The sequence below is a fragment of the Ferrovibrio xuzhouensis genome, from assembly GCF_042648965.1.
Taxonomy (GTDB): domain Bacteria; phylum Pseudomonadota; class Alphaproteobacteria; order Ferrovibrionales; family Ferrovibrionaceae; genus Ferrovibrio; species Ferrovibrio xuzhouensis.
In genome coordinates, this window is sequence record NZ_JBHRYJ010000009.1 from 1 (window position 1) to 57,128 (window position 57,128).

Consider the following 57,128-nt stretch of genomic DNA (forward strand, 5'->3'; position numbering starts at 1 on the left):
GGGTCACCTTCCCGCTCTTCCTGCTCATGTGCGCAGCCGTCGCCATCCTCTTCTTCGTCCCCGGCCTCGCCACATGGCTGCCCGCACAGATGATCGGACAGTAACGCCCCTCAAATCTGCCGCGGGAGACGTGACGGCACCGTCGCGCCCGCGCTAAGATTGCCAAAATCCGGAGCTTCCCCCCATGTCGCAGACCAATTCGCAGCAGCCAGCCTCGTCTTCCCCGGCCGCCGGCCAGTGGGAATTCTGGATCGACCGCGGCGGCACGTTTACCGATATCGTCGGCCGCAAGCCGGACGGCAGCGTGGTGACCCACAAGCTGCTGTCGGAAAACCCGGAGCGCTACAAGGATGCCGCCGTGCAAGGCATCCGCGAACTGCTCGGCCTGCCGCCCGGCGCCGCCCTGCCGAAGCACACGGTGAGTGCCGTCAAGATGGGCACGACCGTTGCCACGAATGCCCTGCTGGAGCGCAAGGGCGACCGCGTGCTGCTGCTGGTCTCCGAAGGCTTCGCCGACCAGCTGCGCATTGGCTACCAGACCCGGCCCAATCTCTTCGCGCTGAACATCGTGCTGCCCGAGATGCTGTACGAGCGGGTGGTCGAGATCCCCGAGCGCGTGCGCGTCGATGGCAGCATCGAGACGCCGCTCGACCTCGCCGCCGCCGAAACCGCGCTGAAGGCCGCCCATGCCGACGGCATCCGCTCGGTTGCCATCCTGTTCATGCATGGCTACCGCTATACCGCCCATGAGGCCAGGGTCGCCGAACTGGCCAAGGCGCTCGGCTTCACCCAGGTGTCGGCCAGCCACCAGGTCTCGCCGCTGATCAAGTTCGTCAGCCGCGGCGACACCACCGTGGTCGATGCCTATGTCTCGCCGATCCTGCGCCGCTACGTGAACCAGGTGGCCGACGAGCTGGACGCGACCACCGCCGGCCTGCGGCTGATGTTCATGCAGTCGAACGGCGGCCTCGCCGACGCCAATTTCTTCCAGGGCAAGGACAGCATTCTCTCGGGGCCGGCCGGCGGCGTGGTCGGCCTGGTCGAGACCTCGACCCGGGCCGGCTTCGACAAGGTGATCGGCTTCGACATGGGCGGTACGTCCACCGACGTCAGCCATTATGCCGGCGAATACGAGCGCGCCTTCGAGACCATGGTGGCCGGCGTGCGCATGCGCGCACCGATGATGATGATCAACACGGTCGCCGCCGGCGGCGGCTCGATCCTGCATTTCGACGGTGCGCGCTACCGTGTCGGCCCCGACAGCGCCGGCGCCAATCCCGGCCCGGCCTGCTACCGCCGCGGCGGCCCGCTGGCGGTGACCGACTGCAACGTCGTGCTCGGCAAGCTGCAGCCGGATTTCTTCCCGGCGGTGTTCGGCCCCGGCGGCGACCAGCCGCTCGACGCCGAGGTGGTCAAACAGAAATTCGCCGACCTGCAGGCCCGCGTGCAGGCCGAGAGCGGCGATACCCGCTCGGTCGAGGAAATGGCCGAGGGTTATCTCGCCATCGCCGTCGAGAATATGGCCAACGCGATCAAGAAAATCTCGGTCGCCCGCGGCTATGATGTCACCAAATACGTGCTGTCGAGCTTCGGCGGTGCCGGCGGCCAGCATGCCTGCCTGGTCGCCGATGCGCTCGGCATGACCGAGGTGCTGCTGCATCCGCTGGCCGGCGTGCTGTCGGCCTATGGCATGGGCCTGGCCGACCAGCGCGTGCTGAAGGAGAAATCCGTCGAGGTCACGCTGGAGGCCGCCGCCCTGCCGGCACTGGCCGCCGAGATCGACACGATTGCCACCGAGGCGAAGGCCGAGATGCTGGCCCAGGGTGTGCCCGACGCCAAGATCAGCGTGCTGCGCAAGCTGCATGTGCGCTACGGCGGCTCGGACTCCGCGCTGGAAGTCGAGTTCGGCAGCCTCGATGCGATCACGGCCGCCTTCGAGGAGGCGCATCGCCAGCGCTTCGGCTTCATCAGCCCGGAGAAGGCGCTGATCGCCGGCTCGGTGGCGGTCGAGATCGTCGGCCTGGGCGAGCGGGCCCCCGATCTTGTCGAGGCGATCCGCGATCCGCGTCCGCAGGAGGCGATCCCGAGCCTCGCCACCCGCAGGGCCTATATGGCCGGCGCCTGGCGCGACACCCCCGTCTACGACCGCGCCGCGCTCAGGCCCGGCGAGATGCTGAAGGGCCCGGTGATCGTCACCGAGCCGACCAGCACCATCGTCGTCGAGCCCGGCTGGCAGGCGCGGCTGACCGAGCGCCGCGACCTGGTGCTGAAGCGCGTCGTGCCGGTGCAGATCCGGAAAGCCATCGGAACAGACGTCGATCCGGTGATGCTGGAGATCTTCAACAACCTGTTCATGTCGATCGCCGAGCAGATGGGCAGCGTGCTGGAGAAGACCGCCTATTCGGTGAACATCAAGGAGCGGCTGGATTTCTCCTGCGCCATCTTCGACCTGGAAGGCGAGCTGATCGCCAATGCGCCGCATATGCCGGTGCATCTGGGTTCGATGTCGGAATCGATCAAGACGGTGATCGCCAAGCGCAGCGGCACGATGAAGCCGGGCGACGTCTTCATGCTGAACGCGCCCTATGCCGGCGGCACCCACCTGCCCGACGTCACCGTGATCACCCCGGTGTTCGACAAGGCCGGCAAGGACGTGCTGTTCTATCTCGGCAGCCGCGGCCATCATGCCGATATCGGCGGCACGACTCCCGGCTCGATGCCGCCGGACAGCCGCACCGTGGAAGACGAAGGCGTGCTGCTCGACAACGTCCTGCTGGTCGACGGCGGAAAATTCCTCGAGGCCGAGACCGTCGCCATTCTGAAATCCGGCAAATACCCCTCGCGCAACCCGGCGCAGAACATCGCCGACCTCAAGGCGCAGATCGCCTCCTGTGAGAAGGGCGCGCAGGAGCTGCGCAAGATGGTCGACCAGTTCGGCCTCGACGTGGTGCGCGCCTATATGAACCACGTGCAGGACAATGCGGAAGAATCCGTCCGCCGCGTCATCTCGCGGCTCAAGGACGGCAAGTTCGTCTATCCGATGGATGATGGCTTCGAGATCCATGTCGGCGTGACGGTCAACCATGCCGACCGCACGGCGAAGATCGACTTCACCGGCACGTCTGGTCAGCATCCGACCAACTACAACGCGCCGAAGGCGGTCTGCGTCGCCGCCGTGCTCTATGCCTTCCGCTGCCTGGTGGACAGCGACATCCCGCTGAACGGCGGCTGCCTCAAGCCGCTCGAGATCGTCATCCCGAAAGGCTCGATGCTCGACCCGGTCTATCCGGCCGCGACGGTGGCCGGCAACGTCGAGACCAGCCAGTGCATCACCGATGCGGTGTTCGGCGCGCTCGGCGTGATGGCCGCGGCGCAAGGGACGATGAACAACTTCACCTTCGGCAACGACGAATACCAGTATTACGAGACGATCTGCGGCGGCAGCGGCGCCGGCCCGGATTTCGACGGCTGCGACGCAGTGCACACCCATATGACCAATGCCCGCCTGACCGACCCCGAGGTGCTGGAATTCCGCTTTCCCGTGCTGCTGGAAAGCTTCCGCATCCGTCGCGGCTCGGGCGGCAAGGGCAAGCACAAGGGCGGCGACGGCACCATCCGGCGCATGCGCTTCCTGGTGCCGATGACCGCCACACTGCTGTCGTCGCACCGCACCGTGCCGCCCTTCGGTCTTGAGGGCGGCGAGACCGGCGAGACCGGCCGGCAGTGGGTCGAGCGGGCGAAGACCGGCGAGAAGCAGATCCTCGAAGGCCGCTGCTCGGTGCCGATGCAGCCGGGCGACGTGTTTGTCATCGCCACACCGTCGGGCGGTGGCTTCGGCAAGGCGGCCGACCTCAAACAGGCGGCGGAGTAATCCGCCGCCGCGTGGCCTAAATCTCCTCCTTCGGCAGGCGCAGCTCTTTCATGATCTGCGCCGCCGCCTCGGTCGGCTGCAGCCTGCTGGTATCGACCAGCACGTCCGGCTTGGGCATATGCGAGGTGGCGAAGACACCCTGGGCCTCAAGCTGGGCGTAGACCTCATGGGAGGTCAGCTTGCCGGTCTGCCGGCGCGCCTGACTGTCGATGCGGCGGTAGACCTCGTCCATCGGGCAGGTCAGCTCGACGAAGCGCGCCCGGCTGCCGGCCCCGGCGACGATGTCGATGACGCGGTCGACAAAATTCGAGCGCACCGTCAGTTCCGGCGCGAAGGTGAAGATCATGCCGTTCAGCCGCACCTTTGCTGCCTGTTCGAACACCGATAGCCAGATCTTCTCGCGCAGCTCGACGAAGGGCGGGCTGCCGAAGTCGAAGACCGGCAGCAGCAGGTCGACGGTCAGGTGGTTGTGGAACAGCTTGTAGCCGGTGAGCGCGGTGAGTTCGCGCGCCACCGTCAGCTTGCCGGTGGCCGGCTTGCCATAAAAAAAGATCAGGTTCATGGCGCCATTGTAAAATCCCGAGCCGGTGTGCCGGAACCCACGCGCCGCAAAAAATTTGCCAGCGCCTCGCTACCGTGGCCTCACGCCGCCGGCTGCTGCAGGCGGTCGCTGTTGGCGATCAGCGCGTCCGCCAGTTCCTTCGCCGGGCTGCGCAAGCTGCTGCCGGGATGGCGCAGCACGAAATCGACACTGCCGAGATCGGGCAGATGCGACGCCGGGGCGAGCTCCGCCATGCCGGCGGGGATGAAGTTGCGCGCATGCGCCGCGATGCCGAGGCCGGCCAGCGCCGCGGCGCGCACGCCGGTCAGGCTGGATGACGTACAGACGATGCGCCAGCTGCGCCCCGCGGCCTCCAGTGCGTCGAGCGCACGGCTGCGGGTGATGCTGGGCGGCGCCAGCACCAGCAGCGGCACCGGCTGCGCCGGATCGACCAGCATGCGCTGCTCGGCACCGATCCAGACCAGCGGGCTGCGCCACAGGAAGCGGCCGGCGGTTTCTCCGGTGCGCCGCTTGGCGAAGACCAGATCGAGTTCGCCATCGTCGAGCCGCTGGTACAGCGTGCCGCTGACATCGACGGTGAGTTCGAGGTCGACCAGCGGGTGGATGCGGGTGAACTCGCGCAGGATGTCGGGCAGGCCGGAGAGCACGAAATCCTCGGGCACGCCGAAGCGCAGGCGGCCGCGGATCTTGCTGCCCTCGAAATACTGCCGGGCGCGCTCGCCGGTCTCGAGGATGCTGCGGGCGAAGCCGAGCATCGCCTCGCCGTCGGCGGTCAGCGCCACGCGGTGGGTGTCGCGGGCGAACAGGCGGCGGCCGGCCGCCTCTTCCAGCCGGCGGATATGCTGGCTGACGGTGGATTGCTGCAGGCCGAGGCGGCGGCCGGCCTCGGTGAAGCTGCCGGTCTGGGCGGCGGCCATGAAGCTGCGCAGCAGGACGGGATCGAACATCGGGGCCTCGCGGCTATCATCACGTTTCATGATAACAGTGAGACCGGTAAGCGCCGTTTACAATGGGGCGGTTCGGCGCAATATCACGGTCAGCCCCGCCCCTCACCCCAGACACCCGGAGCCGCCGCCATGGCTGCCAGACAATTCCGCCTCCCCAGCTACCGCCTGCCGGTCGACGGCTATGTCCTGCTGATCGTGCTGTGCGCCGCCACCGCCGCCGTGATCCCGGCGCGCGGCATCGTGGCCGAAGGCCTCGACCAGGGCATCAAATGGGTCATCGCGCTGCTGTTCTTCCTCTATGGCGCCCGCCTCTCGCCGCAGGCCGCCTGGGCCGGGGCGAAACACTGGCGCCTGCATCTGGTGGTCTTCGCCGCCACCTTCATCCTGTTCCCGCTGCTCGGCCTGGCGCTGCAGCCGCTGGTCGGCGCCGGCCTGCTGTCGCCGCAGCTCTATGCCGGCGTCATCCTGCTCTGCGCCCTGCCGTCCACCGTGCAGTCGTCGATCGCGTTTACCTCGATCGCGCGCGGCAACGTGGCGGCAGCGATCTGCTCGGCCTCGGTCTCCAGCCTGATCGGCATCATCATCACCCCGGTGGTGGTCGGCCTGATCCTGCACAACGGCGGCAGCGGGCCGCTGATTTCGCTGCATGACGTCGAGAAGATCGGACTGCAGCTGTTCGTGCCTTTCCTCGCCGGGCAGCTGAGCCGGCCGCTGACCGCGCGCTGGATGGAACGCCAGCGCAAACTGCTCGGCTATGTCGACCGCGGCTCGATCCTGCTCGTCGTCTATTCCGCCTTCAGCGAGGGCATGGTCAGCGGCATGTGGCACCAGATCGGGCTGTCCGACGTCGCCGTGCTGCTGCTGGTCAATGCCGCCCTGCTCGGCGCCATGCTGGGCCTGACCACGCTGGCCGCCCGCAAGCTCGGCTTCCACAAGGCGGACGAGATCACCATCGTCTTCTGCGGCTCGAAGAAAAGCCTGGCCGCCGGTCTGCCGATGGCCACCGTGCTGTTCCCCGCCGGCATGGTCGGCCTGGCGGTGCTGCCGCTGATGCTGTTCCACCAGATGCAGCTGATGGTCTGCGCCGCCATGGCGCGGCGTTATGCGAAACGGCCGGAAGAGGACACCGGCCGCCGGCCCGGTAACGACGCCGGAAAACCGGGCACCGCGCAGGCGGCCTGATATCGGCGGCCTGAGCTTTCGGCTGCGGAAGACGCCTTTCCGCGAGGACAGGCTTCTCCGCGGCGCGTGGCAGGACTAGAGTCGTTTTCCACCGGGAGACGACGCCATGACCGCGCAGATAACCCAAGGCACGCCTATCGCCGGCGACACCCACGAGGTGCTGAACCAGCCGCCGGCGCTGGAGGATTACAACCTCTTCGCCACCGACCATGCGCTGCAGAATGCCACCGCAGTCAACGGTGCCGGCTGGGCCAAGGACCGGCTGTCGGCCTATGGCGCCAAGCTCGGCAGCGCCGAGACCGTCGAGCAGGGCCGGCTGGCGCACAAGAACCCGCCGCAGCTGCAGCTGTTCGACCGCTTCGGCCATCGCCGCGACCATGTCGAATTCCATCCCGCCTGGCACAACATCATGGGCCTGATCATCGGCGAGGGCCTGCATGCCGCGCCGTGGTCGGACCCGCAACCCGGCGCCCATGTCGCCCGCGCCGCCGCCTATATCATGCATGCGCAGATCGAGCCGGGCAGCCAGTGCCCGACCACCATGACCTATGGCAGCGTGCCGGCGCTGAAGCGCGACCCGGTGCTGGCCGAAACCTGGCTGCCGACCATCTATTCGCGCCAGTATGACGGCAGCGACCAGCCGATGCCGCAGAAGACCGGCGCGCTGATCGGCATGGGCATGACCGAGAAGCAGGGCGGCTCCGACGTGCGCTCGAACACCACACGGGCGACGCCGGTCGGCAGCGGCGGGCCGGGCGGTGAATATGTCATCACCGGCCACAAGTGGTTTTTCTCCTGCCCGCAGAACGACGCCCATCTGGTGCTGGCCCAGGCGCCGGGCGGCCTCAGCTGCTTCTTCATGCCGCGCTGGCTGCCCGACGGCACCCGCAACGCCATCCGCATCCAGCGCCTGAAGGACAAGGTCGGTAACAAGTCGAATGCTTCCTCCGAGGTCGAGTTCGTCAATGCCCATGGCTGGCTGATGGGCGAGGAAGGCCGCGGCGTGCCGACGATTATCGAGATGGGCACCTACACGCGACTGGATTGCGCGCTCGGCTCGACCGGGCTGTTGCGCGGCGCGGTCAGTCAGGCCCTGCACCACGTCTATCACCGCCGTGCCTTCCAGCGGCATCTGATCGACCAGCCGCTGATGACCAATGTGGTGGCCGACCTGGCGCTGGAATCCGAGGCCGCGACCTTGCTGGCGCTGCGGCTGGCGCGCGCCTTCGACCGTGCGGAGGGCAGCGAGCAGGAGGCCGCCTTCCGTCGGCTGTGCACGCCGGCGGTGAAATACTGGATCTGCAAGCGGGCGCCCAATGCGGTGGTCGAGGCGATGGAAGTGCATGGCGGCAACGGCTATGTCGACGAAGGCCCGCTCGGCATGCTGTACAAGGAAATCCCGCTCAACTCGATCTGGGAGGGCTCGGGCAACGTGATGTGCCTCGACGTGCTGCGCGCCCTGCAGAAGCATCCAGACAGCATCGAGGCCTATTTCGCCGAACTGATCCCGGCGCGCGGCAACGACAAGGCGCTGGATGCCGCGATCAACGACCTGAAGGCCGAATTCGCCGACACCGAGGCGATGGAGCACCGCGCCCGCCACGTGGTCGAGAAGATGATGGTGACGCTGCAGGGCGCCCTTCTCGTGCGCCATTCGATTCCGGCCGTGGCCGACGCCTTCTGCGCCAGCCGGCTTGGGCGCGACTGGGGCCACGCCTTCGGCACGCTGCCCAAAGGCGTCGACACCCGCGCGATTGCGGATCGGGCCAGACCAGTCTGAAGACGGGCCGGTGTGAAGATCGCACAGATCCTCGGTGAAATGATGATAAGCATCCGGACCGCAGGGCTGCTCGCCCTCCTCTGGGCGTCAATCTCGCCCGGAATACTGCGCGCCGCAGAACATGAATCTGCAGGGCCAGAAATAGTGAAGGTTACATTTAATCACCCACAGGCCGCTGATATCGCCTGGAGTGGTGACGGACGTTACCTTGCAAGCGCGGGGCTCGGCTCTCTCACAAACTGGTTCGGTCGTCAGAGCGTCGACCCAACAGTTGCTATTTGGGATGTGCGCCGGAAAAGCCTCGTGGGGGCATATCGACGGCCGGGACCCTTCACATATGTCAGCTTGATCGGCCCCAAGCCAGATGTCGTCAGCTTTGATTCGACCGCTGCCGGTTGGACCCGCGAGGTGTCGTTTTCCGTATGGGATGCGCGAACAGGGCAATTGCTGCGACACGTTCCGGGAAATACTTCAGCAGAGAATCCCAGGGCCATACAGCTCAATCAGCCTCGCGTATACTCATACAATCCCGCTACCGGACTCTTCGCGGTGGCGCGGGGCACTGACGGGAAAGTGCACATATATGACGCGGAGGCATGGACTGAGGTCGACACTCTTGATGTTGGAATGCCGCCGTTTAGCCTCGAGTTCAGCCCGGATGGACGCAGTCTCGCAGTGAGACAATGGCACTATGTCACCATATTCGACAGGATTTCGCACAAGACAGTAAGCCGGTTTCGCCCATATCTTGGTGTTACAGGTGGTATTGCTTGGGGTTCGGATTCGAAAAGAATCGCCACAATTTATTTCCAAGCGAAGTTGCGGTCGGAAGGGCCGGCGGAAGAAATACCCGGCGGGGACGCCGCCATAAAAATCTGGGACGTGGAGAGCGGAAAATTCCTGACGGGCCTTTCCGGCGACTTCGATGAAGCGGCCCTTGTCTCCAGCCCGATATCATGGAGCGCCGACGGCCAGTATATCGCGGCCGTCGCTCAGGCATCCGGGATGCGAAAGTTCCTCTTGTGGAAAATCAATGGTCGCCGTTCGCCATTCACTGTTGACAGCGATCCGAAATCAGTAGGTCCGATCCGATTTTCCCCAGCGACGCCGACGTTAGCATCGGCGGGTCTGGATGGCCTTCACGTATATGAGATCCACTGAGCGAGTATGGGACCGGAATATCGAGAAACGACAATAGTCCATTCCTACCCCCGCTTCGCGCGCCTTGCCGCCATGTTGAGGCCTTCGACGATCACCGAGAAGGCCATGGCGCCGTAGACCAGCCCCTTGGGCACATGCACGTCCAGGCCCTCGGCACAGAGCGTCATGCCGATCATCACAAGGAAGGCGAGCGCCAGCATCACGATGTTGGGGTTGCCGTTGACGAAGCGTGCCAGCGGCTCGGCGGCCAGGATCATGATGGCGACCGACAGCAGCACCGCGGCGATCATGATGGCGAGATGGTCGGTCAGCCCGATGGCGGTGATCACGCTGTCGAGCGAGAAGACGATGTCGAGCACCGTGATCTGGCCGATCACCGCCCAGAAGGCCGGATACTTCGACCCACCGGCGGCGGCGATGGCAGCCGCCTCTTCCGCATCCTCGGGCATCACGCGGTCATGGATTTCCGTGGTCGCCTTCCAGATCAGAAACAGGCCGCCCCCGATCAGCACGAGGTCGCGGCCGGAAATCTCCTGGCCCAGCACCGTGAACCACGGCGCGGTCAGCGTGATCAGCCAGGCCGCCGAGATGAGCAGCAGGATGCGGGTGACCACCGCGCCAAGCAGGCCGAGGCGGCGCGCCAGCGGCTGGCGTTCCGGCGGCAGGCGGTTGGTGACGATGGTGATGAAGATCAGGTTGTCGACGGCCAGCACGAGTTCCAGCGCGACGAGGCCGGCGAGCGCCAGCAGGGCTGCGGGCTGCAGGAAGATGGCGAGATCCATGGGGAATCCTGGGCGGGGGGCTTGCATCAAGCCGTCCGACATCGCTGCCATCCCGTTTCACGGCAGCCAGAGGGGCCCGGACGTAGCTTGCTACTTAAGCCATCCGGCGAAAATTTCAAGATTAAAGGAAGACGGTCAGGCCGCTAAAGGATCAGGCCGAGACGTCGACCACGGTGCCGAGCCCCGGCGCCAGCGAGCCGGTCGCCACGGTGGCGACCGCATCGGTCAGCGCCGCCTCGGTCTGGCGCAAGGACGCCAGCGCCTGCAGGGCGGGCGCGTTGGTATTCACCGAGCCGAGGCTGGTGGTCGGAACACTGGCGGTGGCGGCAACGCTGTCGGTCATGGGGTAATTATTGCGCCGAAGCGCCGGTGCGGCAACCCGGTAATGCCGCGATCAGCCCCGCCGGTTATTCGCCAATCGCGGGCAATGCTTCGCTGCGCAGCTCGCGGCGGGCATGGCCGGTCACCTGCACGGCGCCCCACAGCGCCAGGCCGGCCATCAGCGCGGCGACGGCAAGGTCGGGCCAGGGCGTGCCGGTGGCAAACACGCCACTGGCCGCCAGCAGCACGGCGAGATTGCCCAGCGCGTCGTTGCGGCTGCAGATCCACACTGCGCGCATGTTGGCGTCGCCGGTGCGGAATTTGTAGAGCATCAGCGCGACACCGGCATTGACCAGCAGGGCAATGACGCCAATCACCCCCATGGTGGCGGGCTCCGGCACGCTGCCGGTCATGGCATGGCGGATCGTCTCGGCGGCGACCCACAGGCCGAACAGGCCCATCATCGCGCCCTTCAGCAGCGCGGCGCGGGCACGCCAGACCAGCGCCAGCGAGAGGACGGCGAGCGCCAGCGCATAGTTCGCCGCATCGCCGAGGAAGTCGGCGGAATCGGCCAGCAGCGCCGTCGACCCTGACGTCAGGCCGGCGACCACCTCGACGACGAACATGCCGCCGTTGAGCAGCAGCGCGATCCACAGGGCAACGCGCGGCGAGCCCTCGCCATGGTCGTGATCATGGTCATGGTCATGGTCATGGTCATGGTCATGGTCGTGGTCGTGGCCGTGGCCGTGATCATGGCCATGCGCGTGATCGTGATGATGACAGCAGGCGGACATGGCTACTCCTTTCCGTCGGCTTCGTGCGGATGTGGCTCCGCCACGTGTGCCACCATGTCGGCCAGCATGTGGCGGACATGCTCGTCGGCGATGGCGTAGATGATCTGCTTGCCGCGCCGCTCGGCGCGCACCAGCCACGCGGCACGCAGCAGCCGCAGGTGATGACTGGCCAGCTGCGGCGACATGCCGGCACCCCGCGCCGCTTCGCTGGCCGGCAGGGCATTGTCGCAGAGCAGGCCGACGAGGCGCAGGCGGCTCGGATCGCCCAGCAGCCGGAACATGTCGGCGAGCTGGATCAGATGGGCATGGTCAATGGGGCCGATCTCGTACATTTCAATAAGTGTTTAAATGTTTGGGTCGAAGTTGTCAAGCCGCACCCTGCCCGGCCAGTTCGTGCAGTGTGGGGATTCCCAAAAGAAGTGAGGAGATTTCCCTGAATAATGAGGGATTTCGTCCAACAGAAAATGAGGGGTCTCCATATTTCATTGATTTCTTTCAATTATTTCTTCCACGCCATTTCCCTAGAATTGGCGGTGCTTTGCAAATTTCCGCCGACAAACGTACTGAATTTCCTTACCAGCCTGGGTAGCTTGGGCGTTGGAAACGTACCTTACCCGGTGATCCTGACGACAATACCGCATACACAGTTACTCACCGTGAATTAGAGTCGCTCCGAATTCCATTCATTGGCTATCCTGCCCCGGGGTTCTGAGGGGCAGGACATGCGCACGCTTATTTCTTACGACGTCGATGGCGGTTGGAATGAGGTTATCGATGCGGCTCTGGCCAATGGCTTTCAGAACTGCATGGATTCCCGAGCCGGATGGAAAAAGTTGCCGGACACGACGTTGATTCATCCGTCTGAAGATACCGGCGCGGTCAGGCGCCTGTTTTTACGACACGGTCATACCAGCGGCTGTGGCTGCGGCGGGCATCCAGATCGACGTTGAAAAATTTGTCTGCGTCGCGTTCATAGGCTTCTCAGTCCGCAGCGATGAGGGCTGCGAAGGCGCGCAACGGTCCTGAAACCATGCCGACTGTTCGCTTCCTCGGTCGAGTTCACCCTCCAGTTTACTCGATTACCGTAACTGACGGTCCTATGGTGGCTTGGGAGAATCCACAAACCGGCCTGGCAATGCAATTCGTCTGCCAAATCCACCAATCCAGCATCGAGGTAATTTGCGAACTTAATCGCGAGATGACCGCCGATGATTTTGGTGACCTATACTGCCGCGCGCTAGACCTGTGCCACTCTACCGTCCACCTGATTGGATTTCAGTCTGGGTATGCCCTTTCTGTCTTCCTGGAAGACTTCGTTCATTCAGACGGCCACCAGACCAGGGTCGTGTTGCGAGATGCCAACCTTGCTTCATTGGTTACTGCGTTTTCGCTTGAACGGAATTTTAGCGCGATCCAAGAAATTGCCTTGGAGTCTCCCGGCCTATCCCGTGCACTGGAATATCTGAACGAGTGCATTTCGACACCACATGCTGTGCCAATCGCCTGCGCTCGGGCTGTCGAAACGCTGAAGCATCTGATTGCGCCCAATTCAGATACTGATGCGACTGCGTGGGCTTCTTTGCGCCACGCGTTGCGAGTTGACCGGCCATATCTGGAACTCATCACAAGTACTTCCAGGCAGCCCCGTCACGGAAATCACATTAGAGTTGAGGGCCATGTGACGACTGAAATCGCGCGACGAACGTGGATGATAATGAATCGGTATTTCGAGTATTGCCTCCGAGGCAAAAAACCCTCTTCCCGAGGCCGATTTCCCGATACTGACCGAAGCTCGGTCCATCGTCTCACGTGCGGCGAATACGGAAGGGGCGCTGACCCGAGCTGGGGTCAACCCCCTCAGGTGGAGTGAGGGGCTCGGCGCAGGCCTCCCAGACTCAGAAATCTGTCGAAACCGACACTGCGTGCCAATCCGATAAAATCTGGGCATCGGTAGCATGTTTCTGTTGAATGGCAGCGACAGTATCGCTGCCCAGCGGCAGCCGAATGGGCGGATTAGGAGCGTCGGCGAATGCGACCAGCGCCCGGGCCAGTTTCTCCGGGTCGCCCGGCTGGTTGTGATTGACGCTGGCGGCTCTGCTGCGAACCTTCCCCGCGGTCTCATCGTAGTCGGCGATGACAGTTTGGCTCACCGCGAGAGAGCTGGAATCGAGGAAGTCGGTGCGGAAATACCCGGGCTCGACAACCGTCACATGAATGCCGAGCGGGGCCAACTCATGGTGGAGAGACTCTGACAACCCCTCGACGGCGAACTTGGTAGAGCAGTAGACGCCAAATCCCGGGCCCGCACGGTATCCGCCAATCGACGAAATATTCAGGATACGGCCCGAACGCTGCGCCCGCATATGTGGCAGCACGGCCCGAGTGACAGCGAGCAGGCCGAACACATTGGTGCGGTAGAGCCTTTCGACTTCCTCGGCTGTCGCCTCTTCAACCGCACCGACTAGGCCGAAGCCAGCGTTATTCAAGAGTACATCGATGCGGCCGAACTTTTCGACCGCAGCAGATGCCGCCTCTCGTGCCTGCTCTTCATTGGTAACGTCGAGAGGTACCGCAAGAAGATTCTGGTGCGCCCCAATGGTACTAATCACTGCATCGATATTTCGCGCGGTGGCAACGACACTGTCACCATTGGAAAGCGCCAGTTGTGCAATACGGTTTCCAAAACCGCGCGATGCTCCAGTAATGAACCATGTTTTCATGTCAACAGCCCACCAATCGTGAAGGGAAGCCGCGAGCGCGCCGTTATTCTGGACAGTACGCTCCAGTTTCAATCCAGGCGGTGATGAGATGCCCGAACTTCTCCTGCGTCCCAGGCACAGGTTTGCGCCCTTCACCGGGATGCCAGGCCCAACCGACGAGATGGTCTTCGCTCAGATGCACCCGGATCTGCTCAAGGCTGCGGTCCCCGTTATGCGCGCGGTCCTTGAGGCGCTCGCAAATCTGCCCCGTCGTCAGGGTCTGCCAGCCCATCGACAACGGTGCCAGCTGCCAGGGGTCGGCGCCGGGGATACTGCGAATGCCCGCCGTATTTGTCGGCCGATTGACCGGACCATGGCAGCTTGTGCACTGGATACCTGCAGCAAAAAGCGCTGCGTCGGATTTGATGGGTGGTATGTGGGAATGCATGTCGTCGCCCTGTGATGGCCTCCGGGTCACCGGGTGGCAGTTCATGCACCGAGGGTGCTCAATGACCTTGGCAGCCTCGAGGTAAAGGGCCACGGACCGGTCCTTCTGCGACTGGATTGACGCGAAGCTTTCGACAGGGGCCAGGCCGGTCGCGGCCACCGCTTTCTGAACGCCAGGGGTCAGGAGCGGGTTCGTACGGGTCTGGTTCTGCTGGGCTGCAGCGACATACGCGCCAAGCCCGGCCACCGCAACTGCCGCGAACGTCGGGACGGCCCAGACGGCCAGCCGAAACAATCGTTTCATAGATTCCTGCGTCATGCCCGCGGCTCCACAGCAAGGTCAATTGGTAGGGAATACAGACGAGGGCCGCCTGCGGCTTTGATAGCATTAGTGACGGCGGCCGCCAGGACGGCCGTACCGGGCTCCCCGACACCACCCGGCGCTTCCTTGCTGTCGACGACGATGACCTCCATTTCGGGCATCTCATTCATGCGCACAACCGGTTGGTCGTGGAAGTTGGTCTGGTCGATTTTGCCGTCGGTAATCGTCACTCGGCCGTAGAGCGCGGCACTGATGCCGAAGATCAGGCCGCCTTCGATCTGCTGCCGGACGATATTCGGGTTTACCGCCTGACCACAGTCGACCACCGCTGTAATCCGCCGGAGACGCACACTGCCCTGGGCGAGCAACTCGACCTCGGCAACCACGCCGGTATAGCTGCCGAAGCCCTCAAGTATGGAGACGCCACGGCCGGACCCCTTGGGCAGCGGGGTTCCCCACTTGGAAGCAGCCGCCACCTGGTCAAGGACATGCCGCATCCGGTGCTCCTGCTTCAGGATCGCCCGCCGGTATTCGACCGGATCCATCCCGGCATTGGCGGCGAGGTCGTCGACAACGGTTTCGACGACAAAGCAGTTGCGGGTCTCGCCGACGCCGCGCCAGTTGCCGTAGACCAGACCAGATGGCGGGTCTTTGCGGACATATTCGACGCGGTGGTTCGGCCAGTTGTACGAACCTAGAGCCCCATTCACGACATCGAGGTCCACCCCATCCTTCACGTACCCGGGCAGGAACCAGGACATCACGGATGGGCCTACGACCCGGTGCTCGAAGCTGACCGGCATGCCCTTGGCGTCTACCCCGACCCGGACGGCGCTGTGGTTGTGGTACCGGAAGGCGTCATGGCGGATATCCTGCTCACGACCCCAGCAGATCTGGACCGGACCCTCTACCTTGCTGGCAATCTCGGCGGCAAGGACTATCCATTCCGACTGCAGGCGCCGCCCGAAGCCGCCGCCGATTGTGTAGTTGTGGACGGTGACCGCAGCGTCGGATAAGCCCAAGGTAGCGGCGACCTGCCTCCGGGCCCGGCCCGGCCCCTGGCTGCCGACCCAGATTTCGCAGGAGGTCCGCCGGTAGTGGACGGTACAGTTCAGCGGCTCCATGGCGGCATGGGCCAGCATGGGCATGTGAAAACTGGTCTCGAGGACCTTCGTCGCCTTGGTCATCGCCGCTGCGCTGTTGCCGCCTTGCGTGGCAACAAGCCCCTTGGTCTTCTCACCGGCGCTCAAGTCGGCCACGAGCTCCGCGGTCGACAAGGTGGTGTGGCCGCCCTCCCAACCGGGCGACAGAGCTGCCAGCCCTTTGCGGGCCGCCCCGGTATTCGTTGCGACGACGGCGACGGCCTGCGGGTGCTTCACAACCTGGGTGACGCCCTTGACTGCCATGGCCGGAGCCGGGTCGACGTCGACGAGTTTGCCGTCGATGACCGGGCTCAGCATGAGAGCCGCAAATTTGAGCCCGGGCAGCCGGACGTCGATGCCGTATTTGGCTGTGCCGTTGACCTTCTCGACGGAGTCGGTCCGCCGCATGGATTGGCCGATGACCTTGAACTGGGCCTTCAGGGGCGGATCCTGCGGAACCGGAATGGCACTTGCCGCATGCACCAGGTCGCCATAGGGAGTCCGGCGGTTGGTCGGGTTGTGGACGACGAAGCCCCCTTCAGCCCTGCAGGTCTCCCGAGCGACCTTCCATTCCTTGGCGGCGGCCTCGATGAGAACGATTCTGGCAGCGGCCCCAGCCTGCCGCATCTGCTTCCAGGCTCCGCGGACACCGAGCGAGCCACCGGTGATCTGGTCACCCAGCAGCGGATGCCCGTAGAGCTTGTCGTCGCCCGGGGCTATCTCCGACCTGATGATGTAGGGGGAAACCTCGAGTTCCTCGGCGACCAGCATGGCGACTGCTGAAAGCGCACCCTGGCCCATCTCTGCGTAGGGGTTCACGAGGAATATCTGGCCGGAGTTGTCGATCCGGATGAAGGTCCCGGTCTTGAGGACCGAAGCCTTGTCGGCAGCTGTGGCCGCCCTCACCAGCATGCCGTTGGCGCCGAAGCCAATTACGAGTTCACTGACGGCGGCTGCGCCGAATGCCAGGACGCTACGCCGGGTGGTTTCGATTGCTGAACTCATGGTCAGCGCCTCCCGGAGTTGGATTTGAGGTCGGCCGCGGCCTGCTTGATGGCCGTCCGGATGCGAGGATAGGTACCGCAGCGGCAGATGTTTCCTGCCATCGCATCATCAATCGCTGCATCGTCGGGCTGGTCGTTGACTTCGAGCAGGGCCGCTGCCTGCATGAGCTGGCCCGACTGGCAGTAGCCGCACTGGACGACGTCAACCTCGAGCCACGCTTTCTGGAGAGCTCGGCCGGGACCAGTATCCCCGAGTTTCTCGATAGTGGTGACTTCTCCATCCCCGATGTCAGCGACGGCAGTCACGCAGGACCTCCGGGCGACACCGTCGACCATGACTGTACACGCCCCGCACAGAGCCGCTCCGCAGCCGAATTTGGTGCCGGTGAGATTCAAGACGTCGCGTAGGACCCAGAGCAGAGGCGTGTCAGGATCAACGTCAAACTCGTGCTTCTTCCCATTGACCTGTATCTGCATTTGGCCCCCTCATCGCGCTGGCGATATCGTCAGAAGAGAGGCTTCGGAACGGGGCCGTCCGGTCGACTTCTGGAGCCGTGCGGATTGTTGCGCCTATGGGACACAATGCTGAGCCGGTCTTTTCGGAATCACGGCTGCCACAGGCCAATCAAAACGGTCATCAGACATCGACGGATTCCACCGAAACCGTCGCCCTTTTGCAGGTACCGTCATAGCGCCAAGCCGAGGCTCTACAGGCGTTAAGAGTAGTGAAATTCGGTGAATTCGGGCCAACAATAAACAGTTATATTGTGTTGTTTGCAGTCAGGCGAATGGACAGTTATTCCGCGGCAGCCCCGGCGTTTCCCCCGCAGACATCCGCCACCCAAGGGCGCCCGTACCGCCGACTGAAGACTTCTGCGCCTTACGTGATTCCGCCGATGAACCGCCCGATCACTCGGGGCTCGCTTCGCGAACGCGCTGAAGCCGTTTCAATCCTTCAGTCAGGTCGGGAAATTCAGCGGCGTGCGGCAATCTCGATTTGGTTGTCTCAAGCACACCAATTGCGGACTCAACTCGCATTTCAGCTTCCATCTTCTGCGTTAATGCCAGAGCCGCCCTGACTTCGAACGTCAAGGCCCGCGTCCCCTGGGCTTCCCGTATGGCCTGCGTCAACAACTCTTCTGCCTGATCGTGCTGTCCAGACTGCATATGCACTGTTGCGTCTAACCGCAGAACTTCGGGCAAGCACCACAACTCGCCCGGCATAGATCCGTATCGACGCATCTCGGCTACAGCTGCCTTCGCCCCTGTCAGATCTCCAATCCCCAAGCAGGCTTCAGTCAGCATGCCGTAGTACATCGGTGCGCGCATGGTGAATTGCCATGCCATCAGCTCGTCCAGTCGCTTCTTCATATCGTCCACGGCGCCGGGCTTTCCTTGCCTGGCATTCAGCACATTCCTGAAAAAACGGCTGACTCGTCCCCAGATCTCAATGTCCTCCTGCCGGTTCCCATCCTCAAGCAGTGTTTGATACTCTTCCGCCCTCTCATCGTCGCCTGACCACAATGCGAGCGGCACTGCGCCAAGTGCGAGCAGGTTGGATTGCGATATGATATGCCCAAGCGACAATACGCGATCGACCGCCCCACGAATGACTTCCATCGCCCGGCCCGGTTCCCCTAGCAACCAAAGGGCCAATGCCAGGGAGCAGTTTATGGCGACGATTTGGTCTAGGTTGTATCGCGTGTTCCGAACAAGCACCTTGTCTTTTGGAAACAGAGTTAGCAGGCTTTCCAATCGTTCCCGCGCGGCTTCCGGCTGCCCGGCATAGAGTTCAGCCATAGCCAATAACCGATCGCCTTCGGGGATAGCCGCCCAATCCGAGTGCTTTTCTGCGATTTCTCTGAACTGGCCAATTCTGCCGATCGCCTCTGGCGACCTCCCCGTATAGATGAGGTACACCGCTAGACCCCACAGCCCCCGCAACTGATAATCGCTGCTGCCTCCTTCCACTCCAAGTTCGTAGCATTGAAGCCACGCGGCTTCTGTCTTGGCATCCAATGGTCGGGCGAAATTCATACCAGATGCGGAAGACCAGCCAAGCTTCATCCTCGTGCTGATTGGGCAATCGTCAATCTCGCCAATAGCAAGCAAAGCCCTGTCAACCCGCACCCGAAATTCATTGACGAGCGATAGTTCTTCCCACAAAGGGATGGCCACCGCGGTCAGCATGACGCCAATTCTCTTGTCGCCGCCTTCGAAGAACGACCAGAATATCACCTTTCGCAAATCATCGATTCTTGGGGCATAGTCGGCAAGCCACGCCCGTTTCTCGCGGTGCATCCACTCTGCGTCAGCACGCTCAAACATGGACAGGACATGGCGCGCATAGTGCAGCATCGCACTATCCCGCTCGCCTTCGTCAGACAGCCTCTCAGAAGCATACGCACGCGTGCTTTCCAGCAGCCTGCACCGCATGGCGCTGCCGCCTTGGTCGAATGACACGAGCGAACGCGCTGTCAGCCGCTCTATTGCCCCGATTGTCTTGGCCGAGTCCAGCCCAGTCGCCTCCGACAATGCAATTGCATCTGACAGATAAAACGACCCCGCGAACACAGACACGAAGCGAAGCAGCTTAGCTTCGTCGTCGGAAAGGAGCCTGTAGCTCCAATCCAGCGTGGCCTGCAATGTCTGCTGACGCAGCGGCGCGTCCCTGGGCCCATTGCTCAACAGACGAAACCGCTGCTCCAACATCGAAAGAAGCTCTGGTGCGCCATATGTCGAGACCTTGCTTGCAGCCAGCTCGATCGCCAGCGCAATACCGTCCAGGTGCTGGCATATTGCGGCAACAAGCGGAGCATCTGTATCCGTCAGGTCATACCTGCCCCGCTCTCTGGCGCGCGTGGTGAAAAGCTCGACGGCCGGGAACGCCAACGCCTGCTGTGCGGTTATACCAGCAGCCTCCTGCGGCACTGTCAGCGTCGGCAGAATATAGAGCTGCTCTTGCATGATGCCGAGGGGCTCGCGGCTTGTGGCGAGAAATGTCGATTCCGGCAGAGCAGATGAGAGCCGGTCTACTGCTTCGGCCACCGTCGGCAATAGATGCTCACAGTTGTCAAATATTAGGAGAACCTTCAGCCCCCGCAGGGCATCAACGATGTCGGTATATGGATCTTCAGAACGCTGACGGGCGCCAATAGCGTTAGCGATTGCCGCGGGGACAAACTGCGGATCCGCGACCGTCGCCAGGTCAACAAAGCAGACGCCACCTGAATAGGCAGCTCTAACCTTGTGGCCAACAGCAACCGCAACTGATGTCTTTCCCACACCTCCAGGGCCCACAATCGTGAAGCAATGGGAAGTAGGCGCCGCCTCTGTCAATTCCGCAATTTCCTGGTCCCGGCCAATGAGGATAGGTGCTTTGGGTAAAGGCTTGAGTTGAATTGTCAGCGGTCGGGGTAGCCTGGAATCAGATACCGGCAGAACCTGCACTGTGCCGACGAACTGATAACCTCGCCTGGCCACAGACACGATGTAGGTGTCTGAAGGCGTACCTTGGGCCAGAGCGCTCCTGAGAGAAGCGACATTGACGCGAAGACTGCTCTCATGGGTGATGGTGTTGGGCCAGACATAGGCCTCTAGCTCGGCCCTTCCTACTGGCACTCCTGCATTGCGCACAAGCATTGAAAGAATGTCGAGCGCACGCGCACCGACGCGAACCGGCGATCCGCGACAAAGAAGAAGGTGTTTGGAGGGCGTGAATTGAAATGGCCCGAATTGGTACGTATTGCTGTCTGGCTCTACCTTTTTCGGTGCCATGCCCTCAGTTGCCTTCCCCTCTTCATATCGCCGGATGCGTTAGCCCCGCATACCGTTGCGAATATTATGGCTCCGCAATGAATATTCGATGCAGATTCGCATTCGTCTGTCTACGGCCAAATTTTTCAGTACCGCCGTAAGCCTCTGGACATTGGGAAAGACCGCCCCATGCCCCAGCTGCGAATTGAGATACTCGCCGTGAAATGAAGATTTTTTGACGCTCCCGGGCCTGATCCAGTCCTCGGCCGAAACATGGACGAGTTGTTCGCCGGGGCGCCGCGGGTCAAGAAGGTGCCCGAGGACGAGGCGATCGATGTGGCCATGACCCGGTTCCGGGCCATGCTCGAGGGTCAGCTGGCCTTCGAGGCTGAAGACGTCGTCAAGCTGCTGAACATGGCAGCCCGGAAGAAGGCCGCTCGCAAGGGCAAGGACCGCTGATATTGCTCTGGTGTAAAGTTCCTGTACTGACCTGACTAGCTCATCGCCCTGAATATGCTTGCCAGCGATGCAGGCATGCCGCGGTCCACTCTTGCCACGGCATGGGCCAGGACGAGAGTCAGGAAGCACAGGCCATAGGGCAGACAGGCCAGCAGGTGGCTTGAGACCGCCAATCCCGCTGCCTGCAACTGCAATACGGCGATTTCGGACAGCCCGAAGACCAGCGCCACCGGCAGCACCAGCATGGGCTGCCAGCGCGCGACGATGACCAGGCCGACGGCAACAAAGCCGCGTCCCTTGGTCATCTCCTGCGCCCAGGTCTGGGTGTAGTCCACAGACAACACTGCGCCGCCCAATCCCGACAATGCTCCCCCGAGAAGGATGGCTTCCAACTGGGCGCGCCATGGCCGGATACCGGCCGAGCTGGCATTGGTCAGGGAGTCACCGACCACGCGCCATTGCAGCCCGCGCCGTGTCCGGGAGAGGAACACCGCCAGCGCCACCGTCAGTCCGACCGCCACCCACGCCATCGGGCTGATGCCGAGGACCGGCGCAAAGCCATGGACCTTGCCACCAACATAGGGACGCCCGAGCAGGGAGCTCAGGCCCAGCCCCAGGGTCCAGACCGCCACGCCGCTTGCCAGCTGGTTGACCCTGAAGCCCAGGCACAACACCGCATGGACGGTCGAAAGGGCGATACCGGCCGCCATTCCGGCCGCCATGCCCAGAGCGGGGTTGCCGGTCACGACCACTGCTGCGAAGCCACCGACAGCGCCGACCAGCATCTGGCCCTCGATGCCAAGGTTGATGACGCCGACCCGCTGCGTCATCGTCTCCCCCAGCAGAGCCAGCAGAAGCGGTGTGGCGCTCCGGATCATTGCGGCTGCCCATGCCAGAACCAATGCCTCAGCCATGCCTGCCCGCCCGCAGCCTGTCCCAGCCGCTCACGCTCAATGCCACCACGAACAGGACGCCCTGAAGCACCATGGCGCTGGCGGCAGGAACCTTGGCGATATCCTGCAGGGCATCGCCTGCGGAATACAGCCCGCCAATCAGGACCGACAGGACCACGGCCCAGAGCATGTTGTGACCCGACAGCCAGCCAACCAAAAACCCTGTCAGGCCGTATCCCAGGGACAGGCCGGGCTGGAGGCGTCCCTGGACAGCAGAGGCTTCACCCCAGCCGGATAGCCCAGCCAGGGCGCCGCCGATCGCCATCGTCATGAGCGCAGCACGCCCGAAGTTCAGTCCGATGGCAGACCCCAGCGCCCGGTTCTCGCGCAGGACCCGCAACTCAACGCCCACCCGGCTGCGCGACAGGTACCAGTGCACCACAAGGGCGATGGCGACCGCTATGATGAAGCCGAGATTGACCCTGGTTCCGAACAGGGTCGGCAGGGCTGCTTCCGGCGGGAAGGAAATCGTCGCAGGCCAGCCAAGGTTGCCGGTGTCCTTCCAGGGGCCGTACACGACAAAGTTCACCAGCAAAGCCGCGATGTAGTTCAGCAACAAAGTGGTAATCGTCTCGTGGACGCCAATTCTGGCTTTCAGATAGGCCGGAATGATGCCCCATACCGCACCGCCAACGATGGCCGCCAGTCCAACCAGCGGGAATAACAGCCAGCCCAGGCCCAGGTCATGGGCTGCAATCATCACGCCCGTGGCAACCAAGGCGCCCATGTAGAGCTGGCCGTCGGCGCCGACCGAAATCAGGCCGAGGCGGGCCGGGATGATGGTCGCCATTGCACAGAACAGGATAGGCGTCGCTTTAACGAGGGTCTCGGAGATCGAGTACGTATCCCCGAACGCATACATGACCATGCTGCCAATCATGGCCAGCGGCGGTTTACCCAGGGCAAGAAAGAAGACGACCGCTCCGACAAAGGTCGCGACCAGGACCAGAAGAACTGCCAGAATCCGCCTCGGCATCACGCAGCGTTCCGGTGCTGTGTAGCCATCAGCTCGCCCAGTCGCTGCCGCGTCGCCTCCGACCGGTTCAGGATACCCGCAAGGCTGCCGGAGTTCATGACGGCAATGCGGTGCGCATATTTCTGTAGATCATCGAGGTCTTCCGAGAACCAGACCACGGCGGCGCCCCGCCGGGCATGGGCAAACAGGGCGGTATAGACGGCGTGGCATGCGGCGACATCGAGGCCCATGGTCGGATAGCAGGCCACGACGAGGTCCGGCTGACCCGACAGCTCGCGAGCAATCACCAGCTTCTGCAGATTGCCCCCCGACAGCTGGCCGGTTGCCATCTCCGGAACGGGCGGGCGGACGTCGAATGTCTCGAGCAAGGTCCGGGCGTTTGCGGTCTCAGTGCCCCAGCGCGGCAGACGCGGCAAATACGGCAGGCGGCGCAGGAGCAGATTCAGTGAATTGCTCAGCCCTTCGGCCACGGCATTCTGACGCGGTGCCTCCGGCAGATATGCGACGCGCGCATCGGGCATTCCATCGGCTGCTCTGGCAATGCTGATGCCATCCAGGACAATATCGCCGTGCGTGACCGGCAGAACTCCGGCCAGGGCATCTGCCAGGGCTTTCTGCCCGTTGCCGGAGACACCGGCAATCCCAAGAACCTCTCCCCGGTAAACTTCGAAATCGACAGCTTTCAGTCCCGGCGCCTGCAACGAACGGACCTGCAGCAGCGGAATATCCGCCGGAGCAGGCAGCTCGTCGAGCTGACCGGTGTCCGCGGTCCCGACCATACCCTCGACCAGTTCCTCGACGGTCCTTTCGTCGACCCGCGCGCGGTCGACCACCTTGCCCCGGCGCATAACGACAATGCGGTCTGCAACAGCGGACACGTCGGCCAGCTTGTGACTGATCAGGACGACGGAGCGGCCGCTGGCCTTCAGGTCCCGGATAAAGCCGTAGAGTCTCTCCACTTCAGGGGGCAGCAGCACCGAGGTTGGCTCGTCGAGGATGACGGTACTGGCGCCACTGCTCAGCACCTTAGCCAGTTCGACCATCTGGCATTCACCAACGGTCAGGCTGTAAACGGGCCGGGACGGCTCGATACCCGGCGCCAGGGCGGTGAGATGGTCCAGGGCCGCATCGACGTCGCGACGCTGCAGCCACCATCCCAGACCGGGCTTGGCCAGTCGGAGATTGTCCCGGACGCTCAGGGCCGGAAACAGGCTGAAATTCTGGAACACCATGCCGATGCCGCAGCTGACGGCATGCTTTGGATCGCGGATCGCGGTCGGCGTTCCGTCAATCTGTATCTCACCGCTGTCAGGGCCGTAGATGCCCAGCAGCAGCTTCATCAACGTGCTCTTGCCTGCGCCATTCTCGCCGAGCAGGGCCAGCACCTCGCCTGGAGGAATCTCCAGATCCACGCCGTCCAGAGCCTGGACTGCGCCGAAGCGCTTGGCGATGCCGCGCATATCGATACGCATTCAGTCCCCGACAACGAAAATCGCGTCGACCTCGACCGCGGCACGCCGCGGCAGGGTGGCCACCCCGACCGCTGTCCTGGCATGGATACCGGATTCTCCGAAGACCTCCATCATCAGGTCCGAGGCACCATTGATGACGGCCGGAACAGAGTCGAATTCCGGGTCGCTGTTGACGAACCCGCCAAGGCGCAGGCATCCGCGGATCTTGTCCAGCGATCCGCAGGCCTGCCGGATGGCCGCAATCAGGTTCAGCCCGCAGATGCGCGCAGCAGCCTGACCGGTCTCCAGGTCCAGGTCGCGCCCGACCTTGCCGGTATAGAGAACCTTGCCGTTCCACTCACAAACCTGCCCGGCCAGCACGAGCAGACCTCCATCCCGGCGCCAGGCAACATAATTTGCCGACGGGGTCGGGACATCGGGCAGTGCCAGACCCAACTCCTGAAAGCGCGTTTCGCTCACGGGGCCAGTCCCTGCAGCAGTGTTTCCGACTTGAGTGTGAAGCCGAACAGTAGCCGGATGTTGTAGAGAGCCGCCTGGACGCAGTAGTCCGGCGACGTTGTCGCGGCACCGTCCTCGACGAGAATGGTGTCGTAGCCAAGGAAATTGGCGTCCTCGAGCGTGGTCATGACGCACTGGTCGAGGTTCACGCCGCCGACAAAGAGCGTCTTCACGCCAAGGTTCCGCAGGATTGCATCCAGGTCCGTATCCCAGAATCCGCTGAACCGATGCTTGGTCACGTGGATGTCGGCGTCGCCCGGGTTCAGGCCATCAACGACCTGCGCCCCCCAGCTGCCGGCCCGCAGGACTTCGGAGCGGGTTCCCGGGACCGGGCTGCCGAGGTCCACGGCATCGCCCGTCTTATTGTGGGCATGCAGCAGCGACGGGCTGATATTCAGCAGGTCCTTGCGGACACCCCAGTTGACCCAGACGACCGGCAGGCCTTGCGCACGGAACGCGGCAACCAGCGCCTTCAATGGTTCAATCGGAGCCGTGTTCGGCGTGACGTCAATGCCCTGGCTGTCCATCCAGCCACCGGTCGCGCAGAAGTCGTTCTGCATATCGACGATGACCAGCGCCGACTTGTTGGCATCGACCACGATATTCTGGGGCAACGCCGCCAGCTTTATGGGCCGGACCGCCTTTGCAGGCCGGGTCATATCAACGACGTCGCGACCAACCAGCCAGGACTGCTCGGGCCTGGCACCCATCATTTTCATGCCTGTCATCGTCCCCTCCAATCCACCCGGCCGCAGGCCGGGTGGATCTGCCCTCGCCCCCGTTACTTGGCCGAACCGATGACGCCCTTGACCAGGTAGTCCGTCGTTTCGATCTCCTGCAGGGACATCTTATGGCCCGCCGATGCAGCAGACGTGCCATCCTGTTTGGTAATGGGGCCCTGCCATACGACCTTGGTACCCGCGATGATTGCCGCTTTTTCAGCCAGAACCTTCTTGGCGACTGCTTCCGGAACAGCCTTGCCGAAAGGATCGAGGACCGCACTGCCGGACGCGAGGTTGCCGCGGACATGGGACGGCTTCCAGGTCCCGGCCTGAATCTGCCTCACGAGGTCGATCATCATCGGCCCCCAGTTCCACGACACGCCGGTCAGCCAGGCTTTCGGCGCCCGGTCCATGATGTTGACGTCTTTACCGATGATGTAGATGCCGCGCTTCTCAGCAGTCTCGGCAATGGTGATCGGTGAGTCGACCTGTTCGGCGACGACATCAATGCCCTGGTCGGCAAAGGCGTTGGTCGCTTCGGCCTCCTTCTGAGGTTCCCACCAGCCGCCGGTCCAGACCACAGTGGTGGTGGCCTTCGGATTCACCGACTGGGCGCCTAAGGTAAAGGCATTGATGGAACGCAGGAGCTGCGGGATCTGGAAGGCCCCGATGAAGCCGAGTTTTCCGCTTTTGCTGACCGAACCCGCGGCCATGCCAGCGAGATACATGCCGTCGTCGCTATCTGCCCAGTAGGTGCCGACATTGGCCGAGGTCTTCAGGCCACCGGCATGCAGAAACGAGACCTTGGGATACTTCTGCCCGGTCTTGATGGCGTAATCGAGATAGCCATAGCTGGTCGCGAAGATGATGGAATGGCCCGAATTGATCAGGCGCTCCATGGCGCGCTCGACCTCGGCCGTTTCCGGGACGGCCTCAAAGGCCGTGGTGGTCACGCCGGGAATGCCCTTTTCGACCGCCTTGCGTCCAAGGTCCATGGACATGTTGTAGCCGTAGTCGGCCGCAGGGCCGACGTAGATGAAGCCGATCTTCGTGTCGGCAGCCTGTGCGGTGGCCGCGATACCCAGTGCCAGGAGTGCCCCGGCCAGTGCCCTGATATGCATTTTCCCCTCCGTTAAGTAATTATTCATTTACTTACTTAGCAACCCTCATGCCATTCGGTATGCTCATGTAATCAATGGGTTAGGAGGTCACTCTCGGCGCAGCTCCGCTTACCTTTTAGGCAATGCGGATTTTATGGTCAGTTTGGCGCCAGGTAGCTGCGCAGGATGTCCGCAGTGTGCTTGGCCCGCGGCTTGAGCCAGTTCGGACCGAGCATATCCTGCCTGAAGATGACCGACAGGGTATGGCCATTGGACAGGTGGAAGTAGCTGAGCGCCACCATCGACACATAGAGCTGCAGCGGGTCGACGCCCTTGCGGACCGTGCCGTCAGCCACCCCTCGCTTCAGGAGCCGGTCGATCAGGTCGATTGTCGGAGACGAGATGGTCGGCACCAGGTTCGAGCGCTTCAGGAAGCTGGCCTTGTTCAGGTTTTCCGTGCTCAGCAGATTGACCAGCTTCGGATGGGAAGCGAAGTGCTTATGGATGAAGTCGTAGAGATGCAGGAGTGCGTCCAGGGCGCTTTCCTCATCCGAGGAGAAGCCCCGCTCGGCCTCGCGGAGCTCGCTGAGGCCCGTCTCCAGGACCGCAATATAGAGGGGCTGCTTGCCGCCGAAGTAATGGTAGATCATCCGGGGATTGAGCTTCGCCCGCTTGGCGATCTGGTCGATGCGCGCCCCCGCATAGCCTTTGGCGGAAAACTCGATCGTCGCCGCATCCAGGATGCGCTGGCGGGACTCATCCGGATTACGGGTGATTGGGGACTGGCCGGAACGGCGGCTGGCGGGCAATGACATCTATCGGCGCCTGTGTAGGTTTCCCGATAGATACGGCAATCAGTGTTGTAAATAAACACTTACTAGTCATCCCGTGATTCCCTGAACTGACCCTGCTTCTCGCTGGCTGAGCTTCAGCGGCACAACCGCCGCCCCCGTTGGACGATCACTCTATAGGGAAGCGGATATGCCGTAAGTCTGCCCCCTATGCCCGTGCGGGGCCCCCGAGGTCGAGCGGCTGACAGATAGCCCGGCGCTGCCCTGTATGAAGGGGAGAGGCCGTCACTGAGGAGAAGGTCCCACCGGATCCGGGTGGCGGACCGGTGACTGCAGGGTCCAATATCCCCCTCGGCCTACCGTATGATTTCCCGCGAAGTATTAGACCGACGCCTGCATTACCCCTTCCGGGAAACGCTGCGACCCATCCTCGAGCGGAACAGCCGTACTGTTCAGATAGAATGCGGCCATGTGATAGAAGCTCGACGAGAAAATCAGTTCGACCACCTGGTCGTTGGGAAAATGTTTGGTGAGTTGCAACCAGGTTTCATCGGCAATCGTGGAATGATGGTGCAGTTCGTCCACCATTCGGACCACAAGCTGCTCACGCTCGTTCCACAGCCCCGGTTTCAGATCACGCCAGGTCTTGGAAACCGTCACATCTTCAACCTGCTCAGGCGTCAGGCCGCATTTTTCGCCGAAAATACTGACGTGCATCCCCCACTCATATTCTGATCGCGTCAGCGCGCCGGTGCGAATAATCGCAATTTCCCGATCGCGCTCGGCCACAGCGGTCTGGAACATCACAATGTGCGACATCGCCTGGAAAGCAGATGCCAGCTTCGGGTGATGCGCCAGCGACATGCGGAGGTTTATCGGCGACAAACCTTTGAATGCGGTGTTTCCCACAACCGCGGCGGCCGCTTCATCATAGGGCGGCTCGCGCAAAGCCAATCGCCGTGACTTGGGAATCTCCCGACGGCCAAGCATGGCAAGGAAATCGTCGCTGTTCGATTTAGAAGCCATACCGGTGGGTCCTGACCTGGTTTGCCGAATCTAGTTCAAAATTGAGGGCCCTCGGCCCCTGAATAATAACGTTTCTACGTCAACTTCATGTTACTTCCACAATCATCGTGGTCACTCTGCCGCAACGATTATAGAAACGTTTTTATATTGGTATCATAGGGGATGGAGGCCCGCAACCTCACCATCTCTGAAAAAGTTAAGATTTCCGACGCCGAGAATCCGCCCGGCTGCCTACCACATGGTTTAGCCCGCTAAGGCCGCTTCGCACCCGGTTTCTTCGGCGGCGCACATGACCCGCGGATAATGAATTCGGTCGGCAGGGAGATATGCTGCGGCCGCTCTCGCTTCACACCATTCAACTGCTCGATCAGCAGATCTGCGGCCGCCCTGCCGAGTTCGGCGAGATCCCATCGGACAACAGTGATGGGGGGACTGGCGAAGCGTGTCAGGTCGGTGTCGCCAATACTGATCAGCGAGAGGTCCTCTGGAATACGCAGATTCCTGGTCGATACCGTCTTCATCACGCCAGCGAGCATCCGGGTTCCCAGCACAATAATGGCGGTCGGCGGATGCGGTCCCTGCAGAAGTTTCTCGATATCGGCGTAGGAGAAATGAACCGACGTTTTCTGCGGGCGTATTAACTCGGGGTCGACGGCAATACCCGCCTCTGTCAGCGCCTGACGGTAACCTGCAGCACGCTCTCGCCCGGGCCGGACGTGCTCACTCGGCAAGAGAAGCGCTACTCTTTTGTGCCCAAGACCTATCAGATATCGCATGGCATCAATCGCACCGCCTCTATGGTCGACATAGACGGCGTCGTATTTCGCAGGCACTTCGCGGTCGATAAGGACCACCGGAACGGCAGCTTCCGCCAAGGCAGTGTTCACATCTTTGCGAGTCTCGTCGCTGGCCATAACGATCATGCCGTCCATGCGGCGCCGACGGACCATCGAGATCATCGCAAGTTCGCGTTCCTCGTCATTCCGGGTCGTCGACAGAACGAAGACGTAGCCCTCCTTCTGCAGACGTTCCTCCGCCGCATTAACTATTTCCGCATACAAAGGGTTCGCGATGTCGGCCAGCAAGCATGCGATGGTTTTGGTCGACTTCAGCCGCATGCTCTGTGCCACGACGTCGGGCTCGTACCCGAGCTTCGCAACCGCACGCATGACCTTGTTGTGCAATTCAGAGCTGGCGTATGGCCCGCCGTTGAGAACACGGGACACGCTGCCGACAGATGTGCCTGCAGCTTTAGCGACGTCGCGGATGGTCGGACGACGAGTCATTCAGTTGGCTTTCTCTACAATTGCAGCCGACCGGCCTAGCCTTGATGCTCGCCCCGCGATGGAATGCCCTTGGGGCCAAGCATCTCAGAAGGCCTTTCATTCCATATGGTTATAGCCGACCGCCTCTCCGATGGAAACGTTTTCCGCCCTTTTTGCAAGCCTGCCAGCCCATCGTCGGCAATAGTCGTCCAAGCGAAAATCCATGGTTGGAGAAGAAGAAGCGGCCAATCCGCCGCCAGGCCTCGATCGGAATCCCGAAAGTATTCAGGAAATTGCAGACTTGCTGGTAATGCCCGATGGTCAGAACAAAATCGACCAGTTGGGTGGCGTTGAAGCGTTCCAGGAACGCATCCCGAGTCGGCTCGGTCAGGCCATGGTGGTCGAGAATTTCGTCGGTCGCCCGGAGGATCAGGATTTCGTCAGCCGTCAGGCCTTCCGAGAATGGGCCATTGATAGCACCCTGTATGGCGGCCTCGGACATACCGGCCTCACGGCCGATCCGCTCATGATGATGAACTTCATACGGCGCCCCGTACCGGCGCCCCACCCGGACGATGGTCAGTTCCCGGAGCACGGCGGGCAGGGCATTCCGGCCGCGGGCCGCATCTGTCATGGCGAGAAAGCCGGGCGCGGCTTCTGGCGAGTGCATCAGCATCCGAAATACATTCCGATTCCGGCGACGAGCCAGCTCCTGCTGCAACTGCTCCGGAAGTCGCTCGATGTCCGGGTACGGCATCGTTGAAACCGATGTCTTCGGGCCGTATTCCTGCATTTTCCTCTCCCCTGATGCCAATTGCAGTTGTCGTCAGTCCGCCGCGGTGAACTGGTCCCGCATCAGCTTTTTATCGAGCTTCCCGACGCTCGTCTTCGGAAGAAGTTCAACAAACCTGACTTCGTCCGGCACGCCAAATTTGGAAATTGTGCCATCAGCAACGGCAGCTGCCATATATGCCTTGATGTTCTCTGACGTCGGCGCTTCCACATCCGGCCGGAGCACAATCAATGCCATTGGCCGCTCGCCCCACCGATCGCTGTTCACGCCAATCACGGCGACCTCACTGACTGCGGGGTGCCGGGAGATGATGTTCTCGACGTCGAGTGATGAAACCCATTCTCCACCCGTCTTGATGATGTCCTTCAGGCGGTCGACCAAGCGCAGATACCCATCCTCACCAAGGATACCAATGTCGCCGGTGTGGAGATATCCGCCTTCCCAGAGCTTCTTTGAACCCTCTGCGTCACCCCTGTACCCCTGAGTTAGCCAGGGCGAGCGCAAGACGACTTCGCCACCTGATACCCCATCCCGCGGGACGTCGTTCATCGAACCATCGACCGTACGCACCTCAACCAGGATGACCGGGCGTCCCGCCGTAATCCGTGTCGCGATATCCCTTTTGGCGTTGCGCTCTCCACTCGGCGCCAGGTGCGCAATCGTCGACAACGGACCGGTCTCTGACATCCCGTAGCCGCAGAAGATATCGATGCCGCGCTCTTCCGCCGCAGTCGCCAATCCCACCGGCAGGGCAGATCCTCCAGTGATGATTTTCCAGCCTTGCATGTCCACATCCTTGCTTGCGGGATGGGACAGAAGCATGTGAAGGATGGTCGGAACGCAGTGCGAGAAGGTCACGGCTTCTCTCTTTTTCAACTCAAGCAGCATCTCTGGCGTATACCGCCCGGGGTAAACCTGCTTCAGCCCCAGGGTCGTTGCCGCATATGGAAGTCCCCAGGCGTGGACATGGAACATGGGGGTAATCGGCATGTACACATCGGCCTGGTGCAGACGCCCCTGCACTGCGGCAGTACCGTAAGTTGCCAGGGTCGCCAGTGTGTGGAGGACCAGTTGCCGGTGCGTAAAATAGACAGCCTTGGGCAGACCGGTTGTACCCGTCGTGTAGAACGTGGTTGCGGTCGCGTTCTCATTAAAGTCGGGGTAATCGAAGTGCGAGCCCTGCGATGCTAACCAACCCTCGTATTCCCGGGAGGGCTTCGGCGCTTCGGACCTAGAATCGGAATCGTCGACAATCAGGATGACCTCTTCGATGGACTCCAGCCGCTGGCCGATCTCCTTTAGCAGCGGAAGGAATTCCGTGTTGACGAGTAGCAGTCTGGGCCTGGCGTGGTTCAGCGTATAGAGCACCTGCTCGGAGCTGAGCCGGATATTCACCGTCTGCAGTATTGCGCCAAGCATCGGAATGGCGAAAAAGCACTCCAGATACCGGTGACTGTCCCAATCCATCACAGCGACGGCATCGCCTTTCCCGATACCTGCAGAGGTCAAGGCGTTTGCCAGCTGGACAACGCGACTGTGGAACTGGCGATAGGTAAAACGCCTCTGATCGCGATAGACGATTTCCTGGTCAGGACTCCTGACAGCTGGTGCGAGGAGCAACTGCTTGATCAGCAACTGGTAGCTGTACCCGAAATCGGGATATTGATCCTCGGTCACGGCACGGTCCCCTATCTACTCAAGCCGGTATCCAGGCAGTCACCTATCAAGCGGCGGCAGCCTTTATCATGTTTCTTGCGATGACGAGTTGCTGAATCTGCGTGGTGCCTTCGTAAATGCGAAACAGACGGACATCGCGGTAAAAACGCTCCACCCCGTAGTCAGCGATATACCCGGCACCGCCGTAGATCTGGACCGCCTTGTCGGCAACACGCCCCACCATTTCACTCGCAAACATCTTGCAGCAGGCCGCCTCTGTGGAGACGTTGGCGCCCGCATCTTTCCGGCGCGCAGTCTCCTCGACCATGCAGCGGGCTGCAAAGGATTCCGCCTTCATGTCAGCGAGCATGGCCTGGATGAGCTGGAACTCGGCAATCGGCTGGCCGAACTGCTTGCGTTCCATCGCGTAACGCAAACTGTCTGAAATCAGGCGCTCGGCAATCCCGACGCAGACCGAGCTGATATGCAGACGCCCCCGGTCCAGCACTTTCATGGCCGTTTTGAAGCCTTGCCCAAGCTTCGCTGGGCCGCCGATAATGTTGTCGGCTGGAACGCGCACGCCATCAAAAATTACGTCGCAGGTATGGGCGCCTCTCTGCCCCATCTTGTGGTCATTCCGGCCGAGGCTGATGCCCCGCGTGTCGGCCTCGACCAGGAAAGCCGTGACGCCGCGGGCATCCCTGCTGTCCCTGTCGGCGCGGGCAAAGACGGTGAACAACCCGGCTTCCGGAGCGTTGGTGATGAACCGCTTTGTCCCGGTGATGACATAATCGTCACCATCCTTGGCGGCCAAGGTGCGCAATGAACCCGCGTCCGAGCCGACATCCGGCTCCGTCAGGCAGAAGGACCCGATGATAACGCCCGCAGCCAGGCGCGGCAGCCAGGTGCTCTTCTGCTGCTCCGTGCCATCCATGACGATGCCCTGGGAGCCGATACCATTGTTGGTGCCAATGAGCGACCGAAAGACGGGAGACGTCCCGCCCAGCCGGAAGGCCACCTGGACCTCCTCCGACATGGTCAGGCCGAGTCCGCCGTATTCCTCGGGGATAGACAGGCCAAACAGGCCCAGCTCCCGCATCTCTCCGATAATGTCAGCGGGAATGCTGTCGTCCGCAGCGACCTTGGCTTCGGCGGGTTTCAACCGCTCCTCAACGAACCGACCAACGGTATCGAGAAGCTGATTGAGGGTTTCCTGGTCGAGTGCCATGGCTTGAGACCTACTTGAACGACACGGCCTTCTTTGCCGCGGCTGCGATCGCTTCCGGGCTGGGCAGGTAGGCGTCTTCGAGGTTCGGGGCAAACGGGACCGGCGTGTGCGGGCAGGTGACCATCCCGATGGGTGCCTTGAGGTGCCTGAAGGCTTTGCTTGCCACCATGGCGCCAATATCCGAGGCCATAGAACAGCGAGGCGGGCTCTCGTCGACCACCACCAGGCGGCCGGTCTTCTCCACGCTCTCCAGGATAGTGTCTTCATCCAACGGTGACGTCGTCCGGGGGTCGATAACCTCGGCCTTGATGCCCTCCCTGGCCAGGGCTTCGGCCGCCTTCACGGCACGGCGCACCATGGCACCCAGAGCGACGATCGTGACGTCGTCGCCCTCGCGAACGATATTCGCTTCGCCGAGTGGGATTTCGTACGGGTCCTCCGGAACCTCACCCTCCATATCATAGAGGGCCTTGGATTCGAGGAAGAATACCGGATCGTCGTCGCGGATGGCTTTGATCAGCAGCCCTTTGGCGTCGTAGGGGTTCGACGGCATGACGACCTTCAGGCCAGGTATCATGGTCAGCAGCGGGTGCAGGTTCTGGCTGTGCTGGGCGCCAGCACGCATCCCTGCGCCGCCCATTGTCCGGATGACCAGCGGGGTCTTGGCCTTGCCGCCGAACATGTAACGGAACTTGGCCGCCTGGTTGTAGATCTGGTCGAGGCAGACACCCACGAAATCCACGAACATCAGCTCGGCGACCGGACGTAACCCAGTGACCGCGGCCCCCGAGGCCGCGCCGATGATGGCGCTCTCTGAAATGGGGGTGTCGATAACCCGGGTCGGGCCGAACTTGTCATAGAGACCATAGGTGACGCCGAAGACGCCCCCGACCGAGCCGACCTTGCCGGAACCGCCCTGCCCGCCACCGACGTCGATGCCCATCAGGATGACGTTTTGGTCGCGCGCCATTTCCTGGGCGAGCGCCTGATTGATTGCCTTGCGATATGAGATTTTTGCCATGTCGGTGCTCAGTAACGGACGTAAACGTCTTTGGTGAGGGTCGTGAGCGATGGCATCGGAGCTGCCAGTGCACGCTCGGCGGAGTCCACGACCGATTGCTTCACGTCCGCATCGATGGCGTCGAGCTCTGCCTCGTCCAGCAGCTTCGCGGCCGTCACGGACTTGCGGAACCGGGCGAGCGGGTCATTCTCCCGCGCGGCCTTCAGTTCGTCCGCATTGCGGTATTTCTGGGGATCGCCGACAAAATGGCCCAGAAAACGCGAACAGTTGATTTCCAGCGCGTAGGGGCCATTCCCCGCGCGGCAATGCTCCAACGCCCGACGCATGGCCTCCAAGACAGCAAAGAAGTCGCCGCCGTCGACGACGTCGGCAGGCATTCCGAAACCCTTGGCGCGCTCGGCAATCGACGGGGCGCCAACCGCATACTTGGCCGACGTGAACTCACCATAACCATTATTTTCGAACGCGAAGATAACCGGCACCTTGAGCACAACGGCCATATTCAGGGCTTCCAGCGTCGTTCCCTGGTTGGACGCGCCATCCCCGGAGAAAGCCACGGCCACGCGGTCGGTTCCCTTGTACTTCAGGGTCAGCGCTGCACCCACGGCGATCGGCGGACTGCCTCCGACAATGGCATTGGCACCCAGCATGCCCTTTGTCATATCAGCGATATGCATGGAGCCGCCCTTGCCCCCGCAGATGCCGCCATCCTTGCCCATGATCTCCAGGAACATGCCGTCAACTTCACAGCCCTTGGCGATGCAATGGCCGTGACCGCGGTGGGTCGAGCCGATGTAGTCCTCATCGGTCAGGTCGAAACATACGCCGACGCCGGATGCTTCCTGGCCAAGGTAGACATGCGCAAAGCCCGGGATGGTGCCGTTCGCGAATTCCTTCTCGACCCGTTCCTCGAAGTGGCGAATTGTCGCCATCTGGCGGTACGCCCGCTTTAGGTCTTCTCTGCTCAACTGCATGGATATTCCCCGTCTTGCCGCTTATTTCGCGAAGTGTTTGCGCAGGATGGCATTGAACTCGGCCGCCTTTTCGAGCTGCGGCAGGTGGCCGACCTCCATCCATTCGACATCCCAGCCGCCGGGCAGTTGTTCCTGGTGCGGGAAGCCGACGATCTGATCGTTCTGGCTGGCAATGACGAGAACGGCCGGGAGCCTGTCGATGGACTTCCGGAGATCGGCGAAATCGTCCCCGGCGACCATTTTGTCCCGGATAGCCTTCAGGGCATCCCGTGACCCATCCATCCGCAGGTACTTCAGGACGCCATCGACCATATCCCGGCTGACAAGATCAGGATCTGCCATCAGTCTCTGCAAGACCGCCTTCACGTCGCGCGCCTTTTCGGCATTGATGACTTCGTCCAGGAAGTCCGCTGAAACCTCGGTGCCAGGCAAGGCCGCCGAGCAGACCAGCACGAGGCCTTTCACGAGTTCCGGATGGTCCAGCGCGAGGCGTTGGGCAACCGCACCACCCAACGAATGCCCGACCACCCAGGCATTTTTGACCTTCATGGCCTCCAGCGTACCCGCCACAGCCTGGGCCAGTTCATCGAGCGAACCATTGCCCACATTCTTGGCCGACGCCCCATGGCCCGGCAGATCAGGCGCAATGACCCGGCCGATGGACTTCAGGTCTTCGATGGTGAACATCCAGTTGTTGAAGTCACCAGAGTAGCCATGCAGCAAAACGATGGGTTCCCCTGAGCCCGCAGTCGCCACATTGACGTTACGGCCGCCGATGTCCCAGGATTCGACCTTCAGGGCGTCTCCGGCCGGTTCGTCCGCTTCGGCAATCACGACTGACGGCTGGGAGCCGAGGAAGTCTTCGATCTCGGCGTCGGACGCGACATTGTCGGCCAGGACCGCAATGATCGACCCGACCGGCAGGACCTCTCCGACATTGCCGACGATACGGACCAGTTTCCCACCCTCGGTGGCTTCAAGCACGTTGGTGATCTTGGTGGTCTCGATCTCGACGATTTCCTCGCCTTCGGTAACCACGTCGCCTGGCTGCTTGAGCCAGCCGACAATGGTACCCTCTTCCATCGCAAGACCCCATTTCGGCATTCGGATCGCTTTGATATTCGACATGGTCATCCGTTCAGGTCGATTTAGTAGAATCTGTGCGCCATCGCGTCGACGATGGCCCATCGGGTTGCTTACAGCTTGCCGCGGACAGGATCCGAGCCATCCCAGGAGACAGCGGCCTGTCGGATACGGTCGTTGAATGCACCGGCCCTGCCGGAGACGTCGTAGATTTCCATGGTCGTAGATGGATAGCCGGGCCCGCACTCGAAATAGGCCAGGCGGTTCCCGCCAATACGGGCTTCCTGCACCGGGGTATGGCCCGCATCCAGAATGCGCTTCACGTCGTCGTCGTAGCTGGTGGTCCAGGACGACGTGTGGTGCAGAACCTCGCCATACTTTCTCAAATCATCCGCATAGATCGACGGCACATCGTTCCGCTGCTGGATCAGCTCGATCTGCACATCGCCCGAGTTGGCCAGGGCGATGCTGAGTTCGATCTCGTACGGCTTGCCGCGATACCTGAAGTCGCTCATGCCAACGCGAGGTATGTAGACGAACGGGCCGATGCCCAGATTGTCCGTCCAATGCTTCATCGCCTTTTCGATGTCGTGGACGACATAGCCGAGCTGACGCACCGCCCCAAAAATCCTGCTCATCCTGGGTTTCATCCCTACTGTTGTTGCAGCACGGCCTGTCACAAACCGCCTTCGGCAGCCGGGCCGCGGTTTCCACAGCGGCCAGCATCACATGACCGAAGTTTGATATTATAGAAACGTTTTCACATCAATGCTTATAACATCACTGCGAACTGACGGGGGCTTATGATGTCCACGCCCACAGGTCATCTTCCCGCCTAGATATTGTTTTAATTGGTTTTAATGACATTTTGCCATGCCGCCGCGACACCGGGGCGCCTCCTGGCCATTCAACAAGCCGTCGCATTCGCGGCCATCTGCCATGACGACAAAATGGAAACGTTTTTATTTACGGATATGCGATCTTTGATTAAAGTGACGATCGTGGAACTGGGGAGAGAGACGAAGTCATTGCGTCCGGATACCGACGCAAGTCCGCAGACTTTCGCCGCTTCGAACCCGCAAGCAAAAACCGATGGAGGACCTCCCGTGAAGACCGTTACCCCGACCCCGGAAGAAATGAAATCCCGCACGGCCCGCTTCAAGGACCTAGTGCCGTACAGCAAGCAGCAGGAAAACACCGGCATTCCGGTCGCGGCCATGGAGCGCCTTACCGCCAACAAGGTTTACCCGGTCATGGTGCCCGCGGGCTACAAAGGCCGGAGTTCCATGGCTCCGCTAAAGGGCCTGCCCGGCGCTGTGGTGTCGATCGCCGAATGCCCTGCTGGCGACGGGCCTGGCCTCCATGCCCATGAGCAGACCGTGGAAAACTTCTTCTGCCTGAATGGCCGGTTCGAAGTGACCTGGGGCGACGAAGGTGAGCACAGCATGATTCTCGAGCCGCTGGATTTCGTTTCCTTCCCGCCCAAGGTGAGCCGTGCCTTCCGCAATATTTCGGATGAGACGGCCCGCCTCTTCGTGCTGATCCAGCCTGCTTCAGATGTCCAGGAAGACCGCGTCGCCTATGCGCCGAAGCTCGAGGCGGAAATCAAGGACACCTACGGTGCAGGCACCGTGGACGCCCTGAAGAAGATCGGCTTCAAATTCGACGCTGGCGTCGACGCCTGAGATCACAGCGGGCGGCGGCCTGGGCGCCGCCCGCTTTCCTATTCCGGTACCGCCAGGAACGCGCGCACCGCATTGAAAAGTTCCACACGGCTTGGCTCAAGCAGCATGAAATGCGTGCCATCCAGAATCTCGACGAAGGTCTTTGATTGCGCTCCCAGCCGAGCGTGAATCGCCTGCCCTTGGGCAGGCGGGGTATCCTGATCGTCGCTCCCGACGATCACGAGCGTTGGAATTGTAATATTGCCGGGATCGTAGAATGGTTTCCCTGCCATCCAGTATCGGCCAATGTCCTTGATGGTGCCATTGGGAGCCTGAATGACCTGCGATTCCAGGTCGCAAGCCGCGAGGGACGCAATCAGGGCCATGGGCCAGCCCTTGGACTTCACCTCGGCCTGGATCGCGGGCTTCAGACCTTTGAACCAGCGATCGACGAGTTTTTCCGGGTCGACCTCGCGGTAACCTTTCTCCATGGCACCGGGCGTTACCATCGGGGATGGCGTATCGCGCAGCCACTGCGGCGCATACAGGATCAGGGAGCGGACCGCGTGGGGCGGCCGCGAACAGAATGCCGCCGAAATGGTGGCGCCCCATGACCATCCGACAAGGTCGATCTGGTCCGCTTCAGACTCCGATAGGACATAACTGATGCAGGTGGCGAGGTCGGCCAGGGCTTCCTCTGTATCGGTAACCGGCACCTCTGTGCCATCTGCAAGCCGACGGGGAACAGGTTTATCGGACCGGCCATATCCACTCAGATCCAGGCACCAGACGTCCCGGCCGGTGCTGGCCAGGTCATCCATCCAGGAAAGGCCGTCGAGCTGCAGGTCGAAGACTGCGCTTCCCGGCAGGGTGGACCCGTGCAGGAGAACGATCGGCGTGGCGTCGGCAAGCTTTTGCGCCCGCTTCCGCTTCAGATAGAGCGCGCCCGCCCCTGTCCCGGACGGGGCTGAATAGTCGGCACTCACCAGAGTCGGCTTCAACTCAACCATACCTGCTCTCCGCCGAAAAAAGAGGGGTGGGCCCCCAGGCGGCCCACCCCCGGGTCACATTACTCGTTCCAGTGATGGATCAGCTTCAGCTTACCGCCCTGCACCTGAGCATAGCCGAACGTGACCGGGCCGGAATGGGCGCCCTTCGTGTAATCGACCGGCGGAATAACTCCGGCATCGACTTTGCCGATGCTTTCCAGCGCGGCCATAAGGCTTTCCCGGGTCAGGTTCTTGCCAGCCTTCCTGGCGCCCTTCTCGAAAATGACAGCACCTGCCATACCGATATAGGACCAGTAGCCGACGGGGGTGTTCGGGGCATATTTGGCCATGACCTGGTTCGCCAGCTTCACCATCGGAGTATCCATGGACTCAATGGCGGCATACAGGTTGACGTAGAGGCCTTCAATGGCTGAACCGGCGAGGTCAACGGCGACCGGGTCGCCCATCAGCTGCGGCGCCAGGAAATTGGTCTTCCAACCCATTTTCTGGGCTTCCTTCAGGAACAGGGCTCCCTGCTTGGGAATGACCGCCATGATCACCGCATCCGGCTTGGTCTGCGAGATGGCCAGCGCCTGCGGACTGACGTCGACATCGCTCGGGACATAGGACTGCGTGCTCACGATCTCCATGCCATTCTTCTTGGCAAACTCGCGGGCCCCTTCCAGCAGCTCCTTGCCGTACTGGTCATCCTGGTAGAAGACACCGATGCGCTTGGCTTTCAGATCCTTATGCGCGAACTGAGCAAGCGAAACGCCATGCAAGGTTCCCAGCGGTGAAATCGGAAAGACGATCCGGTCTTCCGGCTTATTGATCGACGGATGGCTGCCGAGAGGTCCGAGCAACGGCACATTGCGCTGCTTGAGGAACGGAATGGTCGCCAGCGTGTTCGTGGTGCCCAGAGTGCCCACGATCAGGAAGACGCCGTCGCGATCGACCAGCTTCTTCGCGGCAGCAACCGCCTGCTGCGGATTATAAGAGTCGTTCTCGACTTCCCAGACAATTTTCCGACCGTTAATGCCGCCCTGGTCGTTGATGTACTTCAGATAGGATTCCATGCCGTCGCGATACTGGGACGCACCGGCCGAAAGGCCGCTCTGCAGGGGAAGGAAAGAGCCCAGTTTGATTTCCTTGTCGGTGACCCCCGGATCACCCGCCCAAGCACCGGTAGCCGTCATTAATGCCAGCGCGGCACCCGCAACACCCAAAAACAGTTTTCTCATGGTTTCACTCCCCATTGTGGTTCGATTGGTTGACTAAGCGTCTCCGAGGTATGCGGAGATGACATGCGGATCCCTGGCGAGCGTCTCGGCTGCCCCCGACATCTGGATCCGTCCCTTTTCCATCACGTAAGCCCAACTGGACCGTCGCAATGCCTGCCGGGCGTTCTGCTCAACGAGCAAAACAGTGATTCCCTCTTCGTTGATCTTCTTGACCAGCTTCAGGATTTCCGTGACGAAAAGCGGCGACAGGCCGAGAGTCGGCTCGTCGAGAAGCAGAAGCCGAGGGCTCGACATAAGGGCCCGCCCGATCGCCACCATCTGCTGTTCGCCACCAGAAAGGGTCGATGCGAGCTGTTTGCGCCGCTCCAGCAGCCTCGGGAAGAAGGTGAACACCCGCTTCAGGTCTGCGGCGATGCCTGCTTTGTCACGGCGCAGATAGGCGCCCATATGGAGGTTTTCCTCCACCGTCAGATCGGAAAACAGCTGGCGCCCCTCCGGCGAGAGGGCAATGCCCATCGCCACGACGTCTTCAGTCGACCTGCCTAGAATTTCCGCGCCATTAAACTTTATGGAACCGGTTGACCGGCCCGGCATCACCCCCATGATGGTCGTCAACAGCGTCGATTTACCGGCACCATTGGAGCCGAGCAGGGACACCACCTTGCCCGCCTCGACATTAATGGAGACATCGGTCAGAGCCGAAATGCCGCCATACCATCCGGAGAGTCCCCGTATTTCAAGCATCTTCGGCCTCCTCCTCACCAAGATAGGCCTTGATGACCATGCTGTTTCCCCGGACGACCTGCGGCGGGCCTTCGCAGACCTTGGCGCCTTGAACCAGAACAACGATGTTCTCACAGACACCCATGACCAGGCGCATGTCGTGCTCCACGAGCAACACGGTAATTCCGCGTTTGTCACGCAGTCCCCGGATGGTCTCACCGAGCTGCCGGGATTCTTCCGGGTTCATTCCTGCGGCGGGCTCATCGAGGAGCAGAAGCTTCGGCTTCCCCGCCAGCGCGCGCGCCAACTCCACGCTCTTCTGAACGCCATACGGCAGGCCACTGACGACGGTATCGATATGAGGCAGAAGGCCAAGCTCTTCGATGAGCTGCCTGGCCTCCTCATAAGCCGCGCGGCGCGCGCGATTGGCACTGGGCAGGCTCAGCAGTTCCGAAATCATGTTGCTGCGAAAGCGCGGAAAACACCCAACCACAACATTCTCAAGGACGGTGCCTTCCCCGAACAGCTCCAGGTTCTGGAACGTCCGAGTGACACCAATCTCGGACAGCCGGTGCACCGGCCGCCCGAGCAGGTCGTGGCCGTCATACTCGACCGCCCCATAAGTCGGATTGAGAATCCGGCTCAGGCAGTTCAGCAGGGTCGTCTTGCCCGCACCGTTGGGGCCGATCAGGCCGACAATCGAGCCGGAAGCCACCTCAAAACTGACATCTTCGACGGCCTTGAGGCCTGTGAAATGCACGGATAGCCCGTTCACTGCGAGAAGCGGATTCATCGCCGTGCCCTCACAAACCCGCGTATCCGCTCTGGAATACTGGCCAATCCGCCGGGCAGAAAGTGCATGAAGAGGATCAGCGTGCCGCCATAAACAATCATCTGGGCGCTCTTGAGCTCACGCATCAGTTCCGGCGCATAGGCCAGGAACAGGCCGCCAAGCAGCGCACCTGCTACCGAATTCAGGCCCCCGACGACAACCATGGTCAGAAAGCTAAGGGAAACCGTCAGTGTGAAGGAGTCCGTGCTGAGCTGACCGATGAGATGGCCATAGAGCGCGCCGGATACACCAGTCATGAAGGCGCTGAGCACGAAGGCTGTGACGATATGATAGGTTCGGCCGACGCCAGAGCTTTGCGCCGCGATTGAGCTCATGCGCAGCGCCCCGAACCCGAGGCCGGTGAGTGATTTCCGGTAATTGACGGTCACCCAGGTGAAGAAGACCGTGATGGCCAGAATGACGTAGTAATACGGGCGATCATCAAGAAATTCGTAGCCCAGAATCTCGGGTCGGGGCACGAACATGCCTCCGCGGCCACCCGTCAGGCTGGTCCATTCATACAGGACCTGCTGGACCACCAGTGCAAGGCCGAGCGTGGCAATGGCAAGGTAGTGGCCCTGAACACGGAGCGCAGGCAACGCAACAATCAGGCCGAAGACCGCCGCCACCGCTCCGCCAAGGGCGACGGCGGCTAGGAATGGCAGGCCGACCTTGGTGACGAGGATGGCGGAGGTATAGGCCCCGATCGCCCAGAATCCCGCGTGTCCGATGGAAATCTGACCACCAACACCGGTGACGATATTTAAGCTCAGCGCGACAAGGCTATAGATCAGGATAATAGCAAGGACGTAGTGGCCGTACGGCCCCACAAACATGGGAGCCGCCAGCGCGGCTGCAAGCGCGGCAACCGCCAGGAGCCATCCCGTTCTGACCGACTTCATACCTTCTTCCTCGCGGCACGGCCCAGAATACCGGTGGGCCTGATCATGAGAACTGCAATGATGAGCAAGAATGCGAAGGCCTCCTTGAAGCCGTTCGACACATAGGCACCCAGGAAGGTCTCTGAGAGGCCAAGAATGATTCCGCCGAGCACGGCACCCGGCAGGCTCGAAAACCCTCCCAGGATGGCACCCGCGAAAGCCTTGAGAATCACCGGCACCATCATCTGCTGGTCCAGGAACGTCACAGGTGCAATTAGCATCGCCGAGATCGTGCCCAGGCCGCTCGAGAGCGCCCAGGACAGCATGGCAACCCGGGTCACCTTGATGCCCATCAAGCGCGCCGAGCGCGGGTTCATGCTGGCCGCCCGCATGGCCGTACCTTCACGGGTGTGCTCGAAGAAGTAATAGAGGCCCGCCATGATGAGAATGGAGACGGCGATGACCCCCAGGCTTGCCGGAAAGACTTTGGTGCCAAACAGGTCGACCGGCGTCGAGGGCAGTAATGACGGGAAGCGGTAGGGATCATACCCCCAGATCAGGCCCGCGAGGCTGTTGAACGCGAACCACAAGCCAATCGTGACGATCAGCAGATTCAGGTGCGGCGCACTCCGGATTGGGCGGATCACGATGCGCTCGATCAGTGCCCCCATGAGCATTCCTATCGGGAACGCCAGAACGAACACCAGCACCAGGGGCAGCTTCATCGCCATCATCAGGCTCAAGGCAATGAAGGCTCCAAACATCGCCATTTCGCCCTGGGCAAAATTGACGACATCCGTCGCCTTGTTGACGAGAACAAGTGACAGACCGAGCAGGGCGTAAATGCTCCCCAGCGCCAAGCCTGATATCATTAGAGCCGTAAACATCCTACCCTCTTGCGCGTTTTTTCGTTTTGGGCCTGGGCGCCGCACACGAGTTGCGGATAATGAGTTCCGTCGGCAGCGACAGATGGACCGGCGTCGTGCGCGTCGCCCCACCCAGCTGTTCGATCAGCAACTCGGCCGCACCTCGACCTTGTTCGGTCAGATCCCATTTGATTGCGGTGATGGCTGGCGCGGCGCACCGGACGATGTCGGTGTCGCCCACACTGACAATGGATATGTCTTCCGGGATACTGAGGCCGCGGCTCGATACTGCCTTCAGAACGCCCGCCAGCATCCTGGTGCCCAGAGTTATCACTGCTGTCGGCGGATCATCCGTCTGAAGCAGGCGGTCGACCTCGCTAAAGGCAAAGCTCGTGGATGCCTTCTGCGGGCGAATCATATCCGGATCCACCGGCAACCCGGCCTCAATCAGTGCCGCTTTGTACCCCTCGGCACGCTCCCGACCGGGCCGCACCTGTACACTCGGCATCAGCAGGGCAATGCGCCTGTGGCCAAGACCGATGAGATAGCGCGTCGCCTCGATGGCGCCGCCGCGATGGTCGACATAGATGGCGTCATAATTCGTAGGAATATCCCGGTCGACTAGGACTGTGGGAATTTCCAACCCCGTAAGAGCGCTATTGACCTCTGAAAAGGTCTCATTGCCTGCCATGACAATCAGACCATCCATCCGGCGTCGCCGAATAGAGGAAATCATTGCCGTTTCACGGGCCGCGTCGTTCCGGGTTGTGGCGCAAACGAGCAGATAGCTTTCCCGCTGCAGCCGCTCCTCGATGGCGTCCACGATCTCGGCATACATCGGGTTCGTGAATTCGGACAGCATGCATCCGATCGTCAGTGTTGACCGCAGCCGCATGCTCTGGGCAACGACATCCGGCTGGTAGTCAAGGTCTCTGATGGCCCGCGCGACCTTGCTCTTCAGATTCGTGCTCGCATACGGGCCATCGTTCAGCACACGCGAGACACTGCCGACAGACACGCCTGCCGCTTTGGCAACGTCACGGATGGTGGGACGGCGTTTCACGATAATGCCCGGAACCATTCGTCAGATGGACGAAGCGCCGTCGACTTTCAGCAGAACACCGTTGATGTAGCTGGCATCCTCAGAAGCAAGAAACACCGCGGCATTAGCCACGTCCCAGCACGTCCCCTGGCGTCCCATCGGGCATTTGGCATCGCGTCCGGCCATCACTTCCTTGAATTTATCGGCTGGCAGATCCTTGTAGAGGGTGCGGATGTGGGGGGTGTCCATCATACCAGGCAGGATCGCATTGCAGCGGATCTGCTTGGGCGCATATTGGCGCGCAATGATCTGCGTCATATGATTCAGCGCAGCCTTCGAGGAGTTGTAGGCGATATATGGCACATCGGAGAACTTGAGGCTCGCAGTCGATGAAATGTTGATAATGGTGCCGCCGCCCGCCTTTTCCATCTCTGGCACGGCATATTTGCAGGCCAGAAAGACGCTCTTGATGTTGACGTCATGAACACGATCCCAGTCCGCTTCCGGCGTATCGACAACATCGCCCATATACTCGATGCCGACGTTGTTATGCAGGATATCGATGCGGCCGTATTTCTCGACAGCGGTACGGATGACGTTCTCGACGTCCGGCGCCTTGCTGACATCGGCGGCCATTGCGAATGCGATACCACCTTCCCGTTCGATGATATCGACCGTTACCTGGGCCGCTTCCCGCTTGATATCGACGACCACGACCGTTGCGCCTGCACGGGCGAAGGCGATTGCCACAGCCTGACCATTGCTCAGGCCACCTTCCGGGTTCGAGGAACCGCCCCCCATGACAACGGCAATCTTGCCCTGCAGACGGTCTGATTTGGCGGTGGCAGTAGTGGGCATCGACGTTTCCTCGTGAACCTGATCGGGTTTCTAATATCGTTTCCAGTTATATGGCATTGCCAGACCGGTGGCGTCAACGGCTCCTGTATATTCTGGGGATTTTTATGATATATCGAAGCCATACATTGTTGAAACGTTTCTAGTTCGAGGTTAGGTTTCCGGGAATTGCGTGTATCGAGAGCGCCGGGAATCGGCGTGAGGTGCCCGAATTTGCCACTTTTTCAGGAGCCTGCAGGGTCAGTGCCTTCCACCGCCGATGACAATGGCGACTGTCAGGTCCCGATGCAGACTCGACCGGCTACGCCGCGGGACAATTCAGAAACCTGGTGAATGACAACCGAAGGATGAGGAAATGCTGCTGAAGGATAAGATTGCGGTAATTACCGGAGCTTCGCGTGAGCGAGGAATTGGCAAGGCGACCGCGAAGGTCTTTGCCGAACATGGTGCACGCGTAGCGATTCTGGATCTGGACGAAAGCGAAGCCGCTAAAGCCGCGGCGGACATAGGCCCCGACCACATCGGCATGCGGTGCGATGTCACCAGCCTTGAGGATTGCAAGGCAGCAGCCAAGCGAGTCATCGACTGGTCCGGTCGCATCGATGTTCTGATCAACAATGCGGGCCTGACCCAGCGCAGGAAGGTCATGGAAGTCAGCGCCGCGGACTATGATCTGGTGACTGACGTCGTCCTGCGCGGCACGCTCTACATGTCGCAGGCCGTCATCCCGCAAATGCGAAGCCAGAAAGATGGGTCAATTATCTGCATTTCGTCGCTGTCCGCTCTGCAAGGCGGCGGCGTGTTCGGTGGGACGCACTATTGTGCAGCGAAGGCCGGAGTCCTCGGCATGACGCGCTCAATGGCCAAGGAACTGGCGCCCGACGGCATCCGCGTGAATGGCGTGGCGCCTGGCCTCATCCTGACTGACTTCTCTCGCGGCGAGAACCCGGATTCGAACAAGCACGAACTGGCCAAGAGCTTCCCGATGGGACGTGTCGGCATGCCGAAGGAAGTCGGTGGCGTCTGCGTCTTTCTGGCCTCAGAGCTGTCATCCTACGTTACCGGGACCACCATTGATGTGAACGGCGGCCTGTTTATCCACTGACTGGCACTGAAGTTGAGTGAGCGGTCGGGGCGTAAACCTGCCAACCGTTCCGCAGACTGCCATCCCCTGTCCAGGAGAGTCGGAACTCACAGATGAAGACACAAAAAATTGGTGAAATGACGATCGATACCGTTGTCGAGATGTCCCACAAGTGGTTCGACGCAACGTGGCTGTATCCATCCATCACCGACGAAATGATCCAGCGCAACAAGGACTGGATCAGTGAAATGTTGCTCGACCCGGTGAATCACAAGGTCGCGTTGAGCTTCCACAGCTTCCTGATTCGTACGCCGAACATGAACATCATCGTGGATACCTGCAACGGCAACCACAAACCTCGGCTGCCGAAGCACCCATGGTTCAATATGCTGGCGTCGAACGAGTATCTGACCAGCCTGGCGAACCATGACCTGAATCCCGAGGACATCGACGTTGTGATGTGCACCCACCTGCATACCGATCATGTCGGCTGGAACACTCGGCTCGTCGACGGAAAGTGGGTGCCGACATTCCCGAACGCCCGGTATGTCTGGGCGAAGCAGGAGTTCGACTTTCTGTACGAACAATACAAAGCTAATCCGGATGTTCCTCTTGCCAGCGGTTCATTCAATGACTCGGTGCTTCCGGTGATGGAGGCCGGTCAGGTTGAGCTTGTCGACATGAACCACACTGTCGACACACACCTTGATGACAAGGTCTGGATGGAGGCTGCGACCGGGCATACCAAGGGCCATATCGTAATCCATGTGAAGGGCAAGGACGGCCACGCGGTCATGACGGGTGATATCTTCCACCACCCGATCATCTTTGCTGAGCCTAACCTGAGCAGCCTTGCCGATTTTGACCCGGCTCAGTTGCTGAAAACCCGCGTCGGCATCATGGAGAAGTGCTGCGACACCGACACGCTTCTGATGACCGGCCACTTTCCGGTGCCGACGGCTGGCCGTCTGGTTTCCGATAAAGGGAATATTCGCTTCCGGTACTGCGAAGAGTGCTAACGCTCCCCCTCCCTGTGAGCGGCACTTACCCGGTGTCTCATAAATTGAGAGGCTGACAGTTCGGTACCGGAAACTTTGGAGGCAGGTCGTGAGACCTGCCTCTCTTTTTTGTCAGGTATCCCCTGACGTCCGATTGATCATTTTGCCGACTATTTGAGGGGAAAGGTGACGATCTGAGGGAACGCGATGAGTAGTCCGATCAGCGCGAGCTCGATAAGCACAAAGGGAATCGCCCCCTTAAAGCACTCACCAAGCGCGAGCTCGGGAACCGTGTTCTTGACGACGAAGACGTTCAGACCGACCGGAGGGGTGATTGCCCCGATCTCCGTGCACTTGGTTACCAGAATGCCGAAGAGTACCGGATTAATCCCCGCGTGAACGACAACCGGGAAAACAACCGGCAGCGTCAGCAGCAGCATCGAGATCGCGTCGATGAAACAGCCGAGGATAAGGTACGGCAAGATCAGAAAGAGAGTCAGCTGCCACTTCTCCAGGGTGAACCCCGCCACCCAGCTTGCAAGGTTCTGCGGGATCTGCGTGGTCGCGAGGCCCAGGCCGAACAGGCCAGCGCCGATGACGAGTGCGAAGATTGACGACGTCGCGACCCCGGTGTCCACAAGGCCCCGCCAGATGATGGCCCGGCGATTTTTCCGCCTGAACACCACGATCGCCAGAGCACCTGCCGCCCCGAATGCCGCCGCTTCCGTTGCGGTCGCCAGCCCGAGGTAGATGGTTCCCATAACCAGGGCAAAAAGCGCGATCACTTCCCAGCTCTGGCCGACCGCCCGGAAGCGCTCCCGCCAGGGAGCCGGAGGAAGCACCGTCGCCTCTTTCACTGCAGGTGTTGCCTGCACCCAGAAATACAGCAGGACCATGTATGCCACGGCCGTCAGAACACCCGGAACAAAGGCTGCGACGAAAAGGTCGGTAATCGGCACTTCTGTCGCAATGGAGTAGATGACCAGGATGCCACTCGGAGGGATAAGGACACCTAGCGTTCCCGCGGCCGCGACGCAGCCTGCCGCAATCCTCTGGTTGTACTTGTGCCGCAGCATCTCCGGAATGGCGACCTGCGCGACGGTTGCCGCTGTGGCCACACTTGAGCCGGATACTGCTGCAAAGCACGCGCTGGCAAATACCGTGGAGATCGGCAGTCCGCCGGGGATTGCGCCGAACCATGTCCGAGCCGCATCAAAGGCCCTGGACGCGACGCCCGCGGCAAATGCCATGTACCCCATGAACAGGAATAGCGGGAGCACGATGTAGGCGAGATTGGAAGACGCCGAGTATGGAAAGGTAGAGAGCAGAAACTCCAGGCTGGGCCAGGAGCGAGTCATAGCCAGGCCGAATACACCAGCGACGCCCAATGCAAAGGCGATTGGCATTCCGGCAAACAGGAAGATGAGCATCGCCGCAAGCATTGCGGCGCCAGTCAAGGTCGGATCCAGATGCATGACTCGTTCCCTCGGGTCGCCGGTATTTTTTATTCTGGCCCGATGCCGGACCCTTCCGGCGCGATGTCATCAGGCAGGCCCGTCATGGTGCGAATGACGTCTGCGATCAGCTGAATTGTCAGCAGCACAAAGCCGATCGCCACAATTATCCGTTCAGGCCAGATCGGAAATGGGTAGATCCCGTACGAAGTCTCGCCAATGCCGGTCGCGTATACGGCTTCCTGTGTCGTCAACCACGCCAGGAGCCCGATAATGCCGATGGAGATCAGCGTGGTGATCAGTCGCAGGGCTTTGCGCCAGCGCTCCCCCAAAAGCTCGGTCAACACCGAAACATGGAAATTCGCCCGTGACGCCTGCGCCCCCGGCATGCCGAGAAAGATCTTGCAGATCAGGAGCAGGACTCCGATCTCGGTCGCCAGCGGAATAGTGAAGCTTATGGTTGCCCGGAGGATCACATCCGGGACAATGATCATCATCATCAGCATGGTGGCAAGGCCACTGGCTGATCCAAGGCCAGTGTTGAAGCGCGATACCGCATTGAGGAAGGACCGTAGTGTTGACTTATGCAGCATCGCGCTTCTCATCATTTAACAACGGTGCGAGCTTACTTCTTCTCCTTCAATTCCTGGTAGCGATCAAGCCCCGGCTTGTAGGCCGACACCTTCTCGTACTTGCGAACCAGGGAGACGTACTGCTGGAACATTGCGTCGGCGTTCTTCGTCCGCTTGTTCGCGACCTCAAGCCAGTCTGCTTTCAGCTTGTCCGCGGTCTTCGCGCGCCAAGCCTCGACTTCCTTTTCCGGCGTCGTAATGACCGTGATATCACCAGCTTCCGCCGCGAACTTCTCGGCCGCCAACTGGATCTTCTTGTCAACGATCTCGGCATATTTCTTCGGCATTTCGCCTGCCAGATCGAGGATCACCTTCTTGGCTTCGGCGTCAAGGGAATCGAATTTCCGCTTGTTGACCGAGGTGATCGAGACGGAGTTAATGCCCATGCGCCCCGCATCGCTCACAAACTTGGCGACCTTAGGCAAGCCCACGCTGACCGCGCTGTCGAAGGGGGCACTCGACATACCGTCGATAGCGCCGCGCTTGAGGGCATCGACGCCTTCAGTGAACGTCATCGCCACCGGGGTCGCGCCCAGGATTTCGAAGGCCTGAGCGATGCCGAGCGCCGAGCGGATTCGCATCCCCTTCAAATCAGCAATCCCGGTGACCTTCTTGTTTGACCACAATCCGGTTTCCGGAAAAGCAGCCGCCCAGAGCATCTGCACGCCCTTGCCCTCGAATTCCTTCCGGAAGTCGGCATTCTCTTTGTAGAGATCGTTGAAGGCGTCGGTGACGGCAATTGAATTGTCCGTCAGGTACGGCACGACGATGCTCGACAGCGGGTATTCCTGCGGATTGTAGGCTTGCGGTGTACCCGTAACGATATCCGCAGCGCCGCGACTCAGGCCCGGGTAGAGATCGGCCGCATTCAGCAGCGAGCCGGAATAGTATGCCTCGAAAGTAACGCGGCCGTTGGTGCGACGGGTGACCTCCTGCATGAACCATTCATCGACAAGTGTCGCGGTCCCGCCCCTGGAGATGTACCCGGCATAGATCAACTTGAGGGGCTTGGCAGACGAGTCTGCATGTGCAGCGCCGGACAAGCCCAGAAATGCCGCCAGGCACGTTGTGGCAACGATCTTTGCAATCTTCATGGTTTCCTCCCGGCCACTCAAGTTCGGCAGCTTTCTGCCCGGTGACCGCGAGCAACCTACAAAAGTATGAAAACGTTTTCAACATTGATGATCCGGGCCCTGCTGTCGCACCACTGCAGCACCGGCTCCCCCGGCCGCCTGACGGATTGATGTGCAGATGTCACTCAGGACTTCAATTTAATATATTTAATACAATAGCTTGATTGAATACAAAGGTATCGAAATCACAGCCCCGATATTCCCCGCTCCAGACTCGCTACCTTCGTTCAGAGCATTGATATAGAAACGTTTTTATTGTTCCATTCACAAAGACGAGAAATTACATGGTCAGGAGGTGCCAAATGCCCGATAGCATGAGCGGCGGCGGCCCGATTGGAGACCGGCAGATCAACTCTATCAATTTGCGTGGCCGGGTTGCGATTGTGACCGGCGGATCCGCGGGCATCGGCCTTGCCGTCGCAAAAAGGTTCCTCGCGTCGGGAGCGCAGGTGGCTATCTGGGGGCGCAACGCCGAGAGACTGAAGTCAGCTGAAGCAATCCTGGCCGACAGCTCCCGAATTCACACCTCCGTTGTTGATGTCATTGATGAGGCGGCCATTCAGGGCGGCATCGAATCGGTAATTGCCCGGTTCGGTCGGCTCGATATCCTGGTCAACAATGCAGGCATCCTCGGACCGCGCCACCCCGTCTGGGAATATCCCGCGAAAGCCTGGCGAGAAGTTCTGGAAATCAACCTGACCGGCGCCTTCCTGTGTTCGAAGGCCGCCGCACCTCATATGCGGCGGCAAAAATACGGACGGGTCGTCAACATCGGGTCGGCATCGGGCAAAGACGGCAATCCATATGTTTCCGCTTACTCGGCAGCCAAAGCTGGATTGATAGCGCTGACCAAGGCACTGGCGAAGGAAACCGCCACCGACGGCGTGCTTGTGAACTGCGTTACCCCATCGGCTTCCGAGACCGAGATTTTCGGAGAACTTACCGACCTGCGTCGATCCGAACTGCTGTCCAGGGTTCCCATGAAGCGGTTTGTCGACGTCGGCGAAATAGCGGCCCTGGTTGCCTGGCTTTCCTCCGAGGAGTGTTCCTTCAGCACTGGAGCCACATTCGACATTACCGGCGGACGCACGACTTTCTAGATGTAGCACGCCATACCCTAAAGCCGTCAGCCCCGGGATGAAATTGGACATATCTAGTAGAGGCGCCACTTCGAGGACAATCGTCGCTGGCGCTTCTGCGGGAATAGTGTTTGCCCCCACCCTAGCCGACGAGGCACCGTGAATCGGTCTCGCATTGCATGATGCGATCGACATGTAAAAGAAGGCAGAAATCTCTCAGGTGTCGGCACCCCACTCCATGTGCAATCGCTTTGACCTCCACAGCCCGATTACCGAGGTCGTCCGCTTCTTCGAAGCCCGGGCCGATGCCAACTGGGCAGCCGACTACAACGTGGCACCGACCGACGACATCCTGGCCGTTACACAGGCGGCGAACGGTCCGGTGATCCAGAAGATGCGCTGGGCTTGGTGCCGCCATGGGAGAGGGAATTCAAGTCGGCCTACGCGACACCCATCGGCGCGGCGATCGGCAATGTGCGCAATGATGGACCTGCGCTCATCGAGCCGGTCGGCCCGGCCATTGTTGGATGATCGGAAATGACCGTCCGACCTACAGTCCCAATTCCTGCTCTAGCTGCTCCTTGGTCATGTGACTAAAGCGCGGCACGCCTCGAAGTCTCGCCCGCTTCAAAAGCTCCTTCTTGGTGAAGGTCTGGGCTCGCTTCGGCTCACCGATAAAGCTGTCTCGGACCATTGGCCGGTCTGGATTTCGTTCAGGCCCGCGCATTAGGTGGAATGGGGCCTACTGAGCCAGTACCCGCCCGCCGCGGGCCCAGCAATCGCAACATCTCGTACTCAGTCCGGATGGCAGCCACAATATAGGCTTTCAGTCTAGGAAAAAGAACATATTGCGAACTCATGGCCTGCAGGGGTATTCCCTCTGGCATGATTCAACCGCCCGCCCTCCAGCAGCTCCGCAGCCAGGTCGCCCGCATCATCGGGCTGTCGCGCCACACAGCGGTTGCCATCTGCCCCACCGGGGTGGCTGAGATCGATGCCCGGCTGCCCGGCCGCGGTCTAGCCCTGGGCGCCATCCACGAATTCATCGGCGACCTGACCGCCATCACTGGCTTCCTGGCTGCGCTGCTTGGGCGCCACAAGGCGTTCCGGCAAGTCCTGTGGGTCACGCCCGATGCCAGCCTCTTCGCGCCCGGCCTGAGCCAGCTCGGCCTCGACCACCGGCGCCTGACCATTGCCTGGGCCCGGCGGCGTGACGACCGGCTCTGGGCGACCGAGGAAGGCCTCAGAGAGTTGGGCTATGGCGCCGTGGTGGCCGAAGCCGAAACCGTCGACCTGACCGCGAGCCGCCGCCTGCAGCTGGCCGCCGAGGCCTCGGGCAGCATCGGCTTCATCATCTGCCGTGACCGGCAACCATCGGCCGCCCTGACGCGATGGCTGGTCGAACCGGCGCGCAGCCAGGATTGCAGCCCGCACTGGAAGCTGACCCTGGAGCGCTGCCGCGGGACTGAATCTGGAGGAACCTGGAAAATGGGATGGGACCATGCGTCGCTTTCTTTCCGTCTGGCTGCCGCGATGGCCTACCGACCGACTGAAGAAGCGGCTGAGTAACCAGCCCCTCGGCCCGCTGGCGCTGATCCAGACGACCGCCAACACAGCCCGGCTCTTTGCCGTCAACACCATGGCTGCCCGGATGTGTCTGGCGCCCGACATGACGCTCGCCGATGCCATGGCGCTGGTCCCGGCGCTCGGTACCGCTCCGGCCGATCCGCAGGGCGACCTAGCGGCGCTCGAGCGGCTGGCCGACTGGTGCGGCCGCTATTCGCCCTGGGTCGCAACGGACGGCGCGGACGGCCTCATCCTGGACATCACCGGCGTGCCACACCTCTTCGGCGGCGAAGACGCCATGCTCGACAAGGTGCGGCAGGGTTTCCGGCAGATGCAGGTGATTGCCCGCTGTGCCATGGCTGACTCTCCGGCCGCCGCCTGGGCCTGGGCGCATCATGACGGCGGCGGCGTGTTGCCCAGCCGCCCGGACTGCCTGGAACCGCTTAAGCAACTTCCTGTTGCTGCCCTGCGCATCGACACAAGGCTCGCCGACAGCCTGAACACGCTCGGCCTGAAGACCGTCGGCGCCATCGCCAATCTGCCGCGGGCGCCATTGGTCAAACGTTTCGGCCCGCAGTTGCTCGACCGGCTCGACTGCCTGCTCATCCGCCGCGAAGAGCCCATTTCGCCACGGCAGCAACCGGCGCCGTGGCGCAGCCGGGCCCATCTTGCCGAGCCCATCTCCACCCGTGAGGCCATCGAGCAGATGCTGGATCAGTTGCTGGAGACCCTGTGTCCGCTGCTCGAGCAGGAGCATCTCGGCGCCCGGCAGCTGGCGCTGCATGCCTACCGCGTCGACGGCGACGTGCAGACCATCCGCATCGGCACCTCGGCACCGAGCCGCAATCCGAAGCATCTCGCCCGGCTGTTCCGGAACCCGCTGGATGGCATCATGCCGGGCTTCGGCTTTGAGACCTTCGTCCTCGAGGCAGCGGCGGCCGACCCGTTCTCGGCCGAGCAGGCGAACCTGGAAGGCACACATCAGAGCGGTAGCGGCTTCGCGCAGCTCGTCGACCGGCTGCAGGCCCGGCTCGGCGACCGGGCTGTGTTTCGTTACGAACCGGTGCAGCGCCGGACACCCGAGGCCTCGGTCGTCCGGCTGACGCCGACCGCGCGCTCGCGGGAAGAGATGCCCGACCTTGAGCCGCGGCCGCAGCGCCTGATGGCGCAGCCGGAAAGTATCGAGATGGACAGCACCGGCGAGGCCTTCACCTGGCGCCGCATCCGGCGGCGTATTGCCCTGCTCGATGGCCCGGAGCGTATCCGCGGCGAGTGGGCGCCAGACGGTATGGATGTGGTCTCACGAGACTATTTCCGCATCGAGGATGAGGTCGGCCGCCGGTACTGGGTTTATCGCAGCCAGGAAGGCTGGTTTATGCAGGGGATGTTTTCATGAACCGGGGGCGACATCAGCTCTCGTAACGGAATTCCGTGCGTATCGGCGCTTTTCCGTTCCCCGGCAACAAAAGTCCATCATGGCAGTAGGACGGCGGCCCCGACCGTTTTACGGCTTTCGAGATCAATATGGGCCTGGCGCACGTCCGCCAGCTTGTATCGCCGATTGATGTCGGCCTTTACATCTCCACGCCGGACCGCGGCAGCGTAGGTCTCCGCAGAGGTCCGAAGCTCCTCCGTCGTGATCGTAAAGCTGCGTAGTGTCGGACGGCAGATAGAGTGGCTTTTGGCGTGCAGTATCTGCAGGTTGAAAGCCTCAACATCCCCCGATGCCGTACCGTAATTGATGGCCATGCCTCTGACTCGCAGGCATTTCAGGGACGGCAGAAATACATCCTTGCCAACGGCATCATAGACCACATGCACGCCTTCACCTGCCGTCAGATCCAGAACGCGCTCTTCAAAGCGCTCCGCCCGGTAATTGATGACGTGATGACATCCGGCATCCTGAGCAACCCTGACCTTTTCGTCGCTGCCAACCGTACCGATTACTTCGGCGCCCAGCGCCCGGCCCCAGGCACTGAGAATCAACCCCATGCCACCCGCGGCGGCGTGAACCAGTATCTTGTCGCCAGCTTGCACCTTGTACAGTCGATGCAGCAGGTATTCTGCCGTCATGCCGCGCAGAAGCGTCCCCGCCGCCTGCTCGACATTCAGCCCATCCGGAATTGGCAGGGCACGCGCTGCAGGGACATTGCGTATAGTGGTATACGCTCCCGGCATGAGATAGGTGACCGCCTGACCGACAGAGAAGCCGGAAACTCCAGGCCCGATCGACTCCACGATACCGGCGCCCTGGGACCCTAAAATGACTGGAAAGCTGTCGGTCTGTGTCGGCCCATGCGCGCCCTGCCTCTGATAAATGTCTGCATAGTTAAGACCGATTGCCTCCTGGACAATGCGAAGCTCCCCCGGGCCGGGCTCCTGGATATCGATGTTCTCCAACTCGAGGACCTCGGGTCCACCGTGCCGGTGGGCCAGAACTGCAGGCGACGTCAATGCAGGCATGTGAGCTCCGAAGGATTGGGTAATTTTGCTATTTGCCCTGAAATTGCGGCTTCCGCTTCTCCATGAAAGCCCGGCGGCCTTCCTGGTAGTCCGCGCTATCGAAGCAGCGTACAACGAGCTTCGCGACTTCGCTCGATTCCGGGTCCGCGGAATATTTCTCGAAAACCCGAATGGCTGCCTTCGCGGCATGCACCGTCAGCGGCGCATTGCCCGCCACTATCCCTGCGTAATCCGAGACAAAGGCCTGCAGAGCGTCGGAAGCAACAATCTGATTAATCAGGCCGACACGCAGAGCTTCATCGGCATCCAGCTTCCTGCCACTGAACAGCATGTCTTTGGCGGTTGACGGTCCGACCAGACGCGCAAGAGCGGCCAGTCCTTCATATTCATAGCCAAGCCCCAGCTTGGCCGCCGGGATGGCGAACTTTGAGTCCGGAGTCGCGAAGCGGATATCCGCCGTCAGGGCAATGGCGAGCCCACCACCCACGCAAAACCCCTCAATCATAGCAATCAGCGGCTTTGTCAGGCTCTGCAGCGCCTTGCGGCCCCGGCTAGACACCACACCATATCGAACCTGCTGCTCGGCGTTGGCCCGGCTTTTTTCGAATTCTGATATGTCCGCCCCCGAAGCAAATGCCTTGCCGCCCGCACCGTGCATGACAACGACACGAACATCAGAACGCTGTTCAAAGGTCTCCGCTGCATCCGCAATACCGTCCCACATCTCAAGAGACACGGCATTTCGGCGTTCGGGCTGATTTATGGTCAGCCAGCCAACACCGCCTCTGATCTCGGCGAGTATCTTGGTCGTCTTAAGCTCGACTGTCGTCATCGGAGCA

Annotated in this window: 53 protein-coding genes; 13 read left to right on the plus strand and 40 right to left on the minus strand. The window is 61.3% G+C overall.

All coding sequences use genetic code 11. From position 1 onward, the window contains the following. Positions 1–184 precede the first annotated feature (184 nt). A complete protein-coding gene (locus ACFOOQ_RS22775; RefSeq protein ID WP_379730023.1) occupies positions 185–3,871 on the plus strand; it encodes a hydantoinase B/oxoprolinase family protein in 3,687 nt (1,228 codons plus the stop codon). Between the two features lie 16 nt (positions 3,872–3,887). On the opposite strand, the gene ACFOOQ_RS22780 is transcribed toward ACFOOQ_RS22775, so the two are convergent. Together ACFOOQ_RS22780 and ACFOOQ_RS22785 are read right to left on the minus strand one after the other, a co-directional pair. After that, positions 3,888–4,433: an AAA family ATPase gene (locus ACFOOQ_RS22780; protein WP_379730024.1), complete on the minus strand. Its 546-nt coding sequence runs from the start codon at positions 4,431–4,433 to the stop codon at positions 3,888–3,890. An 80-nt stretch (positions 4,434–4,513) separates the two neighbouring features. Further along, on the minus strand, positions 4,514–5,380 hold the full coding sequence (locus tag ACFOOQ_RS22785) for a LysR family transcriptional regulator (protein WP_379730025.1): 867 nt from the start codon (positions 5,378–5,380) through the stop codon (positions 4,514–4,516). Positions 5,381–5,509: 129 nt separating this feature from the next. On the opposite strand from ACFOOQ_RS22785, the gene ACFOOQ_RS22790 reads away from it, so the two are divergent. The 3 genes from ACFOOQ_RS22790 to ACFOOQ_RS22800 all read left to right on the plus strand — a co-directional run bounded on the left by ACFOOQ_RS22790 (position 5,510) and on the right by ACFOOQ_RS22800 (position 9,503). Next, positions 5,510–6,562: a bile acid:sodium symporter family protein gene (locus tag ACFOOQ_RS22790; protein ID WP_379730026.1), complete on the plus strand. Its 1,053-nt coding sequence runs from the start codon at positions 5,510–5,512 to the stop codon at positions 6,560–6,562. A 106-nt stretch (positions 6,563–6,668) separates the two neighbouring features. Beyond that, positions 6,669–8,342, plus strand: coding sequence for an isovaleryl-CoA dehydrogenase (locus ACFOOQ_RS22795; protein ID WP_379730027.1), 1,674 nt, complete (start codon positions 6,669–6,671; stop codon positions 8,340–8,342). 12 nt (positions 8,343–8,354) lie between these two features. Continuing rightward, positions 8,355–9,503, plus strand: a complete 1,149-nt coding sequence (locus ACFOOQ_RS22800) for a WD40 repeat domain-containing protein (protein WP_379730028.1) — start codon at positions 8,355–8,357, stop codon at positions 9,501–9,503. 44 nt (positions 9,504–9,547) lie between these two features. Here the strand turns inward: ACFOOQ_RS22800 and ACFOOQ_RS22805 are convergent, their stop codons facing one another. From ACFOOQ_RS22805 to ACFOOQ_RS22820, 4 genes are all read right to left on the minus strand, one after another. Beyond that, positions 9,548–10,285, minus strand: coding sequence for a TerC family protein (locus ACFOOQ_RS22805; protein ID WP_379730029.1), 738 nt, complete (start codon positions 10,283–10,285; stop codon positions 9,548–9,550). Positions 10,286–10,436: 151 nt separating this feature from the next. Then, entirely contained in the window at positions 10,437–10,628 is a 192-nt protein-coding gene (locus tag ACFOOQ_RS22810) for a hypothetical protein (RefSeq protein ID WP_379730030.1), read from the minus strand. Positions 10,629–10,692: 64 nt separating this feature from the next. Next, entirely contained in the window at positions 10,693–11,400 is a 708-nt protein-coding gene (locus ACFOOQ_RS22815; RefSeq protein WP_379730031.1) for a cation transporter, read from the minus strand. 2 nt (positions 11,401–11,402) lie between these two features. Beyond that, positions 11,403–11,732, minus strand: coding sequence for an ArsR/SmtB family transcription factor (locus ACFOOQ_RS22820; RefSeq protein ID WP_379730032.1), 330 nt, complete (start codon positions 11,730–11,732; stop codon positions 11,403–11,405). 390 nt (positions 11,733–12,122) lie between these two features. Between ACFOOQ_RS22820 and ACFOOQ_RS22825 the strand changes: the two genes are divergently transcribed. Next, the gene (locus ACFOOQ_RS22825) at positions 12,123–12,350 is read left to right on the plus strand and encodes a hypothetical protein (protein WP_379730033.1); all 228 of its coding nucleotides are present in this window, start codon (positions 12,123–12,125) and stop codon (positions 12,348–12,350) included. Positions 12,351–13,295: 945 nt separating this feature from the next. Here the strand turns inward: ACFOOQ_RS22825 and ACFOOQ_RS22830 are convergent. The 5 genes from ACFOOQ_RS22830 to ACFOOQ_RS22850 all read right to left on the minus strand — a co-directional run bounded on the left by ACFOOQ_RS22830 (position 13,296) and on the right by ACFOOQ_RS22850 (position 20,791). Continuing rightward, on the minus strand, positions 13,296–14,120 hold the full coding sequence (locus ACFOOQ_RS22830) for an oxidoreductase (protein WP_379730034.1): 825 nt from the start codon (positions 14,118–14,120) through the stop codon (positions 13,296–13,298). A gap of 43 nt (positions 14,121–14,163) precedes the next feature. Continuing rightward, positions 14,164–14,865: a hypothetical protein gene (locus ACFOOQ_RS22835; RefSeq protein ID WP_379730035.1), complete on the minus strand. Its 702-nt coding sequence runs from the start codon at positions 14,863–14,865 to the stop codon at positions 14,164–14,166. Next, positions 14,862–17,015 (minus strand): xanthine dehydrogenase family protein molybdopterin-binding subunit, encoded by a 2,154-nt coding sequence (locus ACFOOQ_RS22840; RefSeq protein ID WP_379730036.1) that lies wholly within the window; start codon positions 17,013–17,015, stop codon positions 14,862–14,864. The genes ACFOOQ_RS22835 and ACFOOQ_RS22840 overlap by 4 nt, the downstream gene beginning before the upstream one ends. Before the next feature lie 2 nt (positions 17,016–17,017). Beyond that, the gene (locus ACFOOQ_RS22845) at positions 17,018–17,491 is read right to left on the minus strand and encodes a (2Fe-2S)-binding protein (RefSeq protein ID WP_379730037.1); all 474 of its coding nucleotides are present in this window, start codon (positions 17,489–17,491) and stop codon (positions 17,018–17,020) included. A gap of 432 nt (positions 17,492–17,923) precedes the next feature. Next, the gene (locus tag ACFOOQ_RS22850) at positions 17,924–20,791 is read right to left on the minus strand and encodes an ATP-binding protein (protein WP_379730038.1); all 2,868 of its coding nucleotides are present in this window, start codon (positions 20,789–20,791) and stop codon (positions 17,924–17,926) included. A gap of 252 nt (positions 20,792–21,043) precedes the next feature. Here ACFOOQ_RS22850 and ACFOOQ_RS22855 point away from each other — a divergent pair, with 252 nt between their 5' ends. Beyond that, positions 21,044–21,229, plus strand: coding sequence for a hypothetical protein (locus ACFOOQ_RS22855; RefSeq protein ID WP_379730039.1), 186 nt, complete (start codon positions 21,044–21,046; stop codon positions 21,227–21,229). 35 nt (positions 21,230–21,264) lie between these two features. Here the strand turns inward: ACFOOQ_RS22855 and ACFOOQ_RS22860 are convergent, their stop codons facing one another. The 16 genes from ACFOOQ_RS22860 to ACFOOQ_RS22935 all read right to left on the minus strand — a co-directional run bounded on the left by ACFOOQ_RS22860 (position 21,265) and on the right by ACFOOQ_RS22935 (position 37,425). Beyond that, positions 21,265–22,143: an ABC transporter permease gene (locus ACFOOQ_RS22860; RefSeq protein ID WP_379730040.1), complete on the minus strand. Its 879-nt coding sequence runs from the start codon at positions 22,141–22,143 to the stop codon at positions 21,265–21,267. Further along, positions 22,136–23,158 (minus strand): ABC transporter permease, encoded by a 1,023-nt coding sequence (locus ACFOOQ_RS22865; RefSeq protein ID WP_379730041.1) that lies wholly within the window; start codon positions 23,156–23,158, stop codon positions 22,136–22,138. The genes ACFOOQ_RS22860 and ACFOOQ_RS22865 overlap by 8 nt, the downstream gene beginning before the upstream one ends. Beyond that, a complete protein-coding gene (locus tag ACFOOQ_RS22870) occupies positions 23,158–24,630 on the minus strand; it encodes an ABC transporter ATP-binding protein (RefSeq protein ID WP_379730042.1) in 1,473 nt (490 codons plus the stop codon). The genes ACFOOQ_RS22865 and ACFOOQ_RS22870 overlap by 1 nt, the downstream gene beginning before the upstream one ends. Further along, a complete protein-coding gene (locus tag ACFOOQ_RS22875; RefSeq protein WP_379730043.1) occupies positions 24,631–25,089 on the minus strand; it encodes a RidA family protein in 459 nt (152 codons plus the stop codon). Continuing rightward, the gene (locus ACFOOQ_RS22880) at positions 25,086–25,856 is read right to left on the minus strand and encodes a cysteine hydrolase family protein (RefSeq protein WP_379730044.1); all 771 of its coding nucleotides are present in this window, start codon (positions 25,854–25,856) and stop codon (positions 25,086–25,088) included. Before ACFOOQ_RS22880 ends, ACFOOQ_RS22875 begins: the two co-directional genes overlap by 4 nt. Positions 25,857–25,909: 53 nt before the next feature. Further along, positions 25,910–26,971, minus strand: a complete 1,062-nt coding sequence (locus ACFOOQ_RS22885; protein ID WP_379730045.1) for a BMP family ABC transporter substrate-binding protein — start codon at positions 26,969–26,971, stop codon at positions 25,910–25,912. Positions 26,972–27,108: 137 nt separating this feature from the next. Further along, a complete protein-coding gene (locus tag ACFOOQ_RS22890; RefSeq protein WP_379730047.1) occupies positions 27,109–27,765 on the minus strand; it encodes a TetR family transcriptional regulator in 657 nt (218 codons plus the stop codon). A gap of 357 nt (positions 27,766–28,122) precedes the next feature. Next, positions 28,123–28,767, minus strand: a complete 645-nt coding sequence (locus tag ACFOOQ_RS22895; protein ID WP_379730048.1) for a carboxymuconolactone decarboxylase family protein — start codon at positions 28,765–28,767, stop codon at positions 28,123–28,125. Between the two features lie 251 nt (positions 28,768–29,018). Continuing rightward, positions 29,019–30,053, minus strand: a complete 1,035-nt coding sequence (locus ACFOOQ_RS22900) for a LacI family DNA-binding transcriptional regulator (protein WP_379730049.1) — start codon at positions 30,051–30,053, stop codon at positions 29,019–29,021. A 109-nt stretch (positions 30,054–30,162) separates the two neighbouring features. After that, positions 30,163–30,825, minus strand: coding sequence for a carboxymuconolactone decarboxylase family protein (locus tag ACFOOQ_RS22905; protein WP_379730050.1), 663 nt, complete (start codon positions 30,823–30,825; stop codon positions 30,163–30,165). 33 nt (positions 30,826–30,858) lie between these two features. Continuing rightward, the gene (locus ACFOOQ_RS22910; RefSeq protein WP_379730051.1) at positions 30,859–32,502 is read right to left on the minus strand and encodes a fatty acid--CoA ligase; all 1,644 of its coding nucleotides are present in this window, start codon (positions 32,500–32,502) and stop codon (positions 30,859–30,861) included. A gap of 46 nt (positions 32,503–32,548) precedes the next feature. Beyond that, positions 32,549–33,709 (minus strand): acyl-CoA dehydrogenase family protein, encoded by a 1,161-nt coding sequence (locus tag ACFOOQ_RS22915; RefSeq protein WP_379730052.1) that lies wholly within the window; start codon positions 33,707–33,709, stop codon positions 32,549–32,551. A 10-nt stretch (positions 33,710–33,719) separates the two neighbouring features. Beyond that, on the minus strand, positions 33,720–34,730 hold the full coding sequence (locus ACFOOQ_RS22920; protein WP_379730053.1) for an alpha-ketoacid dehydrogenase subunit beta: 1,011 nt from the start codon (positions 34,728–34,730) through the stop codon (positions 33,720–33,722). Positions 34,731–34,738: 8 nt separating this feature from the next. Next, a complete protein-coding gene (locus ACFOOQ_RS22925; RefSeq protein WP_449265835.1) occupies positions 34,739–35,662 on the minus strand; it encodes a thiamine pyrophosphate-dependent dehydrogenase E1 component subunit alpha in 924 nt (307 codons plus the stop codon). A gap of 63 nt (positions 35,663–35,725) precedes the next feature. Then, on the minus strand, positions 35,726–36,832 hold the full coding sequence (locus tag ACFOOQ_RS22930) for an acetoin dehydrogenase dihydrolipoyllysine-residue acetyltransferase subunit (protein WP_379730055.1): 1,107 nt from the start codon (positions 36,830–36,832) through the stop codon (positions 35,726–35,728). 68 nt (positions 36,833–36,900) lie between these two features. Further along, complete coding sequence (locus ACFOOQ_RS22935) at positions 36,901–37,425, minus strand: VOC family protein (RefSeq protein ID WP_379730056.1); 525 nt, start codon at positions 37,423–37,425, stop codon at positions 36,901–36,903. A 222-nt stretch (positions 37,426–37,647) separates the two neighbouring features. On the opposite strand from ACFOOQ_RS22935, the gene ACFOOQ_RS22940 reads away from it, so the two are divergent. Beyond that, a complete protein-coding gene (locus ACFOOQ_RS22940) occupies positions 37,648–38,472 on the plus strand; it encodes a cupin domain-containing protein (RefSeq protein ID WP_379730057.1) in 825 nt (274 codons plus the stop codon). Between the two features lie 38 nt (positions 38,473–38,510). Here ACFOOQ_RS22940 and ACFOOQ_RS22945 read toward each other — a convergent pair whose 3' ends face one another. Genes ACFOOQ_RS22945 through ACFOOQ_RS22980 form a run of 8 tightly spaced genes read right to left on the minus strand, consistent with a single transcriptional unit; the run spans position 38,511 to position 45,883 of the window. After that, entirely contained in the window at positions 38,511–39,461 is a 951-nt protein-coding gene (locus ACFOOQ_RS22945) for an alpha/beta fold hydrolase (RefSeq protein WP_379730058.1), read from the minus strand. 59 nt (positions 39,462–39,520) lie between these two features. After that, the gene (locus tag ACFOOQ_RS22950; RefSeq protein ID WP_379730059.1) at positions 39,521–40,681 is read right to left on the minus strand and encodes an ABC transporter substrate-binding protein; all 1,161 of its coding nucleotides are present in this window, start codon (positions 40,679–40,681) and stop codon (positions 39,521–39,523) included. Between the two features lie 33 nt (positions 40,682–40,714). Continuing rightward, complete coding sequence (locus tag ACFOOQ_RS22955) at positions 40,715–41,425, minus strand: ABC transporter ATP-binding protein (protein ID WP_379730060.1); 711 nt, start codon at positions 41,423–41,425, stop codon at positions 40,715–40,717. Then, positions 41,418–42,197 (minus strand): ABC transporter ATP-binding protein, encoded by a 780-nt coding sequence (locus tag ACFOOQ_RS22960; RefSeq protein ID WP_379730061.1) that lies wholly within the window; start codon positions 42,195–42,197, stop codon positions 41,418–41,420. Before ACFOOQ_RS22960 ends, ACFOOQ_RS22955 begins: the two co-directional genes overlap by 8 nt. After that, positions 42,194–43,138, minus strand: coding sequence for a branched-chain amino acid ABC transporter permease (locus tag ACFOOQ_RS22965; RefSeq protein ID WP_379730062.1), 945 nt, complete (start codon positions 43,136–43,138; stop codon positions 42,194–42,196). The genes ACFOOQ_RS22960 and ACFOOQ_RS22965 overlap by 4 nt, the downstream gene beginning before the upstream one ends. Further along, positions 43,135–43,977 (minus strand): branched-chain amino acid ABC transporter permease, encoded by an 843-nt coding sequence (locus tag ACFOOQ_RS22970; protein WP_379730063.1) that lies wholly within the window; start codon positions 43,975–43,977, stop codon positions 43,135–43,137. The genes ACFOOQ_RS22965 and ACFOOQ_RS22970 overlap by 4 nt, the downstream gene beginning before the upstream one ends. A gap of 28 nt (positions 43,978–44,005) precedes the next feature. After that, the gene (locus ACFOOQ_RS22975; protein WP_379730064.1) at positions 44,006–45,046 is read right to left on the minus strand and encodes a LacI family DNA-binding transcriptional regulator; all 1,041 of its coding nucleotides are present in this window, start codon (positions 45,044–45,046) and stop codon (positions 44,006–44,008) included. 21 nt (positions 45,047–45,067) lie between these two features. After that, a complete protein-coding gene (locus ACFOOQ_RS22980; RefSeq protein WP_379730065.1) occupies positions 45,068–45,883 on the minus strand; it encodes an SDR family NAD(P)-dependent oxidoreductase in 816 nt (271 codons plus the stop codon). Positions 45,884–46,235: 352 nt separating this feature from the next. Between ACFOOQ_RS22980 and ACFOOQ_RS22985 the strand changes: the two genes are divergently transcribed. Next, on the plus strand, positions 46,236–46,985 hold the full coding sequence (locus tag ACFOOQ_RS22985; protein WP_379730066.1) for an SDR family NAD(P)-dependent oxidoreductase: 750 nt from the start codon (positions 46,236–46,238) through the stop codon (positions 46,983–46,985). A gap of 92 nt (positions 46,986–47,077) precedes the next feature. Continuing rightward, positions 47,078–47,983 (plus strand): MBL fold metallo-hydrolase, encoded by a 906-nt coding sequence (locus tag ACFOOQ_RS22990; RefSeq protein WP_379730067.1) that lies wholly within the window; start codon positions 47,078–47,080, stop codon positions 47,981–47,983. 149 nt (positions 47,984–48,132) lie between these two features. Here ACFOOQ_RS22990 and ACFOOQ_RS22995 read toward each other — a convergent pair whose 3' ends face one another. Genes ACFOOQ_RS22995 through dctP form a run of 3 tightly spaced genes read right to left on the minus strand, consistent with a single transcriptional unit; the run spans position 48,133 to position 51,142 of the window. Then, positions 48,133–49,437, minus strand: a complete 1,305-nt coding sequence (locus tag ACFOOQ_RS22995; protein ID WP_379730068.1) for a TRAP transporter large permease — start codon at positions 49,435–49,437, stop codon at positions 48,133–48,135. Positions 49,438–49,466: 29 nt separating this feature from the next. After that, a complete protein-coding gene (locus ACFOOQ_RS23000; RefSeq protein ID WP_379730069.1) occupies positions 49,467–50,009 on the minus strand; it encodes a TRAP transporter small permease subunit in 543 nt (180 codons plus the stop codon). A gap of 32 nt (positions 50,010–50,041) precedes the next feature. Then, positions 50,042–51,142 (minus strand): TRAP transporter substrate-binding protein DctP, encoded by a 1,101-nt coding sequence (dctP, locus tag ACFOOQ_RS23005; RefSeq protein WP_379730070.1) that lies wholly within the window; start codon positions 51,140–51,142, stop codon positions 50,042–50,044. A 341-nt stretch (positions 51,143–51,483) separates the two neighbouring features. Between dctP and ACFOOQ_RS23010 the strand changes: the two genes are divergently transcribed. From ACFOOQ_RS23010 to ACFOOQ_RS23025, 4 genes are all read left to right on the plus strand, one after another. Further along, positions 51,484–52,281 (plus strand): SDR family NAD(P)-dependent oxidoreductase, encoded by a 798-nt coding sequence (locus tag ACFOOQ_RS23010; protein WP_379730071.1) that lies wholly within the window; start codon positions 51,484–51,486, stop codon positions 52,279–52,281. Between the two features lie 217 nt (positions 52,282–52,498). After that, positions 52,499–52,801 carry an SOS response-associated peptidase family protein gene (locus ACFOOQ_RS23015; protein ID WP_379730131.1) on the plus strand — a complete coding sequence of 101 codons (303 nt, stop codon included), beginning with the start codon at positions 52,499–52,501 and terminating at the stop codon, positions 52,799–52,801. A gap of 344 nt (positions 52,802–53,145) precedes the next feature. Next, positions 53,146–53,829 carry an ImuA family protein gene (locus ACFOOQ_RS23020; RefSeq protein ID WP_379730072.1) on the plus strand — a complete coding sequence of 228 codons (684 nt, stop codon included), beginning with the start codon at positions 53,146–53,148 and terminating at the stop codon, positions 53,827–53,829. Continuing rightward, entirely contained in the window at positions 53,762–55,222 is a 1,461-nt protein-coding gene (locus ACFOOQ_RS23025) for a Y-family DNA polymerase (protein ID WP_379730073.1), read from the plus strand. The genes ACFOOQ_RS23020 and ACFOOQ_RS23025 overlap by 68 nt, the downstream gene beginning before the upstream one ends. A gap of 77 nt (positions 55,223–55,299) precedes the next feature. On the opposite strand, the gene ACFOOQ_RS23030 is transcribed toward ACFOOQ_RS23025, so the two are convergent. Together ACFOOQ_RS23030 and ACFOOQ_RS23035 are read right to left on the minus strand one after the other, a co-directional pair. Continuing rightward, positions 55,300–56,226 (minus strand): quinone oxidoreductase family protein, encoded by a 927-nt coding sequence (locus ACFOOQ_RS23030; protein WP_379730074.1) that lies wholly within the window; start codon positions 56,224–56,226, stop codon positions 55,300–55,302. A 91-nt stretch (positions 56,227–56,317) separates the two neighbouring features. Then, positions 56,318–57,121: an enoyl-CoA hydratase gene (locus ACFOOQ_RS23035; RefSeq protein ID WP_379730075.1), complete on the minus strand. Its 804-nt coding sequence runs from the start codon at positions 57,119–57,121 to the stop codon at positions 56,318–56,320. Positions 57,122–57,128 lie beyond the last annotated feature (7 nt).

Coding starts and splice junctions, on each gene's coding strand:
- ACFOOQ_RS22880 (WP_379730044.1), bottom strand. CDS start 25,856: ATGACAGGCATGAAAATGATGGGTGCCAGGCCCGAGCAGTCCTGGCTG.
- ACFOOQ_RS22775 (WP_379730023.1), top strand. CDS start 185: ATGTCGCAGACCAATTCGCAGCAGCCAGCCTCGTCTTCCCCGGCCGCC.
- ACFOOQ_RS22865 (WP_379730041.1), bottom strand. CDS start 23,158: ATGCCGAGGCGGATTCTGGCAGTTCTTCTGGTCCTGGTCGCGACCTTT.
- ACFOOQ_RS23025 (WP_379730073.1), top strand. CDS start 53,762: ATGCGTCGCTTTCTTTCCGTCTGGCTGCCGCGATGGCCTACCGACCGA.
- ACFOOQ_RS22980 (WP_379730065.1), bottom strand. CDS start 45,883: ATGCCCACTACTGCCACCGCCAAATCAGACCGTCTGCAGGGCAAGATT.
- ACFOOQ_RS22870 (WP_379730042.1), bottom strand. CDS start 24,630: ATGCGTATCGATATGCGCGGCATCGCCAAGCGCTTCGGCGCAGTCCAG.
- ACFOOQ_RS22795 (WP_379730027.1), top strand. CDS start 6,669: ATGACCGCGCAGATAACCCAAGGCACGCCTATCGCCGGCGACACCCAC.
- ACFOOQ_RS22780 (WP_379730024.1), bottom strand. CDS start 4,433: ATGAACCTGATCTTTTTTTATGGCAAGCCGGCCACCGGCAAGCTGACG.
- ACFOOQ_RS22925 (WP_449265835.1), bottom strand. CDS start 35,662: ATGGCGACAATTCGCCACTTCGAGGAACGGGTCGAGAAGGAATTCGCG.
- ACFOOQ_RS22855 (WP_379730039.1), top strand. CDS start 21,044: ATGGACGAGTTGTTCGCCGGGGCGCCGCGGGTCAAGAAGGTGCCCGAG.
- ACFOOQ_RS22785 (WP_379730025.1), bottom strand. CDS start 5,380: ATGTTCGATCCCGTCCTGCTGCGCAGCTTCATGGCCGCCGCCCAGACC.
- ACFOOQ_RS23020 (WP_379730072.1), top strand. CDS start 53,146: ATGATTCAACCGCCCGCCCTCCAGCAGCTCCGCAGCCAGGTCGCCCGC.
- ACFOOQ_RS22825 (WP_379730033.1), top strand. CDS start 12,123: ATGCGCACGCTTATTTCTTACGACGTCGATGGCGGTTGGAATGAGGTT.
- ACFOOQ_RS22985 (WP_379730066.1), top strand. CDS start 46,236: ATGCTGCTGAAGGATAAGATTGCGGTAATTACCGGAGCTTCGCGTGAG.
- ACFOOQ_RS22920 (WP_379730053.1), bottom strand. CDS start 34,730: ATGGCAAAAATCTCATATCGCAAGGCAATCAATCAGGCGCTCGCCCAG.
- ACFOOQ_RS22790 (WP_379730026.1), top strand. CDS start 5,510: ATGGCTGCCAGACAATTCCGCCTCCCCAGCTACCGCCTGCCGGTCGAC.
- ACFOOQ_RS22805 (WP_379730029.1), bottom strand. CDS start 10,285: ATGGATCTCGCCATCTTCCTGCAGCCCGCAGCCCTGCTGGCGCTCGCC.
- ACFOOQ_RS22905 (WP_379730050.1), bottom strand. CDS start 30,825: ATGCAGGAATACGGCCCGAAGACATCGGTTTCAACGATGCCGTACCCG.
- ACFOOQ_RS22940 (WP_379730057.1), top strand. CDS start 37,648: ATGACATTTTGCCATGCCGCCGCGACACCGGGGCGCCTCCTGGCCATT.
- ACFOOQ_RS22935 (WP_379730056.1), bottom strand. CDS start 37,425: ATGAGCAGGATTTTTGGGGCGGTGCGTCAGCTCGGCTATGTCGTCCAC.
- ACFOOQ_RS22860 (WP_379730040.1), bottom strand. CDS start 22,143: ATGGCTGAGGCATTGGTTCTGGCATGGGCAGCCGCAATGATCCGGAGC.
- ACFOOQ_RS23010 (WP_379730071.1), top strand. CDS start 51,484: ATGCCCGATAGCATGAGCGGCGGCGGCCCGATTGGAGACCGGCAGATC.
- ACFOOQ_RS22810 (WP_379730030.1), bottom strand. CDS start 10,628: ATGACCGACAGCGTTGCCGCCACCGCCAGTGTTCCGACCACCAGCCTC.
- ACFOOQ_RS22840 (WP_379730036.1), bottom strand. CDS start 17,015: ATGAGTTCAGCAATCGAAACCACCCGGCGTAGCGTCCTGGCATTCGGC.
- ACFOOQ_RS22945 (WP_379730058.1), bottom strand. CDS start 39,461: ATGGTTGAGTTGAAGCCGACTCTGGTGAGTGCCGACTATTCAGCCCCG.
- ACFOOQ_RS22965 (WP_379730062.1), bottom strand. CDS start 43,138: ATGAAGTCGGTCAGAACGGGATGGCTCCTGGCGGTTGCCGCGCTTGCA.
- ACFOOQ_RS22895 (WP_379730048.1), bottom strand. CDS start 28,767: ATGGCTTCTAAATCGAACAGCGACGATTTCCTTGCCATGCTTGGCCGT.
- ACFOOQ_RS22815 (WP_379730031.1), bottom strand. CDS start 11,400: ATGTCCGCCTGCTGTCATCATCACGATCACGCGCATGGCCATGATCAC.
- ACFOOQ_RS22990 (WP_379730067.1), top strand. CDS start 47,078: ATGAAGACACAAAAAATTGGTGAAATGACGATCGATACCGTTGTCGAG.
- ACFOOQ_RS22995 (WP_379730068.1), bottom strand. CDS start 49,437: ATGCATCTGGATCCGACCTTGACTGGCGCCGCAATGCTTGCGGCGATG.
- ACFOOQ_RS22955 (WP_379730060.1), bottom strand. CDS start 41,425: ATGCTTGAAATACGGGGACTCTCCGGATGGTATGGCGGCATTTCGGCT.
- ACFOOQ_RS22830 (WP_379730034.1), bottom strand. CDS start 14,120: ATGAAAACATGGTTCATTACTGGAGCATCGCGCGGTTTTGGAAACCGT.
- ACFOOQ_RS22850 (WP_379730038.1), bottom strand. CDS start 20,791: ATGGCACCGAAAAAGGTAGAGCCAGACAGCAATACGTACCAATTCGGG.
- ACFOOQ_RS22950 (WP_379730059.1), bottom strand. CDS start 40,681: ATGAGAAAACTGTTTTTGGGTGTTGCGGGTGCCGCGCTGGCATTAATG.
- ACFOOQ_RS22890 (WP_379730047.1), bottom strand. CDS start 27,765: ATGTCATTGCCCGCCAGCCGCCGTTCCGGCCAGTCCCCAATCACCCGT.
- ACFOOQ_RS23035 (WP_379730075.1), bottom strand. CDS start 57,121: ATGACGACAGTCGAGCTTAAGACGACCAAGATACTCGCCGAGATCAGA.
- ACFOOQ_RS23000 (WP_379730069.1), bottom strand. CDS start 50,009: ATGCTGCATAAGTCAACACTACGGTCCTTCCTCAATGCGGTATCGCGC.
- ACFOOQ_RS22885 (WP_379730045.1), bottom strand. CDS start 26,971: ATGCATATCAGGGCACTGGCCGGGGCACTCCTGGCACTGGGTATCGCG.
- ACFOOQ_RS22900 (WP_379730049.1), bottom strand. CDS start 30,053: ATGACTCGTCGTCCGACCATCCGCGACGTCGCTAAAGCTGCAGGCACA.
- ACFOOQ_RS23015 (WP_379730131.1), top strand. CDS start 52,499: ATGTGCAATCGCTTTGACCTCCACAGCCCGATTACCGAGGTCGTCCGC.
- ACFOOQ_RS22915 (WP_379730052.1), bottom strand. CDS start 33,709: ATGGCACTCGACCAGGAAACCCTCAATCAGCTTCTCGATACCGTTGGT.
- ACFOOQ_RS22960 (WP_379730061.1), bottom strand. CDS start 42,197: ATGAATCCGCTTCTCGCAGTGAACGGGCTATCCGTGCATTTCACAGGC.
- ACFOOQ_RS22845 (WP_379730037.1), bottom strand. CDS start 17,491: ATGCAGATACAGGTCAATGGGAAGAAGCACGAGTTTGACGTTGATCCT.
- ACFOOQ_RS22930 (WP_379730055.1), bottom strand. CDS start 36,832: ATGTCGAATATCAAAGCGATCCGAATGCCGAAATGGGGTCTTGCGATG.
- ACFOOQ_RS22835 (WP_379730035.1), bottom strand. CDS start 14,865: ATGACGCAGGAATCTATGAAACGATTGTTTCGGCTGGCCGTCTGGGCC.
- dctP (WP_379730070.1), bottom strand. CDS start 51,142: ATGAAGATTGCAAAGATCGTTGCCACAACGTGCCTGGCGGCATTTCTG.
- ACFOOQ_RS22820 (WP_379730032.1), bottom strand. CDS start 11,732: ATGTACGAGATCGGCCCCATTGACCATGCCCATCTGATCCAGCTCGCC.